At 61.3% G+C, this 56002-nt stretch carries 56 protein-coding genes and 1 pseudogene (2 of these 57 only partly in view); 30 read left to right on the plus strand and 27 right to left on the minus strand.

All coding sequences use genetic code 11. The annotated features are described in order from the left end of the window. From LU671_RS04820 to LU671_RS04880, 13 genes are all read right to left on the minus strand, one after another. A protein-coding gene (locus LU671_RS04820) for a VirB4 family type IV secretion system protein (RefSeq protein WP_010792899.1) crosses the window boundary here: on the minus strand, nucleotides 1-2489 show its 5' portion. 460 nt of this gene lie to the left of the window's left edge; only the first 2489 of its 2949 coding nucleotides appear in the window; it begins with the start codon at nucleotides 2487-2489; its stop codon lies beyond the left edge, outside the window. Further along, nucleotides 2489-2962: a hypothetical protein gene (locus LU671_RS04825; protein WP_010792900.1), complete on the minus strand. Its 474-nt coding sequence runs from the start codon at nucleotides 2960-2962 to the stop codon at nucleotides 2489-2491. Before LU671_RS04825 ends, LU671_RS04820 begins: the two co-directional genes overlap by 1 nt. After that, complete coding sequence (locus LU671_RS04830; RefSeq protein ID WP_010792901.1) at nucleotides 2950-3273, minus strand: TraV family lipoprotein; 324 nt, start codon at nucleotides 3271-3273, stop codon at nucleotides 2950-2952. The genes LU671_RS04825 and LU671_RS04830 overlap by 13 nt, the downstream gene beginning before the upstream one ends. Before the next feature lie 9 nt (nucleotides 3274-3282). Next, entirely contained in the window at nucleotides 3283-4806 is a 1524-nt protein-coding gene (locus tag LU671_RS04835; RefSeq protein ID WP_058199353.1) for a hypothetical protein, read from the minus strand. Next, the gene (locus tag LU671_RS04840; RefSeq protein ID WP_010792903.1) at nucleotides 4803-5597 is read right to left on the minus strand and encodes a hypothetical protein; all 795 of its coding nucleotides are present in this window, start codon (nucleotides 5595-5597) and stop codon (nucleotides 4803-4805) included. The genes LU671_RS04835 and LU671_RS04840 overlap by 4 nt, the downstream gene beginning before the upstream one ends. A gap of 2 nt (nucleotides 5598-5599) precedes the next feature. Beyond that, nucleotides 5600-6226 (minus strand): hypothetical protein, encoded by a 627-nt coding sequence (locus LU671_RS04845; protein ID WP_010792904.1) that lies wholly within the window; start codon nucleotides 6224-6226, stop codon nucleotides 5600-5602. Between the two features lies 1 nt (nucleotide 6227). Next, nucleotides 6228-6605 (minus strand): hypothetical protein, encoded by a 378-nt coding sequence (locus LU671_RS04850; protein ID WP_010792905.1) that lies wholly within the window; start codon nucleotides 6603-6605, stop codon nucleotides 6228-6230. 2 nt (nucleotides 6606-6607) lie between these two features. Beyond that, the gene (locus tag LU671_RS04855) at nucleotides 6608-7003 is read right to left on the minus strand and encodes a hypothetical protein (protein ID WP_010792906.1); all 396 of its coding nucleotides are present in this window, start codon (nucleotides 7001-7003) and stop codon (nucleotides 6608-6610) included. 3 nt (nucleotides 7004-7006) lie between these two features. Beyond that, nucleotides 7007-7357 (minus strand): hypothetical protein, encoded by a 351-nt coding sequence (locus LU671_RS04860; protein WP_010792907.1) that lies wholly within the window; start codon nucleotides 7355-7357, stop codon nucleotides 7007-7009. A gap of 104 nt (nucleotides 7358-7461) precedes the next feature. Further along, nucleotides 7462-7803, minus strand: coding sequence for a hypothetical protein (locus tag LU671_RS04865; RefSeq protein ID WP_010792908.1), 342 nt, complete (start codon nucleotides 7801-7803; stop codon nucleotides 7462-7464). A gap of 36 nt (nucleotides 7804-7839) precedes the next feature. Next, nucleotides 7840-9651: a type IV secretory system conjugative DNA transfer family protein gene (locus LU671_RS04870; RefSeq protein ID WP_010792909.1), complete on the minus strand. Its 1812-nt coding sequence runs from the start codon at nucleotides 9649-9651 to the stop codon at nucleotides 7840-7842. Beyond that, nucleotides 9626-11836 carry a helix-hairpin-helix domain-containing protein gene (locus tag LU671_RS04875; RefSeq protein ID WP_021018575.1) on the minus strand — a complete coding sequence of 737 codons (2211 nt, stop codon included), beginning with the start codon at nucleotides 11834-11836 and terminating at the stop codon, nucleotides 9626-9628. The genes LU671_RS04870 and LU671_RS04875 overlap by 26 nt, the downstream gene beginning before the upstream one ends. 2 nt (nucleotides 11837-11838) lie before the next feature. Beyond that, nucleotides 11839-12324: a hypothetical protein gene (locus LU671_RS04880; protein ID WP_010792911.1), complete on the minus strand. Its 486-nt coding sequence runs from the start codon at nucleotides 12322-12324 to the stop codon at nucleotides 11839-11841. A gap of 228 nt (nucleotides 12325-12552) precedes the next feature. Here LU671_RS04880 and LU671_RS04885 point away from each other — a divergent pair, with 228 nt between their 5' ends. From LU671_RS04885 to radC, 3 genes are all read left to right on the plus strand, one after another. Further along, nucleotides 12553-13752: a tyrosine-type recombinase/integrase gene (locus tag LU671_RS04885; RefSeq protein ID WP_001062689.1), complete on the plus strand. Its 1200-nt coding sequence runs from the start codon at nucleotides 12553-12555 to the stop codon at nucleotides 13750-13752. Further along, nucleotides 13749-14813, plus strand: a complete 1065-nt coding sequence (locus LU671_RS04890) for a PDDEXK nuclease domain-containing protein (protein WP_003092331.1) — start codon at nucleotides 13749-13751, stop codon at nucleotides 14811-14813. Before LU671_RS04885 ends, LU671_RS04890 begins: the two co-directional genes overlap by 4 nt. Nucleotides 14814-15164: 351 nt before the next feature. Beyond that, nucleotides 15165-15674 (plus strand): RadC family protein, encoded by a 510-nt coding sequence (gene radC, locus LU671_RS04895; RefSeq protein ID WP_003092330.1) that lies wholly within the window; start codon nucleotides 15165-15167, stop codon nucleotides 15672-15674. A 66-nt stretch (nucleotides 15675-15740) separates the two neighbouring features. On the opposite strand, the gene LU671_RS04900 is transcribed toward radC, so the two are convergent. Then, complete coding sequence (locus LU671_RS04900; RefSeq protein WP_001223964.1) at nucleotides 15741-18197, minus strand: ATP-binding protein; 2457 nt, start codon at nucleotides 18195-18197, stop codon at nucleotides 15741-15743. 392 nt (nucleotides 18198-18589) lie between these two features. Here LU671_RS04900 and LU671_RS04905 point away from each other — a divergent pair, with 392 nt between their 5' ends. The 4 genes from LU671_RS04905 to LU671_RS04920 all read left to right on the plus strand — a co-directional run bounded on the left by LU671_RS04905 (nucleotide 18590) and on the right by LU671_RS04920 (nucleotide 22928). Next, nucleotides 18590-19417, plus strand: a complete 828-nt coding sequence (locus tag LU671_RS04905) for a DUF932 domain-containing protein (RefSeq protein ID WP_003092327.1) — start codon at nucleotides 18590-18592, stop codon at nucleotides 19415-19417. 80 nt (nucleotides 19418-19497) lie between these two features. After that, a complete protein-coding gene (locus tag LU671_RS04910) occupies nucleotides 19498-21567 on the plus strand; it encodes a ParB/RepB/Spo0J family partition protein (RefSeq protein WP_000994919.1) in 2070 nt (689 codons plus the stop codon). A gap of 61 nt (nucleotides 21568-21628) precedes the next feature. Continuing rightward, a complete protein-coding gene (locus LU671_RS04915) occupies nucleotides 21629-21838 on the plus strand; it encodes a hypothetical protein (protein WP_022580212.1) in 210 nt (69 codons plus the stop codon). 775 nt (nucleotides 21839-22613) lie between these two features. Then, a complete protein-coding gene (locus LU671_RS04920; protein ID WP_001273857.1) occupies nucleotides 22614-22928 on the plus strand; it encodes a DUF736 domain-containing protein in 315 nt (104 codons plus the stop codon). 312 nt (nucleotides 22929-23240) lie between these two features. On the opposite strand, the gene LU671_RS04925 is transcribed toward LU671_RS04920, so the two are convergent. Beyond that, complete coding sequence (locus LU671_RS04925; protein WP_006379425.1) at nucleotides 23241-23534, minus strand: helix-turn-helix domain-containing protein; 294 nt, start codon at nucleotides 23532-23534, stop codon at nucleotides 23241-23243. Nucleotides 23535-23821: 287 nt separating this feature from the next. Here LU671_RS04925 and LU671_RS04930 point away from each other — a divergent pair, with 287 nt between their 5' ends. The 9 genes from LU671_RS04930 (at nucleotide 23822) to LU671_RS04970 (ending at nucleotide 31280) form a co-directional block, all read left to right on the plus strand. Next, entirely contained in the window at nucleotides 23822-24169 is a 348-nt protein-coding gene (locus tag LU671_RS04930) for a DUF2958 domain-containing protein (RefSeq protein WP_016487838.1), read from the plus strand. A gap of 342 nt (nucleotides 24170-24511) precedes the next feature. Beyond that, nucleotides 24512-25282, plus strand: coding sequence for a DUF2285 domain-containing protein (locus LU671_RS04935; protein WP_006379424.1), 771 nt, complete (start codon nucleotides 24512-24514; stop codon nucleotides 25280-25282). A 111-nt stretch (nucleotides 25283-25393) separates the two neighbouring features. Further along, nucleotides 25394-25678, plus strand: coding sequence for a helix-turn-helix transcriptional regulator (locus LU671_RS04940; RefSeq protein WP_001247107.1), 285 nt, complete (start codon nucleotides 25394-25396; stop codon nucleotides 25676-25678). A 26-nt stretch (nucleotides 25679-25704) separates the two neighbouring features. After that, nucleotides 25705-26550, plus strand: coding sequence for a replication initiator protein A (locus tag LU671_RS04945; RefSeq protein WP_022652188.1), 846 nt, complete (start codon nucleotides 25705-25707; stop codon nucleotides 26548-26550). 241 nt (nucleotides 26551-26791) lie between these two features. After that, on the plus strand, nucleotides 26792-27430 hold the full coding sequence (gene parA / locus LU671_RS04950) for a ParA family partition ATPase (protein WP_003092312.1): 639 nt from the start codon (nucleotides 26792-26794) through the stop codon (nucleotides 27428-27430). After that, nucleotides 27427-27690, plus strand: a complete 264-nt coding sequence (locus LU671_RS04955; protein WP_022652187.1) for a hypothetical protein — start codon at nucleotides 27427-27429, stop codon at nucleotides 27688-27690. The genes parA and LU671_RS04955 overlap by 4 nt, the downstream gene beginning before the upstream one ends. After that, on the plus strand, nucleotides 27687-28244 hold the full coding sequence (locus LU671_RS04960; RefSeq protein ID WP_006379346.1) for a DUF2840 domain-containing protein: 558 nt from the start codon (nucleotides 27687-27689) through the stop codon (nucleotides 28242-28244). The genes LU671_RS04955 and LU671_RS04960 overlap by 4 nt, the downstream gene beginning before the upstream one ends. Further along, entirely contained in the window at nucleotides 28241-28828 is a 588-nt protein-coding gene (locus LU671_RS04965) for a S26 family signal peptidase (RefSeq protein ID WP_006379345.1), read from the plus strand. Before LU671_RS04960 ends, LU671_RS04965 begins: the two co-directional genes overlap by 4 nt. A gap of 448 nt (nucleotides 28829-29276) precedes the next feature. Next, on the plus strand, nucleotides 29277-31280 hold the full coding sequence (locus LU671_RS04970) for a relaxase/mobilization nuclease domain-containing protein (RefSeq protein WP_180215256.1): 2004 nt from the start codon (nucleotides 29277-29279) through the stop codon (nucleotides 31278-31280). A 66-nt stretch (nucleotides 31281-31346) separates the two neighbouring features. On the opposite strand, the gene LU671_RS04975 is transcribed toward LU671_RS04970, so the two are convergent. From LU671_RS04975 to LU671_RS05015, 9 genes are all read right to left on the minus strand, one after another. Then, nucleotides 31347-31946 carry an ABC-type transport auxiliary lipoprotein family protein gene (locus LU671_RS04975; RefSeq protein ID WP_003124411.1) on the minus strand — a complete coding sequence of 200 codons (600 nt, stop codon included), beginning with the start codon at nucleotides 31944-31946 and terminating at the stop codon, nucleotides 31347-31349. 92 nt (nucleotides 31947-32038) lie between these two features. After that, nucleotides 32039-32968: an MlaD family protein gene (locus LU671_RS04980; RefSeq protein ID WP_000433686.1), complete on the minus strand. Its 930-nt coding sequence runs from the start codon at nucleotides 32966-32968 to the stop codon at nucleotides 32039-32041. 91 nt (nucleotides 32969-33059) lie between these two features. Beyond that, the gene (locus LU671_RS04985; RefSeq protein ID WP_024944155.1) at nucleotides 33060-33872 is read right to left on the minus strand and encodes an ABC transporter ATP-binding protein; all 813 of its coding nucleotides are present in this window, start codon (nucleotides 33870-33872) and stop codon (nucleotides 33060-33062) included. A 5-nt stretch (nucleotides 33873-33877) separates the two neighbouring features. Next, nucleotides 33878-35035: an MlaE family ABC transporter permease gene (locus tag LU671_RS04990; protein ID WP_000063629.1), complete on the minus strand. Its 1158-nt coding sequence runs from the start codon at nucleotides 35033-35035 to the stop codon at nucleotides 33878-33880. Then, the gene (locus LU671_RS04995) at nucleotides 35032-35652 is read right to left on the minus strand and encodes a DUF3313 family protein (protein WP_000837791.1); all 621 of its coding nucleotides are present in this window, start codon (nucleotides 35650-35652) and stop codon (nucleotides 35032-35034) included. Before LU671_RS04995 ends, LU671_RS04990 begins: the two co-directional genes overlap by 4 nt. 15 nt (nucleotides 35653-35667) lie before the next feature. Next, the gene (locus LU671_RS05000) at nucleotides 35668-36099 is read right to left on the minus strand and encodes a DMT family transporter (protein WP_000055206.1); all 432 of its coding nucleotides are present in this window, start codon (nucleotides 36097-36099) and stop codon (nucleotides 35668-35670) included. Then, entirely contained in the window at nucleotides 36096-39200 is a 3105-nt protein-coding gene (locus LU671_RS05005) for an efflux RND transporter permease subunit (RefSeq protein WP_003092293.1), read from the minus strand. Before LU671_RS05005 ends, LU671_RS05000 begins: the two co-directional genes overlap by 4 nt. Nucleotides 39201-39224: 24 nt before the next feature. Beyond that, a complete protein-coding gene (locus LU671_RS05010; RefSeq protein WP_003092290.1) occupies nucleotides 39225-40391 on the minus strand; it encodes an efflux RND transporter periplasmic adaptor subunit in 1167 nt (388 codons plus the stop codon). Further along, nucleotides 40388-41029 (minus strand): TetR/AcrR family transcriptional regulator, encoded by a 642-nt coding sequence (locus LU671_RS05015; RefSeq protein WP_023093369.1) that lies wholly within the window; start codon nucleotides 41027-41029, stop codon nucleotides 40388-40390. The genes LU671_RS05010 and LU671_RS05015 overlap by 4 nt, the downstream gene beginning before the upstream one ends. A 100-nt stretch (nucleotides 41030-41129) precedes the next feature. Between LU671_RS05015 and LU671_RS05020 the strand changes: the two genes are divergently transcribed. The 4 genes from LU671_RS05020 (at nucleotide 41130) to LU671_RS05035 (ending at nucleotide 44204) form a co-directional block, all read left to right on the plus strand. Next, nucleotides 41130-42533, plus strand: coding sequence for an efflux transporter outer membrane subunit (locus LU671_RS05020; RefSeq protein WP_000078291.1), 1404 nt, complete (start codon nucleotides 41130-41132; stop codon nucleotides 42531-42533). 93 nt (nucleotides 42534-42626) lie between these two features. After that, nucleotides 42627-43532: a LysR family transcriptional regulator gene (locus LU671_RS05025; protein WP_000405670.1), complete on the plus strand. Its 906-nt coding sequence runs from the start codon at nucleotides 42627-42629 to the stop codon at nucleotides 43530-43532. A gap of 32 nt (nucleotides 43533-43564) precedes the next feature. Then, nucleotides 43565-43828, plus strand: a complete 264-nt coding sequence (locus tag LU671_RS05030; protein WP_000717310.1) for an EexN family lipoprotein — start codon at nucleotides 43565-43567, stop codon at nucleotides 43826-43828. Nucleotides 43829-43886: 58 nt separating this feature from the next. Beyond that, complete coding sequence (locus LU671_RS05035) at nucleotides 43887-44204, plus strand: DMT family transporter (RefSeq protein ID WP_000539741.1); 318 nt, start codon at nucleotides 43887-43889, stop codon at nucleotides 44202-44204. Between the two features lie 228 nt (nucleotides 44205-44432). Here LU671_RS05035 and LU671_RS05040 read toward each other — a convergent pair. From LU671_RS05040 to LU671_RS05050, 3 genes and pseudogenes are all read right to left on the minus strand, one after another. Next, nucleotides 44433-44612, minus strand: a pseudogene (locus tag LU671_RS05040) (integrase core domain-containing protein); the annotation flags it as partial. A 101-nt stretch (nucleotides 44613-44713) separates the two neighbouring features. After that, nucleotides 44714-45244 (minus strand): hypothetical protein, encoded by a 531-nt coding sequence (locus LU671_RS05045; RefSeq protein ID WP_000043569.1) that lies wholly within the window; start codon nucleotides 45242-45244, stop codon nucleotides 44714-44716. 281 nt (nucleotides 45245-45525) lie between these two features. After that, nucleotides 45526-46431: a LysR family transcriptional regulator gene (locus LU671_RS05050; RefSeq protein ID WP_023093368.1), complete on the minus strand. Its 906-nt coding sequence runs from the start codon at nucleotides 46429-46431 to the stop codon at nucleotides 45526-45528. A 305-nt stretch (nucleotides 46432-46736) separates the two neighbouring features. Here LU671_RS05050 and LU671_RS05055 point away from each other — a divergent pair, with 305 nt between their 5' ends. The 10 genes in view from LU671_RS05055 to trbF are tightly spaced (at most 18 nt apart) and all read left to right on the plus strand, a layout consistent with a single transcriptional unit that may run on beyond the window. Further along, nucleotides 46737-48734: a conjugal transfer protein TraG gene (locus LU671_RS05055; protein ID WP_001163195.1), complete on the plus strand. Its 1998-nt coding sequence runs from the start codon at nucleotides 46737-46739 to the stop codon at nucleotides 48732-48734. After that, nucleotides 48731-49207 carry a ribbon-helix-helix protein, CopG family gene (locus LU671_RS05060; protein WP_000085131.1) on the plus strand — a complete coding sequence of 159 codons (477 nt, stop codon included), beginning with the start codon at nucleotides 48731-48733 and terminating at the stop codon, nucleotides 49205-49207. Before LU671_RS05055 ends, LU671_RS05060 begins: the two co-directional genes overlap by 4 nt. Next, nucleotides 49204-50274 (plus strand): P-type conjugative transfer ATPase TrbB, encoded by a 1071-nt coding sequence (trbB, locus tag LU671_RS05065; protein WP_023093367.1) that lies wholly within the window; start codon nucleotides 49204-49206, stop codon nucleotides 50272-50274. Before LU671_RS05060 ends, trbB begins: the two co-directional genes overlap by 4 nt. Further along, complete coding sequence (locus LU671_RS05070; RefSeq protein WP_000150010.1) at nucleotides 50271-50657, plus strand: TrbC/VirB2 family protein; 387 nt, start codon at nucleotides 50271-50273, stop codon at nucleotides 50655-50657. Before trbB ends, LU671_RS05070 begins: the two co-directional genes overlap by 4 nt. Further along, on the plus strand, nucleotides 50654-50923 hold the full coding sequence (locus tag LU671_RS05075; protein WP_003092280.1) for a VirB3 family type IV secretion system protein: 270 nt from the start codon (nucleotides 50654-50656) through the stop codon (nucleotides 50921-50923). Before LU671_RS05070 ends, LU671_RS05075 begins: the two co-directional genes overlap by 4 nt. 12 nt (nucleotides 50924-50935) lie before the next feature. Continuing rightward, complete coding sequence (trbE, locus tag LU671_RS05080) at nucleotides 50936-53386, plus strand: conjugal transfer protein TrbE (protein WP_000933135.1); 2451 nt, start codon at nucleotides 50936-50938, stop codon at nucleotides 53384-53386. Continuing rightward, a complete protein-coding gene (trbJ, locus tag LU671_RS05085) occupies nucleotides 53383-54126 on the plus strand; it encodes a P-type conjugative transfer protein TrbJ (RefSeq protein ID WP_003092277.1) in 744 nt (247 codons plus the stop codon). Before trbE ends, trbJ begins: the two co-directional genes overlap by 4 nt. Before the next feature lie 12 nt (nucleotides 54127-54138). Then, a complete protein-coding gene (locus tag LU671_RS05090; RefSeq protein WP_014603538.1) occupies nucleotides 54139-54465 on the plus strand; it encodes a hypothetical protein in 327 nt (108 codons plus the stop codon). Further along, nucleotides 54462-55829 (plus strand): P-type conjugative transfer protein TrbL, encoded by a 1368-nt coding sequence (gene trbL, locus LU671_RS05095; RefSeq protein WP_001000746.1) that lies wholly within the window; start codon nucleotides 54462-54464, stop codon nucleotides 55827-55829. The genes LU671_RS05090 and trbL overlap by 4 nt, the downstream gene beginning before the upstream one ends. Before the next feature lie 18 nt (nucleotides 55830-55847). Next, a protein-coding gene (gene trbF / locus LU671_RS05100; RefSeq protein ID WP_001211312.1) for a conjugal transfer protein TrbF crosses the window boundary here: on the plus strand, nucleotides 55848-56002 show its 5' portion. 550 nt of this gene lie beyond the right edge of the window; the window shows 155 of its 705 coding nt (coding positions 1-155); the start codon lies at nucleotides 55848-55850; the stop codon falls past the right edge of the window.

Below are 56002 nucleotides of genomic sequence, written 5' to 3' on the forward strand. Positions count from 1 at the left end.
ATCAGCAAGCAGCCGGCACCATAGCGGCGGAGTTCTCGATAGAAGCTGGAGAGCGCCGATGCGGCAGTCGGGTCAGAAAGGGTTGCCCACGCTTCGTCGACAGCCACGATCTTCTTGCGGCTACGTTCAAGCTTGAACTTGCAGTACAAGTCGATCTGGCGGAACAGGGCCAGAGTGACTACGGGTAGGGCAGGAGACTTTGCCATCCGCTGGGTTTCGAGAACGGTAAAGTCGTTCTCCCATTGGACCTGCAGGAAGCCGTCAAAGAGAGCTGCAAATGGCCCGGCCCCGTAGTAGAGGGTGAGCGCCTGGACGAGCGATCTGCCCGACTGTTCAGTGAACTCAGTTTTGTCGAGGTAAGGGATGAAGTCCCTGAAACGAGGTTCGTCCTTCGGCTTGGTAGCTACCCAGTCGGTATAGAACTCGTTGAGTGCCTGATACAGCAGAGGCACTGTCACTGGGGTAATGACCGATGTTTTGGACTGCTCTGCAGCGCTGGAGGTGATCATCATCACCAGCATGCGAGCAATGAAGAACATGTCTTCCAACGTCGGCATTTCGTTGTTGCCGTCGTCGTTTTTACCGATCCAGAACGGGTTGATACAGATGGGGTTGATGGTCCGCCCGGTGATCGGCTCTTTGAACGGCTCGGTCGCAAGGCGAATGTAGTTGCCATCGAGAACCAGGCAGAGGCTCTCGTAGGAGTCGCCCTTGTCGATGATCCAGACTTTAGGTCGGTACTTCACCCTCAAGGCCATCAACAGGTTGTTGAAGGTGAACGACTTACCAGTACCGGTACTACCGCAAATCAGGCTATGCGCGGTGTTCGTCATCTGGCCCCACAGGTCCAGATAGATCGGCTGTCCCGCCCTGTTGTTCATCAGGATTGCAGGGTCGGAGCAGCCTTGGTATTCAACAAAGAACGGACACAGATGGGACAAGCTTTCCGTGAGGTGAGGGGTGTCACGACGGAAGAGCTTCATGCTGCTCTTGCGGAAGTTCAACGGCATGCTGTTCCTGACAGCAGCGTCGCCGCGAAGGGATTCTTTGTGCCCCACACGCCAAAGCATGTTCTCCAACTGCATGGCTTGATCATCGACCTGGGCCTCGACGAACCCCATCAGGTTGATGTGAAGCGACACGTCAAAAAACTGCTCGCGGTTGTTGGCGTTTTCCGCACTGATCTTGGATTTAACCTTCTCCAGGTCATTGCGCTGCTGAGCCAGCAGATCCTTGTCGCCAATTTTCATGGCTTCTTTCCCGGATTGCATGCGCCCACGAGTCCATAGGCGGCTCATCATCGCTACTGGGGAGGGCACGCTCCAGTTGATGGTGATCAGCGATTCGCTCTCGATGCCCGACATGGCCACCTGCAGCATGCCCGGGAAGCTCGAGGTTGGTTTACCCAGTACCGAGACTGGGCGGATGAAGTAGGGGACGCCAGAATCGTGAATCGTCCAGCCTTTCTCCTCAGTTTCGACAGAGGCGAACATCGGGGCATTGTTGAGAGTTTCCCGGTACGCGACTTGGCTCGGGTTCTTCAAGCAATCCAGGATGGGCAAGTCAGGCCGGTACTTGGGCGGGTCGACCTTGAAGCAGCGAACGGGGTTGAAAAGCTGGTACTGAAGGTTGATGAGGCCTTGGCCGTTAAGCGAGCCCGGCTGGAACCCGAACGTGGCCAAAGCCTGGCCGATCTCATGACAGAGTTGGCCAAAGCGTCTTGCGTGCTTCGTGTATTCCTTATGAGCCAGCTTGTTGGCGTCGATAAGCCCCATCGAAGCCAGTGCGTTCTTCGCGGTGTTGTCGATGAACTTGCCGAAGAGGTAATCCGGACTCCAGAGCAAGACCAGGTAGAAGTCCGTTACAAAGGGATAGCGACCTTGGCTTACTTCGCGCTCAATCTGCTCGGTGACATTGGCCCGAACGTCATCCTCTCCCTCTTCCGCCCAGGGGTCTCCGCCCATGAGAAGAGTCCGCACATTATTTCGAAGCTTCTCATCCTCGATCTCGGCCAGAGAGTCCTCACGCATGCGCTCAAGGACCTCGGTGGAGAGCTTTGTGAAGAAACCTTCAGGCGAGCTTGCCGCAACAATCTGTCGTTCGACGATCGAGTTCGCGATTTCGAGAGCGAACTCATCTTCTCCGCCTTCAATACCTGCACGGTAGATCCCAAGAACTTCGCGAATATCTCGATGGGTGTGACGAATGAATTGACCGGCCGATCCAGATGGATACTTGTTCAGTACATCACCAAGACCTTTACTGAGGGACCACAGGTCATCGTTGTTCAGGAGCGAGGCATCCATACCTCGTAGCTTCCAGATTTTGGCGAAGCGACCATCGATGGTGTGGAAATAGCTGCCATGCTTCTCGTACAGGAATGCATCGGAAAGCAACTGGATGGGCATGCCGCCCTGATACCCGCGGCGAGCCAGGCCAGCCAACTCAGTGTCGTAGAGATGCAGGTCGTCAATTTTTACCTTGGCCATCAACCCTGCCCCTTGAGTGTTGCTGTAACCACGCGCCCTTCCGGGTAAACGGTCACACGAGCGCCACTGACTCGGGTGAGGTATTCCGCAAGGTCGCGCAGCGAGTTGGGATGCGAGTTGAGCTTGATCACTTGGTCTTGGTTGACTTGCGGATCGAAGCGAGAGTCGTAGCCGGACGCTGCGGCCGAGAGTCGGACGATTTCACCAAGGGTGAGGTCTTGGTTCTTGAAGAGTTGTGCCCACGGGATTTCGTCTGCCTGAATCAGCTCGCGGTGATCGGTTGTGTTTTCCTTTTGGAAAATTTTCCGATAGAGAACGACGTCAGGTTGAAGAACAGTCAGGTCTTGGCCTGATCCCAGGATCATCTTTGTGTGGTGTTCGCGAATGGCATCCTTGTACATCTGGGGAACACCCTCAGCCAAAGCCGTGGATGCCGCTGCCAGGAGACAGAAGCCGATGGTCAGTTTGCCCAATCTGCTTCCTCCACGATGATGTAATCCCAGCGGCCGCCATGCTTCACGCCGGTTTTAGCGTCGGCGTATGGCACCACCCATACCGGCGCTACAACGTCCGGGTTTCGGATCGGAAAGTACGGTTCCGATGAGCCAAGCTCTGGCCGCGCGCGCAGGCCTTGGCGCAGGAGCGAGACCGTGTCTCTGCTGGCGCTGCCATGGACCGCATCGTAGATCTGGTCCATCGAAGCACTGTTTTTGAAAGGCTCCTCACTGGCACAACCGCTGAGAAGCAATGCGGTGGACAAGGCCAAGAATGGGCGGATGTTCATGGCTGGTTCCTAGATCAGGGTGTCGTACATGCCGGGGTCAATGTCGAACGCCTCAGCTGGTTTCAAAACACGGAAGGTTTGGTCTGTTACGAAGCGCAGCTTGATGCCCGGCTCGACGATGACGGTGTCTACCGCAGCGTTTGCTTCTCGCTCGAATCGCTCCGAGATCTTCTTGAACATCCCGGCGATGCCCTGGTTGACCGCCGCCTTCGTGGCGTTCCCGGTTAACTGGCTGGTGGTTGAGCTGGTTCCGTTTTCCATCGCGCTATTCGTAGTGAACTCGGCCTGGCTCAGGGTGGAGGCATATGCCGCTGCGGCTGCTGCAGCTGACTGGAGTGCGAGGGTGCGGCCTGAGGCCTTGTCCAGGCGGCCGTAGACGTCTTGCTCGTTGTCTCGCGTATCGACGATGTACCCGGTTGCAGGGACCGTCTGGGCACCACCGGTCTCGTCCCAGTAGGAGAGTTGCTCGATGCGAATGGTCGCGCGGCCCGTATTCGAGCTGGAGTTGCGGTTGCCAGAGCAGAGGCCCATCAGGTGGATAGTGCCGAGATCTCGTTCGGCGCCGTTGGGACCCTTGAAGATGCCGCGCACCGGAAGGACTACCGGTCGAGCGGGAATTTTCCCTTCTTCGGATGCCCCAGGAGCGTTGGCGCCGATCGGGCACGCAACCCCGTGAAGCGTGGTGACTTCCACAAAAGAGAAGGCGGGTACTTCATACGTTTCGCGCGGACTCTGGGTTGGCAGGGAGGCGTTGAGAGACTGGGCTGCCGGCATCGGGTCCGGGTTCGGCTGGCGGCCGTTCAGCTTTGCCAGGGTCGCGTCGGTCTCGTTGTAGGTATTCACGCCAGCGCGCTGAATGCCATTCGACTCAGGAGCTGACATGTTGGCAAACAGCTGTTGCTCGGTCTCAGCAGTTGAGCCCGCGCCGCCTCCGCTTTTTCCGTTGAATTGCTGACCGCCCGCGTCCCCGCCATTGAGCAGGAAATAGTTCGGACCGTAACGGTTGGAGTTCGATGGGTTTGCAGAGACTGCCGGCATTGGCGGCTCGAGTGAAAAGTCCTCGAGGTTTAGTCCTTCAGAAGAGGAGGGTGGCAATGGCATGCTGGAGCCTTTGTCCAGCTTGTTGATACCACCGTAAACACCGTCAACCTGATCTTTTCGTAGTTGTGCAACTTCTTCACTGAGAGCTCGAATCTCAGTGTTCGATTTCTGCTCTGCTTTGCGTTGGTCCTCAAGCATCTTCGCCTTGAGAGCCTCGCGATCCTCCTCGCCTCGCTTGATTTTGTCCTCAAGGGTTTCGATCTTCTTGGCGAACTGAGTCAGTGCAGCATCTTTATCCTGGATGGTGATCGAGTTGACTTTGTCACTGCCAACCTCAACTGCCTTGGGTGCGTCAACCGAAGTCGCACCTGTGGTTTCGCTGTTGCCGCCCATGAAGTTCATGGCAACACCAAGCGCACCAACTGCAGCGACGATATATAGGCCGCGTTGCTTCGTTATTACGTTCTTCTTCTGATCGTTATCGGCGCTCACTGTACTTTCTCCGATACGATGAATAGCAACCCGCGATGTGACTCTCCGTAGACCTCGGTAATGTATTCGGGGGAGGGGCCTAGTATCCGAGAGGAAGGGAGCATGGAAACTTGTCTGGCAATTCCAAGGGACTCGCGTACGGCCTTGTTGCCATAGTCGATTTGATCAATGGCGACTTTTGTTGACGTGCGACCGTTGTTGATGACTTCGTAAGTAGTGCCGATGTACTTCGGACCCACAACTTGGGAGCGAAGTTTGAATTCCAGCGAGCCCTGCCGAAACACAACACGATCAGTCTCTGAAAGTCGGGAAAAATCCTGTTCGCGATATCCCGAAGGCAGTTTCCCATCGTAGAGATAGTTCATCAGACCTTTAATTCTTCCGCGGGAGTCTCGCGCCATGGCGGACCTATCAGCGATCGGCTGGCCCGAAATAGTGACTTGGCTGTCTGCGCAACCAGGCCGGGTTATAAGTTTGAGAATGTACGTTTGCTTGGACGGCGCATCGACATAAACAAGGCCCGTATACAGCGGATCTGTCGCTTGAAATGCGAGCTTGTTTTTGATAGGGGACGGGTAGAAGTCCATGCCCTGAGTTACCTCTACATAAATACCGTCGAGGTAGGGCTCGGGGAACAAAACCTCTGCACGCTGGGTGTCGTTTGAAATGTAAATGTCAACTGGCGAGTTGTTGTAAACAACAGTGCGCGGATTCCGGTTGCACTCGTCGCTCGCAAATATCGTGGTTGACATGGCTGCGCAAAGGCCGGCAGCTATCAGTCGCTTCTTCAACCCTAAATCTCCTGGATGTCGAAGTCATCAGCCACAACCGCCCACTCGTAGAACTTCGAAGGCTTGACTGGCTTGATTAGAATTTTCACATTGTACTTAGCCTTGTTGAAAACCCTATTCAAAGTGGCCCTGTGGCGTTCAGCAGTGAAGGACACCACATAACCCTGTGGGGTAACTTCGACTTGATATGGAGAAGATTTTGTGAATACCTGTGTGATCTGCTGCTCAACCGACTGGTTTGCAACGATCTTCAAACTATCTTCCTTCAGCGCGCGGAGACGTGGCGACATCATTCTCAATGCTTCTTCGGCATTGGTTCGAGCAGACAGAGGAGTGAAGTTGTAGTAGTTATCAAGGAAGACAGCCACGAATGCAATGATGTGTCTCTGTGGAATCTGCCGCTCGCTGATAAAGATCCCCTCAGAGTTTGGGAATCCATACATGATTCGCTCGCTTTGCAATCTCCGGTTTGTTTCCTGCAGTTCCCTATTCATGCCAACCAGCACGGCGATAACGACTGCAAAAACCGCTGAGATGGCGATCAGCGTAATGATGGCTCTGCCCGCACGAAGATCACTTGCGCCGAGCAAATTGAAATACTTCAACGGTGCGCCGTATTGCTCACTCATGTCAGGGCTCGTATCGGTTGCAGTAAGACGGTGAGGGAATCAGCCCGATCTCGAGCCAGATCCGCGCAGTGAAGCGACCGAACTTCCCGACTGCCTTTTGAAGGGCAGGGAACTCGCTCGTCATTACGTAGAGGTCGCCTACGAAAGTTGAGGCCATCAGGGCTAGGAAGCCCTGAGGCTTATTTCTCGTGGAACGCTTGAAGAGCCACAGGCAGAAAAATGCAACGGCAAAGGCCCAAAGGTTTTCGCCTGTGGTTTTGCTGACGATCACCAAGGGAACGATGAAGAACAGAAGGTCCTCTTGGGTGAGGCCTCCGAAGTTCACCGGGCTCGTCGCGAAGGCATAAGTCGGTGCTTCAGTTGTGACTCTCAAGCGCATGGTTACTTGGTCCCCGAAGAACTGGAACCAGTACCACCGGCCATGTTGAAGCCGGCCAGGTTACCGGCCTTGACCACTACGGTTTCACCGAAGAGGGAAATCAGAACCACGAGCACGAATACCCACCAGCCGCGTGCGCCTGCGAAAAGCACCGACAGCAGCAGAAGTGCCAACCCGGCCCAGAGACCGTAACTGGCAATCAGACGCCACCAGTAGAGGAAGCTGTTGTTGGAGTTCTTCGCGATCGTCTCGTCCGGCGCGAAATCGCCGTCGAACGCAGCCATTGCGATATCGGGCATGGCGACGATGAAGATGGTCACCGCCAGTGCGAGAATCCCCAACGCAAAGCGTTTGAGGTCCTCCGTTTTCAGTTGCGGCGCGAGGCCAGTCATTTGCATGGGTCAATCTCCGACTCGAGTTGGGGTGAAAAACAGGCCATCGGGGGTAACGGTCTGGTACCGGAGCCGCTTTTGCTCCGGTTGCAGAACTACGTTGATGGTCTCTTCCACGGGCCGGACCTGTGCGAGCATCCTTACGAGATCCAGCCCTGGAAGTGGGGCGCTGGCTTCGGCCTTCTTGAGTTCGTCCTGAGCCATGCGAAGGTTTTGAGCAGCGAGAGACAGGTGCTCAATGGCACGCTGATACCGGGGATCGCGCTGATCGATTACGTACGGGTCGGATTCAGCAAATGCTGGCTGAACGGCAATGGCCGCCAGATATCCGATCCCTAAAGCCCATGCGTGAAAGTTCATAAAGGGCCCTCCTTTCCCAAATAGTGGAAAGTGAGTGCCCCTTTTTTGAGGGTCGGTAGTGACAGGCCGGCTTTGGGCCGGCCCGAGGGGAGGGGAGCAGAGAGTTAAGAGGTTTTTTTCTCGTCGAACAGCTGGCCAACCCAGCGCCTGGTTCGATGGAATTGTGCAAGCAGCACCTTGCCCAGGAATCCAAACAACTGCACGGTTACCAACGACAGCACGATCTGCACGTAGGTGAAAATCATGCGGACGAAGGCGTTAATCAGCAGAGAGGTCAGGCCGCGAGTAGGCTGGAAAGCAAGCCCGAGGCAGATGATCACGGCAGCGATGGCCAAGTAAGCGGGCCAACCGATTCGCTGCACATGGAACTGGGTAATATCGAGAAACCAGTCCCATACAACCCCGAAGTCCCAATCCCACTGCCGCAGTTTGTCTTGCCAATTCATGGTGTCTCCTCAATGCTCGAGTTTCGCATGCTAAATTCAGCCCTGAGTCAGCTTTTCCAGCATTGCCTTGTTCTTCTCGTGGAATCGTTGCCAGGCGTTGACGCCCGAGCGCGCTCGACGTGGCCTGCGGACCAGTCGCATGTCCTTGAAGTGGACATTCGGGAAGCTGTTCCTCACCAACGGCATGCGGACACGATAGGTTCCCGACTTCGCGACAATGATCCCGTCGCCTTGGTCGAGCGACGCAAAGTCTTCGGGTTGCAGGATGTCCTCCCGCGTCGCCTTGTATCCGGTACTTGAGCTGGCGCCTTCCGAGTCGTTTGTGTAGAGACCTGATTGCTCGGATGCGTAACTCTGTCCCGTGCTGCTGCCAGAGGACTCTTGGACGAACCTTTTGATCATCGTCCCCGCAAGCTTGACGGCGAACTCCCGCGTCTGGGCATCCCGGATGTCGCAGTACAGGTGTGTCCAGCAGTTGCCCAGCACCATCTCGACGAAGGCAGGGGAAATGTTCTGGAGGAAGCCAACGCCCTGGAAAGCAATGATGATGGGCACATTCGCCGATCGCGCCAGCTGGAACAGGGATACCTGGCTCTCGTCCATGAATGATGGGTACTCGTCGAAAATGGCCGGGCACATCATCAGCGGTTTGGCTTTCGAGAGCTGGATTTCGCCGATCGCTCGAGCAAGATCAGAGATGAACAATTTGCCGAATAGCTCCACACCGTCTTTGTCGGCAAGCGACGACATGGACAACACAACAACCTTGTTCTGGAGGATCGCCTCTTTGAGGTCGACATCCGGGCTGTAGGTATTGACGATGCTGGAGTATTCGGAGTGGGCGAACGCCGAAAGTTTTGACACAAGTCCTTGGAGCAACTGCTTGTACCCGCGCAGGTTCCACACCTGTTTTTCTTCGTCGAACCAGAAGCGAAGGTATGAGTGCAGCCACTCGACACCATCGCTGTGATAGATGGAGTCGGATACCCGTATGTTGCGGATAAAGCTCAGCAGCAGGTCGAAGTCGGACAGCACTGCAATGATGTCCTTGATGTGGAACACTGGCTCCCCGGGCTGCAGCTTCAGCGACAGCACCGCGGCAGTCAGGGAGTAGCGAGCAATGTCCGTCCAGAACTCCTCTTTGGAGTTGGCTTGGAGCTTCATTGCAGTGGAAATGGTTGCGCGGACCCCGCCCGAGAAGAACGGATTGTAGGTATGCGACATTTCCGGGAACTCGAAGTTGATGATCAGCAGCTCATCGAGCCGGCCGGCCGCTTCCATCATTCCGTAAATCGAGCCGGAGAAATCAGAGTCTGACTTCGCTTCGATTAACAGAAGGCCGGCCCCTTTTTTTATCTGTTGTTGGATGATTGCCAGAAGCAGTTCGGTCTTGCCGGTCCCGGTTGCAGCGAGCAGCGCTACATGGCGAGTCATGATGTCGTCGGACAGCATGAATGGGATCATTGATGGATAGGTGTCGATCAACTCCCGGCGGATATCGTCAGCGGTGGCGATGCCCTTCGTACTCGTGATCGCGTCAACGCGATCCTTCCACTCTGTCCAAGGAATGGCCTTGCCCAGAAAAGTGGAGCGGCGGAAGTCGCAATCCGGAATCGGGGCTTCGATGTAACCGGCGTCCCAGATATCCGTGGTAGACGCTTCAGCTTCTTTCCGATCAAGCAGCAGGGACCAGATAGCACAGCCTGCAGCGATGGCCACCGTCAAGGGGAGCGGCACAAATGGAATTGCTGCCCCTACCAACGGAAGGCTGATTGCGATATTTCGCTGTCGCTGAATTTCCGCATGCTCGGCGGCAAGCGCCTCAAGGCGCGCTGATTTGATCGACATCTGGATTTATCCGTTTAGGGAGAAGAGACCGGGCAACAGTCGGTTCGCGCAGGGAATATCCCGTCAGCAATCCGTCGAGTGCGCCAACCACCAGCAAGGTGGTCTTCGCACTGTTCAGGAGAGTCGAGATGAGGGTGGTGTTGATGAGGTCCTGCTGGCCCTCGCCGACCACCAAGACGACAACGTCGTAGACTCGCCCCCGGATGAGCTTCGGCGTCATGACAGCGCCCTGGAACACATCGAGGCGCTCTGCCAGGCTGAGCAAGTAATGGTTACCAGCTCGGTCTACAGCGTTCAGGCGCTCTGGATTGATTTCAGCGGCGGTGAACACGGAAAAGGGTGGATGGTTTGTGCTGGCGACGGATTGCCTAACTACGAAAGGCAATCCTTTGAACAGCCCTTTTCCATGGAACTCAACCAGGTGCTCCTCGCCAGTGAACTCCCGAGCGATCGCTGCAGACAGCGGGCCCACCATGTCCTCACCTCGAGGCCCCTTGGCGGCTGGGACTACAACCCTAATATCGAGCAGCGGGTCTACCTGTAGCTGCTGGGCGAACTCCCTAACCACAACAGGTAAGGTCTCGATGAGCAGCTCGGATGGCACCGACAGCCAAGATATCGCTTGGGTTGGGTCGAAGGTTTCGTCGTTCGCTTTGAGCGTCCCGCTCCAGATACGCCGCGATGCTTCGCGTTGCGGTGATCTGGGTGGCAACCAAAAGCTCGCCTGGAAAACTCGCGCCGGCCCGCCTTGGGTGAGCTCCGCGAACGGTTGGCCAATGGAGTGAGCTGGTAGGTCCTTTGCTGCCCCAAGCAGGAAAACCCTGCTCGAATCTGGTACGGCGCGCAGGACGTTCACCATTTCCTCTATCCCAAGCGAGTCCGCCCCGGCAAGAATCAACACATCCGCGTTGATCGGTCTTTTGCCATGCTGTGAAGGCACCCCTGTCTTTGGATCAATGCCTATCAAGGCCGAGTACGTGACGACGACACTGTCGTCATCGAGCAGTCGGTTGACCTCGTCAGCCATCTCGTTTGTATAAGCGGAATAGATGGCGTCTGCGCCGAAGGCTTTCAGGAAGAGTTGAAGGCCCTTGATAACCAGCATTTGGTCTGAGAGGGTTTCGCACTGGATCAGCGCAAAACGTTCTCCCAAGAGCGAGCGGAGTCCTGCTGAGAACGTCTTCGCAGTCCCGTTTTCAAGGCCCAGTGGCTTCAAGAGCTTGGTGGCCATCTTTTCGGTGGGCACCAGGTCCTCGGCGTCTTTGCAGTCCAGTGCTGCCCATTTCCGCACGAGGCCGGCCAGTTTGTTTTCTGCTTCGTGCAGGCTCAGGAGTTGTAGCTGTCCGCCGCTGGCATGGACAACCTTGGCCATGGCGAGGTCGGTTACGGCCTGAGCAATGAGGGGCTTGATCTCATCTTTGGTGAGTCGAAGCATCTTCATGACCGACTCGATGAGCGGCCTCCCTTCAACGTAGCTGTGCCCGAGCCAAGCCTCCCGGCGGAGCACGCCGACCACCGCGCCTTTAACTGCAGAGACTGTGTTGTTGGTCACTCCAAACCTTTTCGCGAGGTTCAGCGCGGAAGTGAAGAGAATGTCCTCGAAATGGACGTAGAGCAGATAAGGGTCTTCTTTCAGAACCTCACTGAGGTTCGCGGCATAGCCTAAGCGACGTTGCAGGGTTGCCAGCTTCGCCGGCGGAATACCCTCGACGTCGATCTGTGCGAGTGCGAGTTGCTCACTTCGTTGATCAGCCCAAACCTGGCCTAAGACCTGGGCTTCTTGCGGGGAGATTCCAGCTTCCACGAGTCTATCTGGTGATTGGTCCAGAATTGGAATCAGACTTTCGCCGAAGTGCTGGACTGCCTTGCTCGTAACGCTGCGTGGGACGCCAGTGAGGACGCTGAGATATCCAACCAGTGACTCAACCTTCGCTGGTGGCATCGAGGTGAACTGGCTGACATCGAAATCAGCGCCGTCGATATCCGGTACGCGCTTGCCGTACAGGATGTAGTCCTCATAGAGGATTGCGTTGCCGAAATTGCCGGTACCGGTGAAGGAGGTGTTGTCTTCCCGCCGGAAGGTACAAACCGACCAAGGACCGGCGGGATCACGGAAAACAATATCGACTAGGGTACCGCGTTCGCGGGTGAGGGCTTCAGCCCCGTCAGGAATTCGATCAGTCATGCTCATCCGCTTGGGTGCGCGCGGCCGCTATTCACGTTCCGTACGCTCTTGTGGACGCCGTTGTAGCTACGGGCAATCTGGTTGGCGAGTTCGGCTCTCACGGCCGCAGCATCGTTCACCAAGGCCGGATACAGACGGGTCAGCCCAACGAAAATGTCGAAGTCCTCAAGCAGATCAACAGCCACCAGGACCTGGTCTGCGACGATCAGCGACTTATCGTATGCAGCAACCGGCTCCATGCCGTTGAACAGCCCTGTCGGGTCGACAAACAGGAATGGGCGGAGCTGGCGTAGTACCAGACTGCGCGCATGCTCAATTTTGGGTAGAACTTGACCTTCAGCCAGGCGGATCTCCTGGCTGCTCTTGCCGCCAAAGAGCATGCCGGATGCCTTGGCGAGGAAATGGGGGAGCGAAGTGTTTATGGTGGCCGGCCAAGTGCTGCCGTCGACCAGGAATGCCTTCGCTTCAGGAGTGTGGATGTATTTCATGTCTTGAAATCCTTGTTCAATCCAATAATGGAAAGGGAGTGCCCCTTTTTTGTTTCACGATGACTCCAGCCCGGTAGTTCGCTGGACTGCGACGTAGCCCGATACAGCAGGTTTATCAATAGCTTACGCGCTTCCATCATATGCCGGTGCTTTCTGAAACTTGACCCGGTTCTCCCTCGCGCCGCTCCTATCTGGCTCCTGGAATCCGGGTCGTTCCAAGGAGTCATCATGGCAAAGATCAAGCTCACCAAGACCGCCGTAGAGTCGGCGCAACCCCAGGCGAAGGACATCGAACTACGGGATACCGTCGTGCCCGGCTTCCTTTGCAAGATTACCTCGACGGGACGCCGGGTGTTCATGCTCCAGTACCGCACGAACTCTGGCCAGCCCCGCAAGCCCTCGCTGGGACTCTACGGGGAGCTAACCGTCGAACAGGCGCGGGTCAAAGCGCAGGACTGGCTGGCCGAGGTTCGCCGGGGTGGTGATCCCGGCGGTGCCAAGGCCGAGGCGCGCAAGGCGCCCACGATGGCCGAGTTGTGCAAAAAGTTCATGGAGGACTACTCCAAGAAGCGCAACAAGGTCAGCACGCAGGACGGCTACCAGGGCGTCATCGACCGCAACATCATCCCGCTGCTGGGCCGCAAGAAGGTGCATGACGTGAAGCGGCCCGACATTGCGGGGCTCATGGAAAAGCTGGCCTACAAGCCGACCGAGGCCAACAAGACCTTCGGCGTGCTGCGCAAGATGTTCAACTTGGCCGAAGTCTGGGGCTTCCGCCCGGACGGCACGAATCCGTGCCGCCACGTCCCGATGTACCCGCCGGGCAAGGAAACCCGGCTCATCGTGGACGAGGAAATGGTGCGGATCTTCCGCCAGTTGGAGAAACTGGAGGCGGAGGGGCTGGAGAACTACGTCATCCCGTTGGCGATCCGGCTGCAATTCGAGTTTGCGGCGCGGCGCTCCGAAATCTGCCCGCTCGAATGGAGCTGGCTGGACTTCGAGAACCGGCGCGTGGTGTGGCCCGACAGCAAGGTTGGCGGCATTTCCAAGCCCATGAGCGAGGAAGCCTATCGGCTGCTTTCGACGGCGCCGCGTCTGGAAGGCTGCCCTTACGTCCTGCCGTCGCCGAACGACCCGGCCAAGCACCTGACCTTTGGCGAGCACTATGGCGGCTGGTGCCGGACGCTCAAGGCCGCCAGCGTGCCGCACGTAGGCACGCACGGCATCCGTCATCGCTCGACCACCGACATTGCCAATTCCGGTGTGCCGACCAAAGTGGGAATGAAGCTGACGGGCCACAAGACCGTGGCGATGTTCATGCACTACGTCCACACCGAGGACAAGCCGGTGCGCGAGGCGGCCGAGCTGGTGGCCAGCCGCCGCCAAGCCATCACGGGCGCGCGGCAGCTTGCGGAGGCGGTGGCATGAACGGGCGCCGGCCATCAGCAGCATCGCTCGCAGCGCCCGCGGCGCTGCTGGGCGACATTCGGGCACTGATCGAGGCGGCGCGCTTGCGCGCCGCCTCGACGGTGAATAGCGAGCTTACGATGCTCTACTGGCGCATCGGCCAACGCATCCACACGCAGGTCTTGGACAGGCGCCGGGGCGCCTACGGCAAGGAAGTTCTGCCCACCTTGGCTGCGCAGTTGGTGGAGGAGTACGGCAGCAGCTTTGCAGAGCAGAACTTGCGCCGCATGGTGCAGTTCGCCGCCACCTTCCCCGACGAGCGAATTCTCGTATCACTGATACGAGAATTGAGCTGGACGCACTTCATCGCCCTGATGCCGCTGAAAGACCCGCTCCAGCGGGACTACTACGCACAGATGGCCAGCACCCAACGCTGGAGCGTGCGGACGCTGCGCGAGCGTATCGACTCGATGCTGTACGAGCGCACGGCGCTTTCCCAAAAGCCGGAAGAAACCATAGCGCAGGAGTTGGCGACCCTGCGCGATGCGCAGCGCATGTCGCCGGCCCTGGTCATGCGCGACCCGTACATCCTCGACTTCCTGGGCCTGCGGGACACTTGGCAGGAAGGCGACTTGGAAGCGGCGATCATCCGTGAAATGGAGTCCTTCCTGCTGGAGCTGGGCGCGGGCTTCTCATTCGTCGCCCGGCAGAAGCGCATTCCGATCGACGACGAGGATTTCCACCTTGACCTTCTGTTCTACAACCGCAAGCTGCGGCGGCTGGTTGCGGTGGAGTTGAAGGTAGGTGACTTCAAGGCGGCCTACAAAGGGCAGATGGAGCTTTACCTTCGGTGGCTAGACAAGCACGAACGGGAGCCGGAGGAAGCCTCGCCGCTCGGGATCATCCTTTGCACCGGCAAGAAGCGCGAGCAGATCGAATTGCTGGAGCTGGACAAGTCCGGCATCCACGTTGCCGAGTATCTGACCGCCTTGCCGCCGAGGGGCGTGCTGGTGGAGCGGCTGCAACAGGCAACGCAACGGGCGCAGTTGCAAATCGAGCAGCGCAAGACGGACAACGAGTAGTCCTGTCCCAAGCAGTCGGGCGTCCCGGCGTGCCGCCGTCGCGCTGTCGTGCTGCGCATCGAGCTTCGCTGCGCGAGTCTCGCCCCTGTCGGGCTTCCATCACTGACGCCTCCGTCCCGGCTCGTTGATCCGGGCCTGCGCGCTCCGCTTGCCAAAAATCGACTCTGTGCAGTGGGCGGGTGTGGGCGGTCTTGCTGTTCCCTTCACCGTATCACGGCGTTCTCGCCGTCAAGGGCGGCGCGCGCCATGCGCGCTTGCGTCCTGGCGGCCGTCTGCGACCCCTGACTGCTTGCGCTGCGCCGTGCTGCCGCCGGTTCCGGGCAATTCCGCCCGAGCAACCGGAGCACGATCATGTCGCAACTGTCCTTTCCCTCGTTCGATTCCTGTCTGCTGGTGCGCGACGCGCACGGGCGCTATCTACCGGCATCGGCCGACGACATTCTGGAAGCTGCGCGCCAGGTCATTGACCGGAAAATGCGGCGCGGAGCAGAGTTCACTTCGCCGGCGGCGGTCAAGGAATACTTGCGTACAAAGTTGGCCAGCTTCGAGCATGAGGTGTTCGTAGTGCTGTTCATGGATACGCGCCATCGTCTGATCGAATACAGGGAGATGTTCCACGGCACTATTGACGGTGCGTCGGTGTATCCGCGCGAAGTGGTCAAGGAGGCGCTGCGGCTCAATGCGGCGGCGGTCGTCGTTTCGCACAACCATCCGAGCGGAAACCCCGAGCCGAGCGCGGCTGACCGGGCGCTGACCCAGCGGCTCAAGGAAGCGTTGGGTCTGGTGGACGTGCGCGTGCTCGATCACATCATCGTTGCGGGCAACGAAACGGCATCGTTCGCCGAGCATGGGCTGATCTAGCCCAAGGGGCTTCGGCCCCTTTTTGCTGCGCCTGGTGGCATAGCTATGGCCCTCGCGGCCTGATGCTCAGGCCGTCGCAACCTGAATCATCTCGTCGTAATGTTTCTTGTCCACCTCTTCCAGCCACTGGAAGATGTTCCCGATGACGCTGTGGCTTTCGCCTGCCAAGTTTTCTGCGGATTCCTCTGTTATCTCAATAACGTCGCTATGTGAATACTTATTGATAAAGCGGTAGATTTTTTCTTTAAGCTCTGGTGTCGTGATGGTGCAATCTTTTAGGCCAGCCTCCATCAATTGACTAATGTCGCTTCGACGCCTTGGATATTTGAAGGTGAAAAACGATTCAACAAGCTTTCGGGCGAGGTTGGCGGTCAAGAACGCCTCATCTCGATTGAGTGTTGTGTGCGCCCTATATTCGTAGAGCTTCTTGAAGATATAGTGGTACTCGGAACCGTAGTTCTTGAGTGAGTCGTCGGCATCCACAAGTAGGGAGTGACGAGGGGAGCCAGGTGGCGCATCCAGGCGATAAAAGAAGCAATTCTCGGCGTTGCCTTTTTTGACTCGATTCCTATTGGTGCCAGTGAACCAGTCTCTCACTAGCTTAAAGTAAGTGAAGTTGTGAGTCAGCACAAAAAGTTGCTTGGCTTCAGTGCATTGCGTTCTCAAAAACGAGTAGGCGTGAAACAAGTGATTAGAATCAAAGCTTGAGACCGGATCGTCAACGACGACGATCGTATCCTTGATGTTATTTCCATTTTCTTTGAGCTTCGTGATGAAATAGACAAATGCAATCGCAGTTTTCTCACCTTCGCTCAAATTCCCATCGTGCTCACCAACCCCGTTTCTGATGATCTCATAGCCTTTCTTCTTCTGATTGAAGTTCAGGCAAAGCTCAGAGCGGCCAATGAAGCGATGCAGGATGTCATTGAACTCCTTTGCCCCGACCGTTTCATTCGAGAGCGCCGCTTCTATGGCTCCGACCTCTAGACTAATTTTTTCAATTTCCTTATGGTCGTTCTTTGCTTCTGACTCAAGGTCATTGCACTTCTTCTCACTTCCAGCATAGTCAAACTCTTGCACCTCAGCCGCAGCAAAGTGAAGCTCCAGTGCCACCTTGCTTTTTGAGGTCTCAGATTTGAAATTTGAAGTCTTATTGTTGTGCTTTCCAACGAGAGCAACAATCGATTTCAGGATGTCATTGAAATTGGTGACATCGTCTTCAACCACATCCGAGATCTGAATGTCTGTCTTCCCAGGGTCTGTGATCTTGGCCTTCAGGGCTTCCCGCCAGGCGTCGATTTGCTGGTCGATCTTTTCAGCAGCAGTTGCGTAGTCCTTTTGAAGCTTCTCTGCCTCGGCCGATAGTTCTTTATAAAACTCGGTCGATGCGGGAAACTGATTAGCTGGAGCGCCTTGAGATTCAATCCATGTCGCCGCGTTCTGAAGTCGGCTCTGAAACTCCGTGAACTCCTTGCTGAAGTGGGCAGCAAGCGCCTCGGCACGAAGCTGGGCGAACGGAGAGCCGCAGAACTCGCAGGATTGCGAGTCGTGGTTTTTATGGATTTCCAAGCCTGCTTGAACCCATTCGCGGATTTCCGGGTTATCGGTCAGCCGCTGGATTGCTTGATTGACCGCCGTAGTCCCAATCAAATCTCTGATGCGGCCCGCCGCTTTCTTAAAGTAGTCCGGCTCAATGGCCGTTGAGGCGAAAGCAATGCTTGGAAGCTGATCTGGCTTGGCGGCATTCGTAAGGTCGATAACCCTCTCATCTGGAAGAACCGACTCCGCCTTGATAATTGTCTCGCCGTTATTCTGTATGAAGTTGAAGAGCTTGCGGCGGTCGTAATTCAAGTAATAACTGTCGCTCGTATCAATCGCCTGAAGTCCAAGCTTCATTTTCTTGGCAGCATTGGTCAGGAACTTCTCTAATGCCTCACGCTGCTTCTTGATATCGCTTTGCTTGTCGTCGTGAGCCTTCTTTTTCGACTGAAGCTCGCTCTTCAGCTTCTCCAGCTTCTGCAAGTCATCAATCTTCTCTTTCGCAATAAGAAGGATGCTCTTTACGGATTTGTCCCAATCAATGTTCTCATGCACGAAGCGTTGATTGAAAACATGAATATTCAATTGGGATGAGTGGAGTGTGGATTCCGTGATCGTTGAGCCATCCTCCAGAACTACTGAAAATTGGCCCGTGCTGAAGCGGGGAACCATCGAGCGAAGCTCAAAGCAAGAGAATAGATTCGATAACGTTGACTTGCCTGTTCCATTCCAACCATAGACCAGGTTGTACCGGCCGAACTTTTGGATCTTCGTTCCATTGAAGTCGCTGAAGATTCCGAACTGTTTGAGGCGGTTGATGCAGACAATCATCTCTATATCTCCGTGTTCTTGCTTTCCCATCATTTGCTTGCGAAACAAATGGTAAACGAAGAGTCCTCTTGCGTCTCCGCTTCGCGGATCGCGCTGCTCCAGGTTCGCTAGTCGCTCATCCCTGGCGGGACTGGCTTCGCCAGCCTTCCGCATCGCTGACGCCTACGGCCCGGCTTCCAGCTTCGGGCCTGCGCGCTTCGCTTGCGTGCGGTCAGCACAAAGGGATGGCCGTTGCCTTGTCCAGCCGTCTCCCCTGACTTCATCACCTTACCCGCGACCGTAGCCCGCGACCGTGTGCCGTCAAGGCGCGCAGGGCCGTGTCCTCGGCTGCGCCTGCGGGCCGCACCAACCCTGCGCTTGGCTCCTTGACGGCCCCCGTCCGCGCGCTCCTTTGGGCGCGGGCGATGAACTCAGGAAAGACGGTGGCAACAGGGCCAACCGGGTTCCTCGTGCCGACCGCACCAAACAGCCGAAAGGCTGGGCTCCGAATCTAGAAATCCGGTGTGCGGTGTGAACAGCAAACCTCTTTTGTCAGGAGAAAGACCATGCAACTCGCATCCCGTTTCGCTTTCCGCTCCCCCTCGCTGCGCAGCGATTACCCGCTGTCCGACGACCAGATTCACCGCGTGGCCCCGTCCATCTTCGCGGATGCCCCGCACGAGAGCCGTTCGCAGCGGTACGCCTATATCCCCACCGCCGCCGTGCTGACCGAGCTTCGCAAAGAAGGCTTCCAGCCTTTCATGGTGACGCAAACCCGCGTGCGCGACGAAGGCAAGCGCGAGCACACCAAACACATGATTCGCTTGCGCCATGCCAGCCAGATCAACGGCGCGGAGGCCAACGAAATCGTGCTGCTGAACTCGCACGACGGCACCAGCAGCTATCAGATGCTGGCCGGAATGTTCCGGTTCGTGTGCAGCAATGGCCTTGTCTGCGGCAACACCGTGGCCGATGTGCGAGTGCCCCATAAAGGCGACGTGGCCGGTCTGGTCATTGAGGGGGCTTACGAAGTCTTGAGCGGTTTCGATCGGGTGAAGGAATCGCGCGATGCCATGCGCGGCATCACCTTGGACGATGGCGAATCCGAAGTGTTCGCCCGCGCCGCGCTCGCCCTCAAGTACGACGACCCCGACAAGCCCGCGCCCATCACGGAATCGCAAATCCTGATGCCGCGCCGCTTCGACGACCGCCGCCCCGACCTGTGGAGCGTGTTCAACCGCACCCAAGAAAACCTGACCCAAGGCGGGCTGCGTGGCCGCAGCGCCAACGGGCGCCGACAGCAAACCCGCCCGGTGCAGGGCATCGACCAAAACATCCGACTAAATCGCGCCCTCTGGCTGCTGGCCGATGGCATGCGCCAGTTGAAAGCCTGAATCCCCACGCGGCAGGGGCAGGCAGCAGCCCTTGTCGCTTTCTTCGCTGCTGCATCCCTGAACCGATAGGAGTTATCACCATGAACGCCGTTACCCAAACCGAAGCCCGCGCCATCAACACCGCCGCCGCTATCCCGCTGGAAGCCGCTGATCCGACCAAGAACCTGATTCTGGTTCCGCTGTCGCGGCTGGTGTCGCGTCCCACTGGCCGCAACGTGCGCAAGACCCCGCGCATGTCCATTCCCGAACTCGCCGCCAGCATCCAGCGTGTCGGCCTGCTGCAAAACCTCATCGTGATTGCCGCCGCCGATGGCGAGCATTACGAGGTCGTGGCCGGTGACCGTCGCCTCGCAGCGTTGAAGCTGCTGGCGAAAAAGCACCGCATTAGCAAGGAATGGGAGGTGCCTTGCCTGCTGGTGGCCGATGGCACCGCCCGCACGGCCAGCCTCACCGAGAACGTGCAGCGCGAAGCCATGCACCCCGCCGACCAGTTCGAGGCGTTCGCCGCGCTCGTGGCCGAAGGCCGCAGCATCGAGGACATTGCAGCGGATTTCAGCGTCACGCCGCTGGTGGTGCAGCGCCGTCTGAAACTCGCCAACGTGTCGCCGCGCCTGCTGGCCGACTACCGGGCCGAGGCCGTGAGCCTTGACCAGTTGATGGCCCTCGCCATCACCGACGACCATGCTGCGCAGGAAGCCGCGTTCTACGATGCGCCCACATGGCAGCGCGGCCCGCACAACCTGCGCGACCGCCTGACCGAACGCGAAATCGACGCCTACCGGCATCCGCTGGTGCGCTTTGTCGGGCTGGACGGCTACGAGCAGGAAGGCGGTGGCATCCGCCGCGACCTGTTCGCGGAGGGCGACAAAGGCGTGTATCTGACCGATGCCGCACTGCTGGAACGGCTGGCGCAGGACAAGCTGGCAGGTATCGCCGCCAAGGTGCAGGCCGAGGGCTGGGCGTGGGTGGATGCCACGCCGGGCATGACCCATGCCGATCTGCAAGCCTTCCAGCGTGCGCCAAGGGAACGCCGCAGTCCGAACAAGCGCGACGCGCAGCGCATCGAGAAGCTGCAAACCAAGCTGCACGAACTGGCCGAGGCGGTGGATGCCGCGCTGGACGACGAGGACGAGGAAAAGGCCGATGCCTTGCAGGAAGAAGGCGAACGCCTGGGCGAGCAGTTGCAGGCGCTGGAAGATGGCTTGCTGGACTATGCGGCCAACGTGAAGGCCGCAGCCGGTGCCATTGTCACCATCGACCGCGACGGGCAGGCCGCGATTCATCGCGGGCTGCTGCGCGAAGCGGAGGCCAAGGCACTGCGCACGCTGGAGCGGCTGCGGCAGGGTTTCGGCAGCGAAGGCGAAGCCGCGAACGAGGACGCAGGCGAGGACGACGAGCAGCCCAAGACCGCCGCCATGTCTGACCGACTGGCGCAGCGGTTGAGCGCGCACCGTACCGCTGCGCTGCAAATCGAAGTTGCACGGCATCCGCAAGCAGCGCTGGCCGCCGTGGTGCATGGCATGGTGCAGACCGTCTTGCAGGAAAGGCACTACGGGCACGACCTGCCGCTGGGTGTGCGCCTCACGGTGCAAGACCGGCTGGAAGGCATGGCCCCGGACTGGCCGGAATCACCCGCCGCCGTGGCGCTGCGCGAACTGCAACAGGTGGCAGGCGAAACCTTGCCGGAGGACAGCGCCGAACTGTTCGCCGCGCTGCTGGCGAAATCACAGGATGAACTGGTGCGGCTGTTGGCCGTGTGCTTAGCTTCCACGGTGGACGTGGTGACGCCTCGCGCCACGCCGCACCAGCCCGGCGCGGAACTGGCGCAGGCCGTGGGGCTGGATATGGCCGCGTGGTGGCAGCCCACCAATGAGGGTTACTTCCGGCATGTGCCGAAGGCCGCGATTCTGGAAGCCGTTGGCGGGTTCGCGCCCTCGCACGTCACCCGACTGGCGAAGTTGAAGAAGGGCGACATTGCCAGCGAAGCCGAACGGCTGGCCGCTGGCACCGGCTGGATGCCCGCCATCTTCCGCTCCGAAGGCCCGCAGCAGACCGGGCAGGACGCGCCGGCGGATGGCGAAGCCGAAGCACAGGAAGAAGTGGCCGCCGTGGCGGATGACCAGCCGCAGGCCGAGGCTTTGGCCGCGTGACTTCGCACCGTAGATAGCGCCCCGGTTCCGGCCGGGGCGCTTCATGTTGAGGATGCCTGCCATGACCCACCAACCCGCAAACCGCCCCCGCATAGCTGCGACCTATGCCTCCGGCACGGTGCGCGCCCGCCGCTGGCACGGCGACGGCGACGTGCGCGGCTACCGTCCGCCGCGTGGCTGGACGGCCCGCGCCGACCTGACCGATCTGCATCCCCTCACGGGCCGCGCCTTGCCGCGCGCCGTGTGGTGGATCATCGAAACCAAGGAATAACGAGCCGCACCGGCCCCAAGCCGTGCCGCCTTGGGGCCGGTGGTCGAAAACTCCGGGCGCGGCGGTGGCCGCGCCCGGTTTCACTGCTCAAAGCCAAAACGCCCCATCGCCGCCTTCGGACAGGCGGCGATGGGGCCACGCACAAGGGCGCTCGTGCGCGAAATCCACGAAGCCAGCAAGTGTGGCGGCGCATCGCGCCGCCAACGATTCGACCGAGCCCCGCCGCAATGGGCGGGGCTGGTGTGGCTACGCCCCGGCTTGCTGCGGCAGGTTGCACGAAAGCGTGCCGTCCCCGACGCTGGCGGTTCGTTGTCTGTACGTCACGAAAGACGGTTCACCGACACGCCGCCCAGCCTCGCTTCTATGGAGCTTCCACACCACGCCTCAGTATGTGGCCGTGAGCTGCGGCAGGGGCGCTCTGGCCTTGTCGTCGGGGCATTGACCTGGCCCGCGTCAGGGCGCAAGCCGGTGCAGCCGTCACGCGGGGATGCCGAGTTGGCCACGTCTCCATTCGGGAGCGGGCGGCCTGTGCGTCCTTGTCTTGTTGTGAATCCTGGCGGTGGCGCGGCTGCGCCTTGTGCTTGATGGCCGCAACCTTGCAGCGAAAACAATTTCCCCTGCGCTGCGCGCATTCCTCGCGGGACAAATTCTTTTCGCTTCCAGGTTCTCCACGTTGTTGCGACCGCTGTGCGGTGCGACCAGCCCATCCCCCGCCGGCCGGATCACAACAAGGACGCACTGGCGCGACCTTGTTCAACCCGAAAGGAGAAACATCATGGCTAACATCGGCACCTTCACCGCAGAGAAAGACGGCTTCACCGGCACGCTTCGCACCCTGACGCTCAACGTCAAGGTCAAGCTGGTTCCCAACGACAAGGGCGACACCGAGAACGCCCCCGACTTCCACCTGCAAGCGGCTGGCCACGAAGTCGGCGCAGCGTGGAAGAAGACCAGCGAGGCCGGGCGGGAATACCTGTCCGTATCCATCGACGACCCTTCGTTCCCGGCGACGGTCTATGCCCGCCTGATCGAGAACGAGGACGGCACGCACGACCTGATCTGGTCGCGCAACAAGCCGAAGGCGGCCTGACAGCCGCTTACCGCGTCCCGCCCACTGCGGCGGGGCGCGATGCTGCTGATCGCAGCACCGCACGCGCAGGATTTCTGCTGCTGCCGCGTGCTGGATACGCCCGTCACGGCGGGCCTGCATGCGTGCCTTGTGGCTCGCAATCCGTGTCAACGAGCGGTGTGTGGCGTGTCGGCGCTGTAAGCGCCGCCGGGCTTTCGGGCTTCGCCCCGTGCCGGCAAGCCGTCACGGCCATCCGGCTTCAATCCCTCACGCCTTCGCGCCTGCGGCGCTGCGCGCTCCGCTTGCTGCAATTCAGTACCACACGCCAACGCGCTAAGGCGTGTCGGGCTCTTCCAATATCGCCCTGAGTTCCTGGCGCACCTGTGCCAGCAATTCATCAGCTTCGCGGGTGCTGTCACCGGCATAAGCCAATGTGAGCAGCGTGAGCGGATGCACTTCCATGACCTCGCACAGATCGGCCAGCTTCTGGATGGTTGGGCTTTTCAGGTCGCGCTCCAGCGTGCTCATGTAGGTGCGACTGGACACGTTGGAGAACGCTTCCTGGCTCAAACCACGCGCCTTCCTTACCGTCCGAATCGCCGCTGCCAATGAGTTCTTCGCTGCCACCTATGGTTTCCCCAAAAAACCAAGATGACAGCCCATTGCGCCCTATAGGACTACAATCTATAGTGTTCATTTGGTGGTGATGTTTTCCTTTTCCGTGCTTTTACGGAGATCCGCATCTGCGGATTTCCTCAGACCCAGGGAACCGCATCCGTGTCTTTCCTGACTTCCACCAATACGCCTTCGTGCCTCTCCGCTTTTGCGGCTTCGTGCGCTTGCGCATACGTGCATCCGTCCGCAGGCACAGATGCGCCTCGGCGATTGCGTGTGTTCGTGGAAGGGGCGCGGCCTTGACCACGCTTGTCACCGAGGAAGACCGGGTGCACCTACTGGCCCACGGCCTCACCCGCGCCGCAGGCCAGGAATGTGACCCGCTGCCCGTGGTGCGCCTGTTCACACCGGACGCACATGCGACCTGGCTATTGGCCGCGCTCGATCCGACCGATGGCGATACGGCCTACGGCCTGATCGACCTCGGGATCGGGATGCCTGCCCTGGCGACGGTGAAGCTGTCCGATCTGGCGTCCATCGTCGGGCCGCTCAAGCAGCCCGTGATACGAGATCGGTATTTCCAGCCGACGCGGCCGCTGTCGGAATACGTTCGACTGGCTCAGGAAAACGGTTCGATCACCGATTGACGCATTCCAGCGCGACCAGGCAAAAAGTATCGCATTGTGACTATTTCGGTCTTAGCCAAGACCTGGCAAGTCTTGATCCGCATGCTTGCACCAGGGTGGTGCGCTCCTGACCAAAACAGTCATGATGCCAGGCGCGAGATTCGGCACGGTGTTCAATGCTGCACCCCATTTCCGGGCGGTGCAGTCGTCGCATTTAGACGATTTCGGCAATGCACTGGAGCGAATCTGTCTTGACACCAGCAGTTAAAGCGTAACCCGAGTTTGATGACCACTTGATGGCGATTCGATAGCTCCCGCACAGCGGAATTGTGGCGACGTTCCCAGAAACAGGGAGGTTTCGCCATGACTGACCGCAGCAGCCAACACTGGTATCCCACGGCCGCGTATCTCTACACGCTGCACCTCGATGGCCCAGCGCTGGCTTGGGAGTATTTGCGCAGGAATGCAAGCTACCGGCGCGACTGGCTACGCCGGCGTCGCAAGCCAGATGCGGCGCAGGCCTGGGGCCTGCGCCTGCTGGAAGATCCCGGCCTGGATGCGCGCGATGCACATCCTGCTTGGTTCCCCGATCACGACGGCGTGGTGCAGCTATACCCCGACGCCGACCCACCACCCGATGCGCATACCTTCGAGTTCTGGCGCATTCCTGGGCGCAAGCAACTGACCCACGACGGCAAGCGCCTGGTGCTTGTATCGCATTGGCCAGGCTGCTGCGTTCGGCTCGCACTCGCACCCGACCTAGAAGATGGCTCGGCCTATCTCTACGCCACACGCGCCTGCGCCACGCCCTGTGCGCGCTACCGCACGCTCGCTGCGAAGCTGGATGCGCTATCTGCCGCAACCGTGGCCGCGCCTGTGGCAACAGCCCGCTCTCGCCCCACGCCCGCCGCGCTGCTGGAACTGCATACCTTGCAAGCGCTCGACGCGACCCTCGCGGGAGCCTCTTTGCGCGAAGTGGCCGAAGGTCTGTTCGGCGCGGATGCCGTCGCGGCCGACTGGCACAAAGACAGTGCATTGCGTGCCCGCGTGCGGCGGCTGGTACGCCGCGGCGATGAGCTGATGCACGGCGGCTACCGCCGACTAGCGCAGCTTCCAATGTTCCCGTCGCATTAGGGGGGACGTTTCTCGACCCGTGCGAATCGTCCCTTAGCAAGAAGCCTTGCTTTCTTGAGAGTGCCTCTATCCGGCCGCGTGGTGTGGCCGGGCTTGATGGAGGTACATCCCATGCGACCTGCTCCCTCGCGGCCTGCCGCCGCTGCCGTCACTGCGACCTCGCAGCCTCAACGCTACCTGACAAACGACGAAGCCGCCGACTACCTGCGGCTGTCGCCGCGCACGCTGGAGAAGCAGCGGGTGATCGGCGGCGGCCCCAAGTTCCGCAAGTTCGGCCGCCGCGTCATGTACGCGGTGTCCGACCTCGATGCCTGGGCCGACCAGCGCAGCTACGAGGCCACGTCCGATCCCGAATACGCCGAGCGCCACGCGGGCGACTACCGTGATGGCCGCTGATCGTCGGCGCGTGGGTGGCCTTCGCCATGTCCAGCCCGCCAGGGCAAGCCTTGCCGCAGCGCGAACAGCTCGATCTGTTCCGAGCGCTGCCGGGCGACATGGCGCCACGCGATTCCCAGGACTTGATGGCCTTTCCGTTCTTCTCGCTTGCCAAGTCGCGGCGCACGGCGCCGATCGACTTCCGCAGCGGGAACGTCACCATTCGCGTGGAAGGCACGCAGGAGCACGGCATCGCAACGATATGGGATGCCGACGTGCTGATATGGGCCGCCTCGCAGATCGTGGAGGCGCGCGACGCGGGCCTGCGCCCGTCGCGCTGGATACGCGCCACGCCTTACGAGATTTTGCGCTTCATCGGGCGCGGCACGTCCCTCAACGACTACCAGCGCCTGAAGGCCGCCCTCGACCGGCTGCAATCGACCACGGTGGCCACGTCCATCCGCGAAACCACGGGAAGGCGCTTGCATCGCTTCTCGTGGATCAACGAGTGGAAGGAACTCGCCGACGCCAGCGGCACCCCGCTGGGCATCGAGCTGATCTTGCCGGACTGGTTCTATGCCGGCGTGCTCGACGCCGCCCTGGTGCTGACCATCGACCCGGCCTATTTCCGCTTGAAAGGCGGTATCGAACGCTGGCTGTACCGCCTGGTGCGCAAGCATGGCGGGCGGCAGGAGCACGGCTGGCAATTCGACTTCCGACACCTGTACCGCAAATCCGGCAGCGCGGCCCGCTTCTCGGACTTCGCCTACGACGTGCGCGCCCTGGTGGCGCGGCAGTCGTTGCCCGGCTACGTCCTCGGCATCGAGCGGATGCCGGACGACAACACCGAGCTGCTGACCTTCCGGCCCGTGCCGCACGCGGCACGGGGATAACTGCGGGAGAACCTGTGGACGGCCTCGTGCTATCAGGAGTACCGGGTATCGTGCTATCAGGAGTACGACCCTCGTGCTATCAGGAGTACGAAAACGCCGGAAAGCCAACAACGGCGCGGGTTTGCGTTCCCTCTAACTTACCTAACAAGAAATACATAACTTTTAGTAGAAGCGCGCCGTTTCGGTGGACAACCACGAAATGGCACGCCCAGGCCGGCTTTCCAGCTCGGAGGGCCGCGCCATGATCTTCGCGTTTCTCAACCAGAAAGGCGGCGTCGGCAAGACCACGCTCGCCACGCACATCGCCGGCGAACTGGCGATGCGCGGCCTGCATGTCATCCTGCTGGATGCCGACCCGCAGGGGTCATCGCTCGACTGGACGCAGCGGCGTAGCCAGCAGGGCCTGCCCCGTCTGTTCAGCGCCGTGGGCCTTGCCCGCGAAACGCTGCATCAGGAAGCGCCAGAACTCGCCAGGCGGGCCGATCACATCATCATCGACGGCCCGCCGCGCATCGCCGCCCTCGCGCGCTCCGCGCTGCTGGCGGCCGAGCGCGTGCTGATCCCCGTGCAGCCCAGCCCCTACGACGTATGGGCTTCTGCCGAGATGGTCGCACTGATCCGCGAAGCACAGGTGTTCCGGCCAGCGCTACGCGCGGCCTTCGTCATCAACCGGCGCGTCAGCACCACCATCATCGGCAGGGAGGCACGGCAATCGCTGGCCGAACAGCCGCTGCCCGCGCTGCGCTCGGAGATCCACCAGCGCATCGTCTTTGCCGACAGCGTAGCCGCTGGCCGGCTCGCCCGCGAAACCGCGCCCGACAGCGCCGCTGCCCGCGAGATCGCCGCGCTCACCGACGAACTGCTGCGGTGGCCGACATGACTGGAAAGCCATCACCACGCAGCAAGCGCGTCGGCATCGGTGTACGTCCCCCAGCGAATCCGCACGCCGAAGCGTGGATTCGCCAGGGCGACGCAGATGCCTTGCAGAAAGGCGACCTCTACACCGCTCGACTGACGCTTGACATCACGCCCGCCATGCGGGCGCGCATCAAGGTGTCGGCCTTCACGCGAGGCGTGACCGTAGCCGAACTGCTGCGCAGCCTGCTGGAGCGGGAGTTTCCCCCGGAGGGCACGCCGTGAACGCATCCGCTTCGACCGCCCACACCCCCAAAGCAAGTGCGCCCACGGCTGCACCGCCGCCGGCGCCTTCGACACTCGCCGGCCAGGCCGGCAACGTGCCGCTGACGCGCGTGGCGCTGACCTACATCGAACCCCGCTTCAAGCTCTACCTGCGCTTCGGCGAACCGGCGCGCACGCTCCAGCTCGACCGCTGGCGGCGCTGCGCCGTGTTCCTGCCGAACGCGGTTCTGTGCCGCATCCGTTGGCAGGCCAACGACTACGGCACGATCCGCTGGCAGCTCATGGTGATGCAGACCGCCACGCCGCTGGACGCCGTGCAACGCATCCCCGGCGTGCAGCCGGGCGCGCGTCTGCTGTTGCACGCCGAAGGCGATGCCAACGTTCGCGCCGTGCTGGAACGCATCGACGACATCGAGGCGCTGGGCATCGCAGCCGCAGACACATCGCCCGCGTACTGGCGCACGCTCGCGAACCGGCTCGCAGCGCGCTCGGCGTTACCCACATACACCACAGAACGGCACGCCGCCTGGCTGGCAGGGAGGGCATTGCCATGACCACGATTTCCACGACCGGCCCCGTGCCGCATCCTCGCTCGCGCCTGCGCACTCGCCTCGTGCTGGCAGGCTTCGCCACCGTCGGCCTCGCTGCGCTGGCCTGGGCTGCGTTCGTGCAGCCCCTGCCGCGAATGGCCTACAACCCGTCCGACAGCGTGGCGGTCGGTTGGTATCGCATCGAACCGTTCGACCCGCGCACCGCCTCGCGGCCACGTCCGCTGTCCGTGGACAGCATCGTGCTGGTGCCGCTGCCCGACAGGGCCGCCATGCTGGCTGCGCAGCGCAGTTACCTACCGACCCGCGTTCCGCTGCTCAAACGTGTGGGCGCAGTCGCGCCACAACACGTCTGCATCGTCGCCGGCCAGGTTCGCATCGACGGCGTGCCGGTGGCCGCCGCCCTGCCTGCCGACCGGCAGGGCCGACCGCTGCCATCCTTGCAGCTTTGCCGCCGTCTCGAACCGGGCGAACTGTTCCTCTTGAGCGTGACCAACCCAGCGTCGTTCGACAGCCGCTATTTCGGGCCGGTCAGTGCATCCACCGCGATCGGCGTTGCGCATCCGATCTGGCTGGAGACACGTCCATGATGGCCGCCGATTCGCTGCACTTTGCCGCGCCTCTCATCGTGCCATCGGGCATGTCGTTCTACTGTTCGTCGCCTTGTCATCGCACGTGCAGTGCGGGTGCATTCGCACCGCACTTCGCGCTGCCTTCGGCGCAGCCGTCCAACGTGCAGGCGTCTTGCCTCGAACGCGCCTGGCCTGCGGCCATTGGCGTGTTCGCCGGCGGGCTGGCTGCTGGTGCAGCAGCGCCGCCGGGCCGCCGATGCCCGGAGCGGGAGCGAGGGGCAAAGGCGGAAGGCAAGACAAAAGGACGCGGCACCGGGCCGCGTCGAAGGCCTGTCTGCACATGGGGGTGGCGCGGCACGGAGCGGCTTTGCCGCCGTGCCGCGTGGGGCGCGAGGCCCGCGCCAATGCAGGCATGTCCGCGTGCTTCGCACGCCCGGAGACGCCGGAGCTTGCCAGGGGCGCTGCCATGACCGACCGCCGCGACGACGATTTCCGGGTGCGCCCTGGCGCGCCGAAGAACCGAGGCAAAGGCCAGGGCCAGAGCTTCGTTTCCAAGGTGCTCAAGCGGGCTGGCAAAGCCAGCGGCGGCAAGTCGGCGGTGCGCCGTCCTGTCGCTGGCGGGAGCGGCCAGCACGCGGGCCAGCGGCCCGGCTCACGGCTTGGGCGCGGCCATACGGCAGCGCGCTTCGCAGGTGCAAAGCTGACACCCATGTCACGGCGCGTGACCGTCAAGACGCTGCTGGTCAACCAGCGCAACGCCAGCCCGCAGTCGCTCGCCAAGCACCTGCGCTACATCGAGCGCGACGGTGCCGGCCGGGACGGCGAGCCGGGCCGTGCCTACGGGCCGCAGACCGACCATGCCGACCTCGATGCCTTCAAGGAACGCTGCCAGGACGACCGACACCATTTCCGTTTCATTGTTTCCCCGGAAGACGGAGCCGAGCTGGACGACCTGCGCACCTACACCCGGCACCTGATGAACCGCATGGAGGCCGACCTGGGGACGCGGCTGGATTGGGTGGCGGTCGATCACTGGAACACCGACAACCCGCACACGCACCTGATCGTGCGCGGACGCGACGATACCGGCAAAGACCTCATCATCGCGGGCGACTACATCGCCCACGGCTTCCGCCATCGCGCCGCCGAGCTGGCGACGGAATGGCTGGGGCCGCGCACCGAACTGGAGATCCAGCAGACCTTGCAGCGCGAGGTGGAGCAAGAGCGGTGGACGAGCCTCGACCGCACGTTGCAGCGCGAGGCCGGCGAGGATGGCCGGGTGCAGATCGAACGCTTCAACGAACCCCGGCTGCAACGCCAGCGCCTGCTGCTGATCGGCCGCCTGCAACACTTGCAGCGCCTGGGCCTGGCCGACGAGGTGCAGCCCGGCACCTGGGCCGTCCATGCGGACGCGGAGAAGACCTTGCGTGCCCTGGGCGAGCGTGGCGACATCATCCGAACGATGCAGCGGGCCATGAGCGGCAAGCCTCGCGAGCTGGCGGTGTTCGAGCCGGGCGACGACGGCCGCACTATCGTCGGTCGCGTGGCTGCTAAGGGTCTGGCCGACGAGCTGCACGACCGCGGCTATCTGGTCATCGACGGGTTGGACGGCAAAGCCCACTACGTCGCGTTGGACGCCCGCGACGAGCTGGCGAACTATCCCATCGGCGCGGTGGTGGAGGTACGCGGTTCCGCCGAGGTGCGGGCGGCCGACAAGAACATCGCCACGCTGGCGAGCAATGGCCTGTACCGCACCGATCACCACCTGGCGATCGAGCAAGGCCGAGCCAAGCCCGGCCGCGACCCGCAAGAGGCTGTGGCGGCCCATATCCGCCGGCTGGAAGCCCTACGGCGGGCCGGCATCGTGGAGCGCGTGGCCGAGGGGTTATGGAAGGTGCCGGACGACTTGGCCGAGCGTGGCCGCCAGTACGACGCGCAGCGGCTGGGCGGCGTGGCGGTCGAACTGAAATCGCATCTGCCGATTGAACGGCAGGCCCGCGTCATCGGCGCGACCTGGCTGGATCAGCAGTTGATCGGCGGCGGCAAGGGACTGGGCGACCTGGGCTTTGGCGGCGATGCTAGGCAAGCCTTGCAGCAGCGCGCCGACTTCCTCGAAGAACAGGGGCTGGCCCAGCGGCGCGGGCAGCGGCTGATTCTCTCCCGGAATCTGCTGGAAACGCTGCGCAATCGGGAGCTGGCGCAGGCCGCCCAGCACATTGCCGCCGATAGCGGATTGGAGCATCGGCACGTCACAGACGGGCAGCGCGTAGCCGGCATCTACCGGCGCTCGGTCATGCTCGCCAGCGGTCGCTATGCGCTGCTCGATGACGGCATGGGATTCAGTCTGGTGCCTTGGCGGCCGATAATCGAGCCACGACTGGGGCAGCAGATCGCCGCGACTGTACGCGGCGGCGGTGTGTCATGGGAGGTTGGACGGCAAAGAGGTCCTGGGATTGGATCGGGGCCGTAGGCTGTCGTACCGAGTTAAGGTGTCGAGCAGCGTTTTGGCCCTAGCTTCTGTGCTCCGTTAAGACGACTAGTCTGTGCTTATCGACGACGCTGTGGGTGCATGGTTGCTTGCCAATTCCGGTGCAACTCGCAAACGCGCTGCCCCGACCTGAACTGCCCATTCAACGATCTGCCCGGCCAATATATCCGTGGCGACACCGAACGCGCTCACCACATCGGCCTCTCGCTTGCTGCCTGTGGCTTGGATTGCTTCGAAGCGTCTACTGGCAATAGCAGTCCGTTTGGCCGGATCGACCAGTTGCACATCGAGCCGAACCGCGGCGATCGCTTCAGTGCCGCGGTATTCGAGCTGGAACGCCCGCAGCGTACTGCGCAACTCCATATCGGCGCTCATTGGGGTGCTATCGGTAATCACGGAAGTCGACCGCCCATCGCGCATGAAGGCTTCGACGATTCGGTCACGCAGCAGCACCGGTGCGGGGTCGGCCCAACGCACTCCTTGCCAAGCCGACAAGCGACCATCGGGCTGCGCAATGAACAGCCGCTCCGAATCCAGGACGCGACTACTCTCAGGGGCGTAGACGCGCAGCGCCCCGGGTCCCGGAACGGCGCGCGGCGTACTCTCCGCCTGGGCGATGTGATAGTCGGGCAATTTGTAGGTGACCATTGGAGCTGCTTTGGGAAGCACACTGCACGCGGACAAGCCGAGTACTAGCGTCATAGTCACGGCAGCGACGGGAATCATCCTGGCGGAAGTGTTCACGGCTTGGTTTCCTCAATGTTCTCTCCACCGAGCAGGTATTGCGCCGGATTGCGATCCAGTCGGCGCAGCACGGTGTTTAGATTGGCCAGCGCCTGCTGGAGTTCGTGCATGGCAGGACCTGTGGCGGCCAAGCCCTGGTTCAGCGATTCCTGATTGTTTTGCAGTAGCGTCTCAACCCTGAAAGCGGCGCGTTCGAGGGATGCCGTTGCATCACGCGTGTTCACCATGATTTGCTTACCATCGTTATTTAGTAGCAGGTTGGCATCGCGAAGAGTGCTATTTGCTTGGCGCACGGCAGCTGTCGATTCTCTGCTTGCTTCGGTCAGATTGCTGATTAACGTCGCGATCTCGGCCCTCTGGTCAGCGACCGCGCCCGTGGTCTGTTCAAGATTCACCAGACTGCGGTGCACAAGAGCCAAATTCTCCTTCGACAGTAACTCCTGCGTGCGCAGCAAGATGCCGTTGAGTGTCGTCATGCTGTTCCCCTCACCGGAGACCAGGGATGCCATCGCCGAACGTGGTGCGAGGATCAACGGTTCCTCGTCCTCTCTCCGATCCAGCAATGGCACGTTTGGCCCACCGTCGCTCAACTCGATCACCGCGTTGCCGGTAATTCCCGTGATGACCAATTCAGCGCGGGTATCCTGCCGGACCGGGATGGTGGCATTGATGCGTACGCGCGCTATCGCCCGCCTTGGGTCTCGCGGTGAAAGAGAAAGTGCAACGACTTCGCCAATCGTGATTCCGCTGTACTGAACCTGGCTGCCGGGCGTAAGCCCGGTCACTGGCTCATCGAACATAATCCGGTAATACTGGTAATCGTGGTCGGAACGTGTGTCGCTGAGCCAAAGCGCGAAGCCAATACCAATCGCACCGAGCAGCACGACGAACAGACCAATGAATACATGATGGGCACGTGGTTCCATGATCAGACCACCTCGTTCTCAGAGTTTAAATATTGCGTGCGCCCAGCCCAATGCGTGCGCGACGGAAGAATGATGCAGATGCGGAGGGGTTTCATGGCTGCGTCTCTTGGCTGGAAGCACCAGTGGCCTGTGCGGCCGCACGGCCACGGGGGCCGTGAAAGTATTCCTGTATCCACGGGTGCTTGAAGCGCTCGACTGCCTCGATGCCGTCGTTGATGAGTACCTTCTGGTTCGCCAGGACCGCGACACGGTCGCATATGGTGTACAGCGTATCGAGGTCGTGGGTTACCAGAAACACCGTGAGGCCCAGTGCATTGCGCAGGGTCAGAATCAATTGGTCGAAAGATGCAGCCCCGATTGGATCCAGTCCTGCGGTGGGTTCGTCAAGAAACAGGATGTTCGCATCAAGCGCCAAGGCTCTCGCCAGTGCTGCTCGTTTCACCATGCCTCCGGACAACGAGGCCGGATACTTGTCTCCCGCTCCGGCAGGCAACCCCACCAAGCCCAGCTTGCTTCTTGCCAAACGCTCGGCAAGAGGCCGCGCCAGACCGACATGCTCGATCAAAGGAAGAGCGACGTTCTCCAAGACGGTCAGCGATGAATACAACGCGCCCTTCTGGAACAGAATGCCGAACCTTCGCTCCATACGCGCGCGCGCAAGCCATTGGGCTCGCAGTAGGTCGCGCCCCCCGATACGGACCACGCCCGAATGCGGCTTCTGCAGCCCGACGACGCTACGCAAGAGCACGGATTTCCCGGTGCCTGACCCTCCCACCACGCCAAGGATTTCCCCGCGCCGCACGTCCAGGTCTAGGTCCTGATGGACCTGCTGGGTTCCAAACCTGTTGTCCAGGCCGCGCACTTCAATAGCGTGTCGCACACCGTTGTCGGTGTCTTGCTTCACCGCGCTCACCAGCCCATCTCCATGAAGAACAGTGCAGCGATGGCGTCTATCAGGATCACCATGAAGATTGATTGCACGACACTAGACGTCGTGTGGTCGCCTACCGACTCAGCGCTACCGGCGACCTTGAACCCTTCATGGCAGCCGATAGCGGCGATCATCACCGCGAAGAGCGGGGACTTGCTCATTCCGACAAGAAAATGGCGCACCTCGATTTTTTCCTGCACGATGGCAAGGAACTGTGCGGGAGGAATTTCCAAGCTCAGTGCGCATACGGTGGCGCCGCCCGCAATGCCAGCCAAGATGCCTACTAAGGTGAGCAGTGGCAAGGACACAAGAAGCGCCAGCACGCGTGGCAGCACCAGTAACTCGATGGGGTCGAGCGCGTTGGAGCGAAGCGCATCGATCTCTTCATTTGCCTTCATCGAACCGATTTGGGCGGTGTACGCGCTTGCGGTACGGCCTGCAATCAATATGGCCGGGAGCAGCACTCCGAACTCGCGCATGAACGAGAAGGCGACCAGATGCACCGAGAAGATGCTCGCACCGAAGTTGGCCAGCACCGTTGCTCCCAGGAACGCCACCACCATTCCTACCATGAAGCTCAGTAGCGCCACGATGGGAATGGCGTCCACCGCTGATCGCTGGATTTGAGCGATCACCGAGGTCGCGCGCCAGCGACGCGGGTGACGAACGGTACGGCTCCATGTTTCGATGATCTGGCCCACGAACCCGGCCAGACCAAGACACGCACGACAGCCCTGTTCCAAGGTCAGGCCTATGCGTCCCAGACCGCGGAGCAGAGGATTCCCGCTCACCGCTGCTTTCTCCGTCTTCTGCTGATCGGTAGCAGCGGCGGCCAGCGCTCTCATTAGGGCGAGGCGATCCGAGGACAGATTTGGAGCTGCCTCCGGCCGGTCGAGTATCGAGTCTGGCCCGAGAATTTCCACCAGCAGAGCCGCGCCGGCGGTGTCCAGTCTCTGGACTTGCGTCCAGTCGAGTAAGGGAGTGGCGTACCCCTCGGCATGACTGATGCGGGCGGCGGACACGGATTTTGCCAGACTGGCGTAGTGCTCTATCGTCCAGTCGCCACCCGCCAGCCATTTGTGATCACCGCCGACCATGGCATCCTGCCGGAGCCAAGCCTGTGAAGCGTTGCTCATGGCTGCGTGTCCCGCCAAGCGCTGTCGATGCGCTCGATGCAGTTCGTGATCGCCGCTTTGGCATGACCCAGCAATGTGTACGAACCGGCGAACTCTTTAATGACGTTGCCGCGCTCGAAGCAACTGGCGGCAGCAACCCGGCGTCCCGTCCTTAAATCGACTGCTTCGAACTCTAGGCTGGCACCACCCGTCGTCACGGGTCCAACCAGCAGGGTCGTCATTGCATTGACTGCCCGATTCGGTGTCTGCAGTTCGGTGACCGCTACACGCACCCGAACCTGTCCCGCGCCACCTGGGGGGGCGGGACTTTTGCCTTCCTGGCGTTTCAGTTCGCTCGTCACATGGTCTAGCACTTCGCGCTGCTGCGCGTCATCGAGCCCATCGATGCGACCCGAGGCGGTCTTGATCTGCGCTTCTTCCACCACGACAGCGGCATAACGCTTGGGCTCGAATCCCGCTGCGCGGTACATCAGTACGTTCTCGTATCGTGTCGGCGATAACTTCTCGTAGTCGCCGAGAAATCCGGAGCGCGTCATGCTGTTGGTCGCGCATCCAGAGAGCGCGCCTGCTACGCAAAAAAAGATGCCGCCGCGGATCAATGCAGTTTTGCTCTTCATAATGGGTCTCCTTGATCAAACGAAACTAAGACAGGCAATGCCTGCTGCGATGAGGGCGGTGCCAGACCAGCGCGTTACCGATGCGACATCGCCTAGTAGGAGGGCGCCGACGCCCAAGTTTCCAAGTAGCCCGATTCCTGCCCAGGCTGCAGAGGCCGCGCTGATCGGAATCCGCTTGAGCGCGAACCACAAAAGTGCGCCGCTGGCCGCCATGCACGTCACTGCCACACAGAGGCCGACCCAGCGCATCGGACCGCCCGCCGTGATGGCCCGCAGGCCCAGTGGATAGCCCGCTCCTAGAACCCCTGCGGCAATGACAATCGACCAGGATTTCCAGATCAGCGGATGGGTGCTGAATCGCATAAGCCTAGCGAGACATACGCATGAAGCGTGGGTGCATACGAATTCTGAGAATGCGCAGCACGCGGCGGCTCGCAAGAGACTCATGAGCGATCTCCATGCGCGGTGGCGACACTCAGGTTCCACGGCCCAATTCGCTTGATTCCAAACAGGACTTCGTAAAGCAGCGGAATCAAGCCCAACGTCACCAGCGTTCCGAGTGCCAGCCCACCGATCATCGCGATCGCCATCCCTTTCCATAATGGTCCGGAGAAGAGCATGAGTGGCACCAGTCCCGAAATGCAGGTGACCTTGGTCATCACGATTGGACGAAGCCGTTGTATCGCGGCCCCAACCAAGGCTTCATGGCGTGGCAGGCCTTCCGCTAGCCCCTGGTCGATGCGTTCCAGCAAGAGCACGGCGTTGTTGACAATGATCCCGAACAGGGCCAGTACGCCGAAGGTCGCCATGAAGCTGAAAGGTGTGCCGGTCAGCTTCAGAGCCAATACCACGCCGATAAGCGTGAAAGGGATCGTCGCGAGGATCACACCGAGCTTGCGGAAAGAATTGAACTGCCATACGAACAGCATCAGCATCGCCAGAAATGCGAGGGGCATGTAGGTCGACAGCGCGGCGTTCGATTCGGCGGCTTCCTCGATCTCGCCGCCAAGTTCAACCGAGTAGCCCGCGGGCAGGTCCAGGGCAGCGACGCTAGGCGCCAGGCGGTTGATGATCTCCTGGGCGGTGTAAGAGGTGTTCTGTCCTTGCACGGTGATCGTGCGGATGAGATTGCGCCGTTGGATGACCGAGGGCTCGCTCGCGAGCGATACGTCTGCGACCTGAGCCAGCGTCACCGCTGGACCGCCGTTGGTGGGATAGATGAGCGTCGCGCCTACGTCTGCCGTGCTGCGACGCTCGCTTACGATACTGCGCAGGACGATCGGGACGGAGGTGTCACCGTCGCGAATAACCGAGATCGATCTGCCGCTGTAGCGGACATCCAGCCCGCCAGCGATGTCTTCAGTCGTCACGCCCGCCCGACGCGCGCGGTCCTGGTCGACCCGTACGTCGATGCGGCCAACGCGCGTATCCCAATCGTTCTTGACGTTGATGGTGCCGGGCAGCTTGCGCAGCGCTGCTTCGATTTTGGACGCGGCCCCCAACAATACCTCCTCATCCGGACCGCTGACGCGATAAATGGCAGTCCCTGACTCGGTCGCACCGAGCGAGAAACGCTTGGGCTCGGCGCGCACGTCGCCATGTGCTTGCGCAAAGTAGCTGCGGGTGCGGGCGAGGACGGCGTCGATGTCGCTCTTCGGCTTCAATGTGACAACGAAGTACGCGATGTTCGATGCCGGCAGTGGTGGATTCAGGCTAAGGATGAAGCGCGGGCCACCATCGGCGACGTAGCCGATGTGATCGGAGACTTCTGGATTGATGTTCGTGTCGCCCAGCCAACCACTGATCTGCTTCACGCGGGCGAGCGTTTCGCGCGAGTCGGTACCGGGGGCGAGCTGCACCGGAATCTGGAACTGAAGCCGGTCGGACTTGGGCATGAAATCGTACGGCAGGGTGGTGAAGCCATACAGCGCAATGGCAAGCGCCGCGATCATCGACGCTACATAGACCGCCTTATGGTGGAGCACCCACTCCAGTACGCGCCGGTAGCCACGGTAGAAGCGGGTGTCATAGGCGTCGCCCTGCTCCTGCTTGTGATGGGGTTTGGCGAAGTGGTAGCACAATAGGGGCGTGACAGTCAGGCACAGCAGCCACGAAGCGAACAACGTCAGTGCCAGCACGACCACGAGATTGTGCAGATACTCGCTCGTGGCGTTCTGGCCAAAAAAGAACGGCGAGAACACGATCACGATCACGAGCGAGGACGTGAGCAGCGGAATGGCGAGCGTGCGGCCCGCCTCGAGGCAGGCATGCTTACGATCTTCGCCACCGGCCAGGCGGCGTTCGATGTCTTCGGCAATCACAATGCCGTTGTCCACCAACAAGCCGAGCGCAATGATGATGGCGCCCATCGAGACGTTCTGAAGCTCGATGTTCATCGCGCGCATGACGATGAGTGCACTGAGGATCGTCAACGGCACGATCATGCCCACGATGATCCCGGTGCGCCAACCGAGAAATAGCACGACGACACCGAGGACGACGATGATCGTCTCCATCATGACGTGGTTCATTTTGCCCATCTCGTGCTTGACGACATCGGCCTGGAAAGTGACGTATGACAGATCGAAACCCGCCGGCAGCAGCTTCTCCTGGTCTGCAACCCGTGCTTTGAGCGCTTTTCCGAACTGCTCCACGTTCTGACCGGAGGCCATCGAAACCGCCATGACGACAGCGGGCTGGCCTTTGTAGATGGCAGCAGATTCCGGCGGATCGGCTGGCCGCACACTCACCTGCGCCAGTTCACCCAATGCGATCGTCGGCACGGGCGCCGTACTACTTTGCGGTCGTGGCAGCGCGATCGGCATTGCTCGCAGGGAGGGAGCGTCACGCACTTCGCCACTGACCGCCAAGGTTGCATTGATGCCGCCGACAACAATTTGTCCACCCGAAGCGACGACGTTCTGTTTGACGAGTTGGTCGATCACCCCCTGTGGTGTCAGCTCCAATCGCGCGAGCCTAGGCCGATCGAATTCGAGATAGACGCGCTCTTCCTGCAGGCCGTAGAAAGTGATGCGCTCAATACCAGGCACGGTGTACAGGCGGTCGCGCATCTGCTTGAGCGCGACGCGCATCTCGCTCATGGAGTAACCTGGTGCAGTGACCGCAATCGAGGCAACCGCGACGCGGCCGAAGTCTTCGTCGACGAAAGGCCCCATCGTGCTCTGTGGTAAGGCATCCTTCGAATCGGCGACCTTGGCCCGGACGCGCTGCCAGATCGGTGCCAAGTCGGTGTAGCGGTCCCAGATCGTGACCTGGATCATGGCGCTGCCTGCGCGCACGGTGCTCGTCACGCGCTTGACCTCTGCCAGTTCGCGCAAGCGCTCCTCGATCGGCCGGGCAATGAGTTGCTCAACGCGTTCGGCGGGCAGCCCCGGGTTCAACGCCGTGACCATCGCATCGCGGACCGTGACAGTCGGCTCCTCCTGAGAAGGAAAATTCAGGAAGGTCGCGATGCCGGCGACGAAAATGATGAGCGCTACAAAGTAGGTAAGTCGACTGGCGCGCAGCGCCATCTCGGTGATCTTCATGATGAAGTAACCTGGTGGATCGCGTTAGCGCTTGGTCAATTGAGTGGTGGCTTCCAGTGGTGTCACTGGCTGTCCATCGGTGAGCCATCCTCCTCCGGCGGCAACCACCGTCTCGCCGGGCTTGAGTCCAGCGAGGACGCGCGCGCTGTCTCCTTCCTGTACCGGCGTGAAGCGCACCGCGCGACGGTGCACCTTCTTATCTTCAGGGGTGTAGACGAAGACGGAAGCCTCGCCCGGCTTCGTGCCGAGCACCAGCGAGGCATAAGGTATGGATACAGTCTCGGGCCGAGAGGTCTTGGAGGTTGCCGCAGGTGCGTCGAGCACGACCTGTACGGGAATACCTGGCCGAAGTGCGCGCGCTTGCGCGTTATCTTCAGGCACTAGCACCACGGGTAGGAGCGAGCCATTTTCGGCGCGCAGACCGACACGACGTACCACCGCTCGGATTGGTTGTTCGGCTCCGCTCCAGCTCAGTTCTGCGCGTTGGCCGACATCTATGTGAGGTGCCTGTGTAGTAGACGCGTTCGCGATGATCTCAGTGCCACTGCGCACGCCGTCGACCTGAAATACCGGCGCACCAGCAGCAATGTCGGTGAACGCCAAAGCCAGCTTTTCCGCCACGACACCATCGAAAGGAGCGACGATCATCGTGCCACGTTGTGCTCGTTCGGCCAGGCCAAGCGCCGCCTTGGCAGTGCGCGCTTGACCCTCTGCGACCGCTAGCTGCGCCTTCGCGCTCTCGAACGCAGCAGGGGAGATGACTTCGCTTTCGAGCAACCGGCGCTGTTGATCTGTCTGTACACGTCGATCCATCAGGCCGGCTTCGGCGGCCGCCAGGGATGCTTGCGCTTGTGTCACGCGAAGCCGGTCAGGTTGCGCATCAAGTTCTGCCAGGACTTGGCCGCGGGAGAACCGTTCACCCACGTCGACGTTCAACTTGGCGATCCGTCCTCCTGTTTCAAATCCTAGGATGCTGCGCTCGGTTGCTCGCGCCGAGCCAGTCAATTCGATGCGAGAGCTATGCGGGAGATCCGACTGCGCGGCGGCGAGCTTCACTGCGCGCGGAGGCTCGGATACGGTGGATTGCGAGTTTCCGCACCCTGAGAGCAGAGTCGAAATGGATAGTGTGCAAGCAACCGCCAAGGAGCGCGGTGCGCACGCGGTCATGACACCGCTACGGACGCGACTCATGTGCGTCCTTTTGCCGGGACAAGTTCGAGATGGCCCGAGGCGAGATCCTGGAGCGCCCGAAAGAAATGCCGCCGCTCTGCGGGTGCGAGTATTGGCAAACCCAGAAGATCGGCGAACAGGGCGCCATCCAATGCCAGCATGATGAGTGCCGCGGTCTCGGTGCCACGCGGGGATCGACGCACGCGTTCGTACTGCACGCGGTACCACTCGCGCAGTGGGTCGAGAAGTGTTGGATCTTCCGCAGCTGCCGCGAGCAGCGCTGCGCCCATCTTCTGCATCTCGTCGTCGGGCATCGCTTCCACCTGGCTCGACAGCCAGGGGTCCGGATCTCCGGCAAACCTGCGCTCGTGATTGGCTTGTACCGCGTCGAACGCCCGGATCATCTCGTCGATCAGTGTCACGAACAAATCGCGTTTGGTCTTGAAGTGATAGAGAAACGCCCCTTTGCTCAACCCGGCCCGCACAACGACGGCGTCCAGTGTCAAGCGACTGGCACCTTCCTCCAGCACCAGTTCGCGGGCGGCCTGCAGGATGCGGTCGCGAGTTCGCTGGGCTCCTTGCTGGAGGCCGGGCTGCGCATCGGCGCTGCTATGGGCAGTGGACGGGGGGGGCAACTTTGTTTTCGCGCGGGGCGGCATGGTCGTGCTCCAAAAAAGCTTGAGTCATATACAGTCCAGACGGTATAGTAGAAGCCATACAACAGTCCGTCAAGACTTTTTCGGAGCGCAAGGAGCTGCCATGTCTCAAATTCTTGAACGCTATCGCCTCATTGCCATGATTTCTCCGCTACTGCTTCTTGCGGCCTGCAGCCATGCCCCGCACTCTGCCGATCCACCTCGCCTGGATGTACCGGCCCATTTCTCAAATGAAGAGGGAGGTGAAGGCATCTTGGACAAATCGTCCCGCCGTACTCTTCCCGTCGATTGGTGGACGGCCTACGGCGATCCGCACCTCAATGCCTTGGTCCGGGCGGCGCTGGAGCGCAATACCGAACTGACGATTGCGCGAGCGCGCGTGGACGAGGCATCGGCCGCCACGCGGCGAGCACGGGCCTCCCTGCTCCCCTCGTTGTCCGCGGGCACGCAGGCAACTCGAGGACGCGACTATTCAGAGAACGTTGCAATCGGCAATGATGGCCGCGCCACGTTGTCCGCATCGTGGGAGGCAGACCTGTCGGGACGGCTTTCGCAGGCAGCAGAAGGTGCGCGCCTGGATGCGGTGGCAGCCGAACAAGCGTGGGTTGCCACGCGGTGGCAGGTCGCGTTTGAAACAGTGTCGGCGGCTGTGCAGCAGCGCCAAGCCAGTGAGCTCGAAGCGCTAGCCGCGGCGCGGCTGGCATCCGCAGAACGACTCGTCTTGCTGATGCAACGGAAGTTCGAGGCCGGACAAGCTACCGGCTTCGACATCGAGCGTACCCGCGCCGGCGTCGTCGCACTGCGCGTGGAGCAAGAGCAACTGCGGCGTGCGCGCGGCGAGGCGACGCATGCACTCGATGTACTAGTGGGACAAACGCCCGGAGCGCCTGCAGCTTCCCCAACTCTTGCGTCGCTCGCCGTCCCGGACTGGACACCGACACGCATACCTGCGGACCTGCTGAGTGAGCGGCCCGACGTGCGCGCCGCCGAAGCGAAGTTCGCCGCCGAAACCGCGCGCTGGAACGCAGCCGAAGGCGAACGCTTCCCCAGGCTGGTGTTGGACCTGAGCGGCGGACGGCAGCGCGTAGAGAGTGTGGGAACCCGCATCACTGGAAACATTTTTTCACTTGGGGCCGGGGTGTCGTTGCCGATCTTCGATGGTGGCGCGATCCGTGCCGGCATCGAGACCGGAGAGGCGCGCAGCCGAGCTGCCCGTGCGGAGTTCGAGCGCACTTTGTTGAGTGCTTTGCAGGACGTAGAGAACGCATATCTCGGTTGGCATACGCAGCACGCAGCACTGGAGCATCAGGCCGAGGGTGTCGCAGTCGCGGAGCGTCAGCTCGATCGCAGCCGACGTCTGTTCGAGGCGGGACAAGTGGACGCCACGGTGGTGGCCGAGGCTGAGGCCGGGGTGCTGTCAGCGCAGGCTTCGCTGATCCGCACGCGGGCCGAGACAGCCATGCAATGGGGCGTCCTGGCAAAAGCATTATCCGGCTCTCCTGTTTGATCGCAGAAACATGCTGGAGCAGCTTGCGAAGGCTAGCTAAATAGCGTGACGCAAGGCGAAGGTGGTGAGGCCTGAGTGATGAGGAATGCGAACATGGAAATTCGACACCTGCGCTACTTTCTGGCGGTGGCAGAGGAGCTGCACTTTGCCCGAGCCGCAGAGCGCCTCCACATAGAGACATCGCCGCTGTCGCGCGCCATCAAGGAACTTGAGGAAGAGTTGGGCGTAGCGCTATTTGCGAGAACCACTCGGAGCACCCGCTTGACTCGTGCGGGCAGGCTCTTCTTTGAGAGCGTGCCGCGTGTCTTCGCAGCTTTGCAGCAGGCGCGCGACAGTGTGAACGCCGCAGCCAATGGCTTTCATTGCCAGCTCCGTATTGCATTGTCTGATGGAATCACGCCATCGCGCCTGCCTGCGTTGTTGGCGCTCTGCCGGCAGGAAGAGCCGGAAGTGGAAGTTCGCTTCTTCGAGGTGCCTTTGGCACAGCAAATCAAGGGATTGTGTGGCGAACTGTACGATCTCGGCTTCGCTCAATCGGATGAAGTCGGCGAAGGCATCATCGCCGTGCCGGTGTGGAGTGACCCTCTGATGGTAGCTGTGCCCGCACGGCACCCCTTGCTATCCCACAAACAGATTCCCCTAGAAGAGCTGTTGCGGTATCCGCTGGTGCTCTGCGACGCGGTGGCGTGTGAGGGCCATGCTCGGCAAGTTGAACGGGTGCTACGTCGCGTGGACATAGAGCCACTGATTGCCGAACGCGTGACTTCCAGCGATCTAATGATGGTCCTGGTTTCGGCGGGACTTGCACTAGGCCTCACAGGAGGCGCGCATATCACAGCCAGCAGGGAACAGGGGGTGGTCGCACGGCCGCTGACTGGACGTTCGCCAATGCTCACGACCTATCTACTACGGCCGGCCAGCGAGCCGTCAGAAATGCTGACTCGCTTCATGGAACGCGTTCATTCGATCAAATCTCCAGATGCCAAAGGTCGGCGGTAAACCATCACACAATCTCCCAAAGAAAATTAACCATGAAGAAGATTGCTCTCATATTGCTTTCCTCGACATTGGCAGCCTGCAGCCCATCTGGGAAACCAGATAAAGCCAACCTTCCGACAGTCGATGAATTAGCGCTCAATCCTGAGCGTCTGAAAGAGTTGCGCAAGCAATGCAAGTTGGATCGACCAATGCTGGGCGACCAACTATGTAACCGGGTTGCCGAGGCTACGCGAAAGCGCTTTTACGAAGATGGCGATGTGCCCCACACCACGCCTAAAGAGCCGCCGAAGTTCTAAGCTGGTGGTCATGCCGGAGTATGTATGCCGGATATGAAAAATTTGAAGGAGAATCGCAATGGGTTGGATCTATCTTGTTTTGGCTGGATTGTTTGAAATCGGATGGCCGGTCGGGCTGAAAATGGCGCAAGAGCCAACATCGCGTTGGAGTGGGGTCGCAGTAGCCGTCTCTTTCATGACAATTAGCGGCGCCTTCCTATGGCTTGCTCAGCGTCAGATACCGATTGGGACTGCTTATGCGGTGTGGACGGGTATCGGAGCGGCGGGAACTTTCTTAGTCGGAATTCATTTCTATGGCGACCCAACCTCCCTGATGCGATACCTTGGCGTGGCGTTGATCATCCTGGGCGTTATCACGCTCAAGTTATCGAGTTGATCGCTAGCTCCATTGGTAGCGTAGTCGCTAGGCGACCCAGCTCCCAGAGTGGATCGGGCGCTGGGAACTCGTACGGTCACCTCCTCTCTCTAGTCGCTATGTGACGAGCTTGCCGGCGCCTCGGGAGAGTTCGAGCCAGTGCGCGTAAGGCGGTGGGAGCACCCATTCCGGGTGGCTCCACCTTCAGTGCCTGCGCCAAGGTGACCTGAGTACGAACTTTGTAGCCAGTCAGGCAGTGAGTTCGGAGGGGATGCTATCGGATTGGATCCAGTTGCGCCGGATCGTCGCCGGCGGTTTGTAAGCATGCGCGCTATGCGGCCGCTGCTCGTTGTAGAACTGTCGCCAACGTTCGATCAGCACCTTCGCTTCGGTCCGACTGCGGAACCATTCGCGGTTGAGCAGTTCGTCGCCCATCGTTGCCTGCGAAGTCAGGACCAGCAGAATCCTGAGGGGAGTTCTCATCATGGTTTTCTCCGTTCAGACGCTTGGGATCAAGCGGCCGGAGACCACTACGCCTGCTTGGCTTTGCGCGCTGCCTCGACCAAGCTGTCGAGCCAGTCCTGATGGCCGTTGATCATCGGGTTGGGTTTGGCGTTGTGCAGCTCCTCGGCCGGTTTGCCCTTCTGAGTTTCCTGCGTGAGGATGCGCACGCGCCTGCCGTCCAGGTTCTCAACCAGCCAGGCGTGATGCACATCCAGGCGCGTATCTGTGCCTTCCTCGCCGGACCAGCCGTGCCAGGCCACGCGGCCGGGTTGCCCATCCGCAGGTGGCACGTATTCGTTGCACTGCCCCTCTACCGGGAAGCCGAAGGTCTCGAAGTAAAACCGATCGCCGTCGGCCAGTACCGGGCCTTTGCCGTCATGAAAGCACACGTTAGCCGAGTTGGCGTAGTAGCTTGGCCACAGCGATGGTGTGACGAGTAGAGGCCATACGTCGGCCGCGCTCAAGCCGGCGGCGATGATCTCATTGGAGGCGAAATTCTCAGTAAAGCCCGGCGTGTAGCCTTCGGGCCAGAGGATGGCGTTCTGTTGCTTGCTCATATCGAAGCTCCTTCACAAAATGTCGATGACGCAACAGGGGTGGCTGCGTCATTCAAGTGGTCATGGAGCAAATCATGAGCCTCCATCTGCAATAAGTGAAATCCTAAGTTTCTATTTTTGATATCATAAAATATGATATCAAGGCCTAGGTTCTGCCATCCACCGACTAGGCTATCTCGCAGCGGCGCTACGAAAGGGCGCGTCTCCAATTGAGCCGACTGATTGCTTATTTGTAGTGCGAGGTAGAGTTGTGCTGAGCATGACGATAGGAGCGATCTTGCCTACTTGTTGTTAGCACAGGAAGTGAACAGCAGTGCTCGTATCCAGCGATGTGCTGGATCGTGATGGGTGCGTTCGTGCCAAGCAGCCGTCTTGGTGAACCCCGGTATCTTCACCGGCGGCAGGGAGATAGCCAGCTTGTCCATACCGGCGACCAAGCGGCTCGGCAAGATCGCAACCATGTCACTGGCACGCAGGATGTCTGGCAAGATCAGAAAGCTCTTGACCGACAGTGTGACGCTGCGTCGTTTGCCCAACTGTTCTAGCGCATCGTCGGTGACGCCGCGGAAACCTCCACCATCGTAGGAAACAAGCGCATGGTCGAGAGCACAGAACTGTTTAACGGTCAGCTTGCGCCCCATAGCCGCAGGATGGTCTTCCCGCAGGACACACACATAGTGTTCCTTGAACAGCTCTCGGGCATGCAGATTTGGCGGAGTGATCTCTGGCGTCAGGAGGGCTAAATCGATCTGACCGCGCTCAAGCTGGTTCTGTAGCTGCCCGCTCTCGACTGGCACTAATGAGACTCGTACACGCGGTGCGTGCCGTTTAAGTGCCGATAGAAATGGGACAGCAACGGCACGCAGCGCATAGTCCGTCGCGGCGATGGAGAAGGTCAGTTGTGCGGTGGCCGGATTGAAGGAAGGTGGCTGGAGCAGCGCGTCGATTTCGGCGAGCACCTGCTTGACAGGCATCCCTAGATCCAGCGCCCGCTGCGTTGGAACGATACCCCGCTGCGAGCGCGCGAAAAGCGGGTCACCGAAGCTCTCGCGCAACCGCGTCAGCATGCCACTCAAGGCCGGCTGGGTTAGTCCCAGACGGGCCGCCGCCCGTGTCACATTGCGTTCGTCTAACAATGCGTCCAGCGCCTTGAGCAAGTTGAGATCCATACTCTTGATATTTTTCATTTTTATTCCAATCTTAAATATCATCGTTTTTCATGATATCTAAATATTGCCTATGAGTGGAAGCAAGGCCCATTGACGGCTTTTTTTGGGTAACTTGCTTGGAACTCTGTATGCGCCGCAGTGCGCTTTCGCTTGCGGCGCTTTTCTTTGACTCGCCACCGCGCTCATTCTTTCTTTTCCCTCGACCATTGTGCTGCGAACGGTCTTTGACCGGCACTAGCCCAGAACCGATCCTGACGCCTGCGACACCCCCTGTGCAACGCTTTCAATGAGACACCAGCGCAGGAGAAATCGGAGGACAGGTCATGCAAGGGACGAACGTTCTGTTCGGCCAGATCGCTGTGGTAATCGGCATCGTGATCGCCGGCGTCTGGGGCGCCACACAATGGACAGCAGCGACCCTTGGCTATCAAGTACGCCTCGGATCGCCCTGGTTCGATCTTCTAGGTGTACCGGTTTATCACCCGTGGCGCTTGTTCGAATGGTGGTTCTTCTTTGATGCCTACGCGCCGCACGTCTTCGACACAGGCGGTGCGATTGCGGGTGGTAGCGGTTTGTTCGCTTTACTCGTCGCCATCGCCATGTCGGTATGGCGTTCTCGGCAGTCGCGGCTGGTTACGACTTATGGTTCGGCACGCTGGGCCGATGCCGTCGACATCCGCAAAGCTGGACTGACCCTCCCGGCGGGCGTCTTCCTCGGCCAACACGACGACCAATACCTCCGACATGAGGGGCCGGAACATGTCCTGAGCTTCGCACCCACGCGCTCGGGCAAGGGCGTGGGCTTGGTGGTGCCTACGTTGCTTTCGTGGCCGGCGTCCGCCGTCATTCACGACATTAAGGGAGAGAACTGGAAGATCACGGCGGGCTGGCGTTCGCGCTTTTCGCACTGCCTGCTTTTCAACCCCACCGATAGGCAGTCGGCCGCCTACAACCCGCTGCTTGAAGTCCGGCGCGGCGCACATGAAGTGCGCGACGTGCAGAACATCGCCGACATTCTGGTTGACCCTGAAGGTGCGTTAGAGAAGCGCAATCATTGGGAGAAGACCAGCCACGCGCTACTGGTCGGTGCAATCTTGCATGTTCTGTACGCAGGCGAGGACAAGACGCTGCGCGGCGTCGCCAACTTCCTCAGCGACCCGGCGTGTCCGTTCGAGCTGACGCTGCACCGGATGATGACGACGAAGCACCTGGGCGATGCGCCTCACCCGGTTGTCGCATCCGCTGCCCGCGAAGTGCTCAACAAGTCGGACAACGAGCGATCGGGCGTGCTCTCCACCGCCATGTCGTTTCTCGGCCTGTACCGCGACCCGACCGTGGCCGAAGTCACATCGCGCTGCGATTGGCGCATCGCCGACCTGATTTCCGCCGAGCACCCGGTATCGCTCTATCTGGTGGTGCCGCCCTCCGACATAAGCCGCACCAAGCCGCTGATCCGGCTCATCTTGAACCAGATCGGGCGGCGGCTGACCGAATCGCTCGACGGCAGCGATGGCATCGCGCGCCGGCACAAGCTGCTGCTGATGCTGGACGAGTTTCCGGCGCTGGGTCGCCTCGATTTTTTCGAGTCCGCGCTTGCCTTCATGGCCGGCTACGGCATCCGCAGCTTTCTCATCGCTCAAAGCCTGAACCAGATCGACAAGGCGTATGGGCAGAACCATTCCATCCTCGACAACTGCCATGTCCGGGTGACTTTCGCCACCAACGACGAAAGGACGGCGAAAAGGATTTCCGAAACCCTCGGCACCGCCACCGAGCTTCGCGCGCAGCGCAACTACGCGGGCCACCGCCTCGCTCCGTGGCTGGGGCACCTGATGGTGTCGCGTCAGGAAACTGCACGTCCGCTGCTGACGCCCGGCGAGGTGATGCAGCTTCCACCTGAGGACGCCGTAGTCATGGTGTCCAGCGTTGCCCCGATCCGCGCGAAGAAGCTGCGTTACTACGTCGACGCCAATTTCAAGGATCGCGTCCTGCCACCGCCCGTGCTCGCAGTCGGGAGGTACGCCGACGCGCCGCCAGCCCGCCCCGACGACTGGAGCGGCTTGGCGATCCCGGCCGTACCTACGGCGCCGACCTCGGTATCCGCCGATGGTCCGGGCGGCACCGATGACGGCGGCCCGCGCCGCCAGCTCGAACTCTCCGAAACCGTCGCCTACGAGCCCGAGTTGGACGCGTGTGCGAACGACCTGGAGCTGCTCGATGACGACGACCTGGCGCTCCCGCTTCCCGGCCAGCTCGACCCGGCCATGCAGCGCACGGCCCGGCTGGCTTCTCTCGACCCCAACGACGGAATCGACCTATGAGCCAATACCGCCTCAATCTTTTCATCCAGCCCGAGCACGCCAAGCGCCTGGATGAACTTGCCGCCAAGAAAGGCGTGTCCAAGTCCTCCATCGTCGCAGCGGCCTTGGCGTCCTGGCTGTCACCCGATGCGGGCGACCAGCGTGAGGCCGCCATTGCCAAGCGGCTGGATCGACTGTCGCGGCAGACCGAACGCATGGAGCGCGACCAGAACATCCAGATCGAAACGCTGGCGCTGTTCATCCGCTATTTCTTGACCATCAGCACGCCGGTGCCAGAAGCCCACAAGGACGCGGCCCGCGCCCAGGGCAAAGCGCGCTTCGAGCAGTTCGTCGAGCAGTTGGGTCGCCACCTGCTGCGTGGCCGCAGTCTGGTGCGCGACGTGGTGGAGGAACTGCACCCCGATCCGATGCGGATGGATGACGCAGCAGCGATGGCGTCCGCCGATGAGCGAGCTGCAGAGCGTGCGTCATGAGTGCCGTTCCGCAGATTCCGCCTGAATCTCGCTCATCCGCCGCGGCGTCCCAGGATCGCCGCATCCAGATGCTGCGCACGGCGATGGGGCCGCTGATCGCCGCTGCGCTCGAAGATCCGGATGTTGTGGAAATCATGCTCAACCCCGATCGCACCCTGTGGGTGGATCGGCTGTCGTCGGGTCGCTCGCCGCTGGGCGTGGAGATGCCCGAGGCCGATGGTGAACGCATCATCCGCCTGGTCGCCGCGCATGTCGGCGCGGAGGTGCATCGCGGCCAGCCGCTCTTGACCGCCGAGTTGCCGGAAACCGGCGAGCGTTTCGAGGGCATCCTGCCTCCGGCCGCCCCGGGGCCAGCCTTCGCGCTACGCAAGCGGGCCGTGAGCATCATCGGCCTGGATCGCTACGTGGCCGACGGCATCCTGACCGCCGGGCAGGCCGAGTTCCTGCGCCGCGCCGTGCGCGAGCGGCAGAACATCCTGATCGCCGGCGGCACCAGCACCGGCAAGACCACGCTGGCGAACGCGCTGCTGGCCGAGATCGCCGCCACAGGCGACCGCGTGCTGGTGCTCGAAGACACCATCGAGCTGCAATGCGCGGCCCGCGACCATGTGCCGCTGCGCACCCGCGCCGGCGTCGTCACAATGACCGAGCTGGTGCGGGCCACGATGCGCCTGCGGCCTGACCGCGTGATCGTCGGCGAAGTGCGTGGCGGCGAAGCCCTGGACTTGGTGAAGGTCTGGGGCACCGGCCACCCCGGCGGCATTGCCACCATCCATGCCGGCTCCGCCTTGGGCGCACTGCTGCGTCTGGAGCAACTGATCCTCGAAGTGGCAGTGAATCCGCCCCGCGCCCTGATCGCCGAGGCGGTCAACGTGGTGATTCACATCGCAGGCCGTGGCCGCAAACGTCACGTCGAAACCATCTCCCGTGTCGTCGGCTTCGACGGTGCGGGCTATCGCCTGACAGATGCGCTGGAAACGCCGTTTCCCGAGCTGCCGCCGGTTCCTCTTGCAGCCGCTGCCGCTGCGCCTTCCTCGACCCCTGACCAACCTGGAGAACTGCCATGACGCACGTTGATGCTTTCCGTCTTTCCGTAAATCCTATTTCTCGCCTGTCCAGCATGGCGCGGCTGCGCCACCTGGCCCGTCCCGCAGGGCAAGGGCTGCTGCTGGCCGCGCTGATGCTGTTGCTGGCGGGCACGGCGCAGGCCGCCGGTTCCTCGATGCCGTGGGAAGGGCCGCTGACCTCCATCCTCGAATCCATCCAAGGGCCAGTCGCCCGGATCGTGGCGGTGATCATCATCATCTCGACGGGGCTTGCGCTGGCGTTCGGTGATACCAGCGGCGGCTTTCGCAAGCTGATCCAGATCGTGTTCGGCCTGTCCATCGCGTTCGCCGCGTCCTCGTTCTTCCTGTCGTTCTTCAGCTTCTCCGGAGGGGCCGTCGTATGAGTAAGGCCACCGATCTTCCGGGCTTTGAAGTGCCGCTGCATCGCTCGCTGACCGAGCCGATCCTGCTGGGCGGTGCGCCGCGCACCGTGGCGATTGCCAACGGCACGCTAGCCGCCGCCGTCGGGCTGGGCCTGCAACTGTGGATTCCCGGCGTGGTGCTCTGGATCGTCGGCCACTCGCTGGCCGTATGGGGTGCGCGCGTCGATCCGCAGTTCATGCAGGTCTTCGCGCGGCATATCAAACACCGCCCGCTTCTGGACGTGTGAGGGGAGGACGCCATGCTGAACCTTGCCGAATATCGTCAGCGCCCGGCCTTGCTTGCCGACTGGCTGCCCTGGGCCGGGCTGGTCGCGCCGGGCGTTGTGCTGAACAAAGATGGTTCGTTTCAACGCACGTTCCAGTTTCGCGGCCCCGACTTGGACAGTGCGACACAGGGCGAGCTGATTGCCACGTCGGCGCGGCAGAACAACGCGCTTCGCCGTACCGGGTCTGGCTGGGCCTTCTATATCGAGGCCGAGCGGATGCGGGCATCGAGCTATCCGCAATCCTCCTTTCCCGAACCACTGTCCTGGCTGGTGGATGAGGAGCGACGCGCGGCGTTCGAGGAGTCGGATGGCCATTTCGAGAGCGTCTATCACTTCACGTTGCAACACCTACCGCCGCAAGAGTCTCGCGCCCGTGCGGCTGGGATGCTGTACGAGAACCGGCCCACTGAGGGTGTGGACTGGCGTGGTCGGCTTGATTCCTTCGTGGCAGAGACCGATCGCGTGTTCGACCTGCTCGATGGTGTGATGCCGGAGATTGCCTGGCTGGACGATAGCCAGACGCTGACCTACCTGCATGCCACAGTCTCCACGCGGCGCTATCGCGTCGGCGTGCCCGACGTGCCGTTCCATATCGACGCACTGCTGGCCGATGCCGCGCTTGTCGGCGGCCTGGCGCCCATGCTGGGCGATCAGCACCTGCGCGTGGTGTCGGTACGAGGCTTCCCGACCTCGACCTGGCCGGGGATCTTGGACGACCTCAACCGCCTGGGCTTTGCGTATCGCTGGAGTACGCGCTTCCTGTGCCTGGACAAAGCCGAGGCGGAACGGGAATTGGGGCGCTTGCGGCGCCAATGGTTCGCCAAGCGCAAGAACGTCATCGCGCTGCTGCGCGAAACGATCTTTCAGCAGGAAAGCCCGCTGGTCGATACCGATGCCAGCAACAAGGCCGCCGACGCCGATGCCGCCTTGCAGGAGCTGGGCAGCGATCAAGTCGCCTTCGGCTACCTCACCGCCACGGTGACGGTGCTCGACGCCGACCCGGCCGTGGCCGACGAGAAGCTGCGCATGGTGGAGCGCGTCATCCAGGGCCGGGGTTTCGTGACCATCCCCGAAACCCTCAACGCAGTCGATGCCTGGCTGTCGTCCGTCCCCGGCAACGCATACGCGAACGTGCGTCAGCCCATCGTTTCGACGCTGAACCTGGCGCACATGATGCCGATGTCAGCGGTATGGGCTGGGCCGGAGAAGAACGAACACCTCGATGGCCCGCCGCTGATCGTCACCCGCACCGATGGCGCGACGCCGTTCCGGCTGGTGACGCACATCGGCGACGTGGGGCACACCCTTGTCGCCGGGCCGACCGGCATGGGCAAGTCGGTGCTGCTCGCCATATTGGCCATGCAGTTCCGGCGCTACTTCGGCTCGCGGATCTTCGCCTTCGACATGGGGCGCTCGATGCGCGCCACCATCCTCGGCCTTGGCGGTGAGCACTACGACCTCGGTGCCGATGGCGGCATCGCCTTCCAGCCACTCGCGCGAATAGCCCACGAGGGCTACCGCACCTGGGCCGCCGAATGGGTGGAGGGCCGGCTGCTGCACGAAGGCGTGACGGTCGGCCCGGACGAGAAGGCTGCCATTTGGTCGGCGCTGCGAAGCCTTGCCGGTGCGCCAGTGGAGCAGCGCACCATGACCGGCTTGTCGGTGTTATTGCAGTCCAACGCGCTGCGCCAAGCGCTCGCGCCCTATGTGTTGGGCGGCGCCCACGGCAAGCTGCTGGACGCTGACCACGACCGGCTGGGCATGGCCGACGTGCAGGGCTTTGAGATGGAAGAACTGATGCACAGCCCCGCCGCCGTGCAAGCAGTGCTGCGCTACCTGTTCGCCCGCTTCGACGAACGTTTTGACGGCGCGCCCACGCTGCTGATCCTCGATGAAGCGTGGCTGTTCCTCGATGAGCCGTCCTTCGCGGCCCGCATCCGGCAATGGCTCAAGACGCTCAGAAAAAAGAACGTCAGCGTCATCTTTGCCACGCAGTCGCTGGCCGACATCAAGGACTCGACCATCGCGCCAGCCATCATCGAAAGCTGCGCGAGCAGGATCTTCTTACCTAACCCGCAGGCCACCGAGCCGCAGATTCGCACGATCTACGAAGGCTTCGGCTTGAACAGCCGCCAGATTGAGATCGTGGCGACCGCACAGCCCAAGCGCGATTACTACTACCAGTCGCGCCTCGGCAATCGCCTGTTCGACCTCGACCTGGGGCCTGTCGCGCTCGCATTCGCGGGCGCATCCACCCCTCAAGACCAACGCGATATTGACCGCGTGCTGACGCAGGCCGGCGCTCCCGGCTTCGCCGGCGCGTGGCTGCGCCATCGCGGCCTCGGCTGGGCCGCCGACCTGCTGCCGTCCGCTCCGGCGGCAGCTTCCTTTCTCGCTTCTCAACCGCTGGAGGTTTCACCATGAAGACCAAGCCCCGTTTGCTCTCTGTCTCACTCGCTGCCGTGCTGTCGGTATCGCTGCTGGCCGTGCAGCCCGCATCCGCGCTGACGGTGTTCGACCCGTCCAACTTCGTGCAGAACACGCTGACCGCCGTGCGCACGCTGGAACAGATCAACAACCAGATCAACCAGCTTCAGAACGAGGCGCAGATGTTGATGAACCAGGCCAGGAACCTGGCAAATCTCGACTTCAACATCGTCAACCGCCTGCGCTCGACGCTCGCCACCACCGAGCGCCTGATCGCCGAGGCGCGCGGCTTGGCCTACGACGTGCAGAGCATGGATGCCACGTTCGCCCGCCTGTACCCGGAACAGTACGCCGCCACCATCAGCGGCGACCGCATGGCACAGGACGCCCGCGAACGCTGGCAGAACACCTTGAACGGCTTGCACACCGCGATGCGGATGCAGGCGCAGGTGTCGCAGAACCTCGCCCAAGACGAAAGCGCGCTGGCCGATCTCGTGAGCCAGAGCCAGTCGGCCACCGGCGCGCTGCAAGCGATGCAGGCGACGAACCAGCTCCTGGCTTTGCAGGCCAAGCAGTCGATCCAGGCGCAGCAGCTCCAGATCACGCAAGACCGGGCCGCTTCACTGGAACTGGCGCGGCAAGCGGCGGCTATGGAGCGCGCCCGCGAAGTGCGGCGGCGCTTTCTGGGCACCGGCACGCCGTACACGCCGCAGTCCGTCAACTTCTATAACAACTGACCGGAGGCGGCCATGCGATGCGCTTCCGTCCTGATGGCCGTGCTGCTGACCGCGTGCGGCCAGCAGCCGGCCGAGAACCTGGCCGACGCCCTGGCCGCAGATCCGGTGCGGCTCAAGGCGTTGCGCGGGCAATGCGCGGCCGACCGGCAGGCCGTGGGCGAGGATGCCTGCCGCGCCGCCGCTGAAGCCTTCCGGCGGCGCTTCTTCGCCGGCCATACCGGGCCGGATGAATACAACTCGCTGGCTGAACTCCCGCCGATTCCGCCGAGCTTCGATACGCCCGCAGATGAATTGCCAGAGGGCGCCGTTCCGCTCACTCCGCCCGAGGATTCGCCATGAACGACGTGACCATCATCGACCGTTTCCTCGATACGTTCTCGCGCTACATCGACTCGGGCTTCGGCTTATTGCAGGGCGAAGTGGCATTTCTCACCGCCACGCTCATCGTCATCGACATGACGATCGCTGGCCTGTATTGGGCCATGAGCCACGCCACCGGCCAGGGCGACGACGTGATCGCCAAGCTGCTGCGCAAGGTGCTCTGTGTCGGCGCGTTCGCCTACATCATCGGCAACTTCAACTGGCTGGCGAGCATCGTGTTCCGCTCGTTCGCCGGCTTGGGAATTACCGCTACCGGCTCGGCCATCACGATGGAGAACTTCCTTCAGCCGGGCCGGCTGGCGAAGACCGGCATCGACGCAGCCGCGCCGATTCTGGAACAGATCGGGGACATGGCTGGGTTCCCCGAGGTGTTCGTGAACATCGACCCTATCGTGGTTCTGTTCATCGCCTGGCTGGTGGTGATCCTCTGCTTCTTCGTGCTGGCCGTACAGCTTTTCATCACGCTGATCGAGTTCAAACTGACTACGCTCGCCGGCTTCGTCTTGATCCCGTTTGCACTCTGGAACAAGACCTCGTTCCTCGCGGAAAAGGTGCTAGGCAACGTGGTGTCGTCAGGCATCAAGGTCTTGGTGCTGGCCGTCATCGTCGGCATCGGTTCAGGCCTGTTCGCCGAGTTCCAGGTGCATCCCGACGAACCATCCATCGACCACGCGCTGGTCGTGATGCTGGCCTCGCTCGCGCTGCTGGCGCTGGGCATTTTCGGCCCCGGTATCGCCACCGGCCTGGTGTCCGGTGCGCCACAGCTTGGTGCGGGCGCGATGGCTGGTGCTGCGGTCGGGGCTGTCGGCACCGGCGTTGCCATCGGCGCCGCCGTAACGGGCGTGGGCGGCGCCGTCATGGCCGGGGCACGAATGGCCCCGGCGGCCGCAAAGCTGGCCGGTGCCGGTGCGCGTGCCGCGACTTCGGCGGCCGGCAGTGCCCGATCGGCGTTCCAGGCCGGTTCCGCTGCGGCCGGCGGCGGTGCCAAGGGCGCGGCGGCTGGCCTCGGCAATGTCGCCAAGACTGGCGCACAAGCCGCAGGCCGCAGCGTCACCTCTGGTGCTTCCGCTGTTGGGCAGAAGGTGGCCGACTCCTTCCGCGCTGGCTGGAACGGCACAGAAGCCGGCAGCGACGGTGCTGGCCCCGGCCAGACCGCAGACGGCACCGCAGGCTCGCAGAAGCAAGAGCAACCGGCCTGGGCCAAGCGGATGCACCGCCGCCAGCAGGCTACCCATGCCGCGACCACTGCCGCCCACACGCTGCGCGGCGGCGACGGCGGCGGCTCCGGGCAAGGCCCGAGCCTGCGGGATTCCGATACCTAACCTTCAAGGAGAACACCCATGCGATTCAAACGACCGCAGGTGCGCTACGCCGATACGCCGCAGCCTGCCACCCCGTATCAAGCCGCCGCCCAGGTGTGGGACGACCGTATCGGCTCCGCCCGCGTGCAGGCGAAGAATTGGCGCCTGATGGCCTTCGGCTGCCTAGTGCTCGC

The organism is Pseudomonas sp. NMI760_13, assembly GCF_021283245.1.
GTDB classification, from domain to species: Bacteria; Pseudomonadota; Gammaproteobacteria; order Pseudomonadales; family Pseudomonadaceae; genus Aquipseudomonas; species Aquipseudomonas peradeniyensis.

Bases quoted from the DNA above. Each gene is read 5' to 3' on its own strand.
- LU671_RS04875 (WP_021018575.1), bottom strand. From the start codon at position 11,836: ATGACTGATCGAATTCCTGACGGGGCTGAAGCCCTCACCCGCGAACGC.
- LU671_RS05010 (WP_003092290.1), bottom strand. From the start codon at position 40,391: ATGAGTCGCGTCCGTAGCGGTGTCATGACCGCGTGCGCACCGCGCTCC.
- LU671_RS05005 (WP_003092293.1), bottom strand. From the start codon at position 39,200: ATGAAGATCACCGAGATGGCGCTGCGCGCCAGTCGACTTACCTACTTT.
- LU671_RS04845 (WP_010792904.1), bottom strand. From the start codon at position 6,226: ATGAGTGAGCAATACGGCGCACCGTTGAAGTATTTCAATTTGCTCGGC.
- LU671_RS04900 (WP_001223964.1), bottom strand. From the start codon at position 18,197: ATGCGGAAGGCTGGCGAAGCCAGTCCCGCCAGGGATGAGCGACTAGCG.
- LU671_RS04830 (WP_010792901.1), bottom strand. From the start codon at position 3,273: ATGAACATCCGCCCATTCTTGGCCTTGTCCACCGCATTGCTTCTCAGC.
- LU671_RS05020 (WP_000078291.1), top strand. From the start codon at position 41,130: ATGTCTCAAATTCTTGAACGCTATCGCCTCATTGCCATGATTTCTCCG.
- LU671_RS04940 (WP_001247107.1), top strand. From the start codon at position 25,394: ATGCGACCTGCTCCCTCGCGGCCTGCCGCCGCTGCCGTCACTGCGACC.
- LU671_RS05090 (WP_014603538.1), top strand. From the start codon at position 54,139: ATGCGATGCGCTTCCGTCCTGATGGCCGTGCTGCTGACCGCGTGCGGC.
- LU671_RS04920 (WP_001273857.1), top strand. From the start codon at position 22,614: ATGGCTAACATCGGCACCTTCACCGCAGAGAAAGACGGCTTCACCGGC.
- LU671_RS04905 (WP_003092327.1), top strand. From the start codon at position 18,590: ATGCAACTCGCATCCCGTTTCGCTTTCCGCTCCCCCTCGCTGCGCAGC.
- LU671_RS05055 (WP_001163195.1), top strand. From the start codon at position 46,737: ATGCAAGGGACGAACGTTCTGTTCGGCCAGATCGCTGTGGTAATCGGC.
- LU671_RS04880 (WP_010792911.1), bottom strand. From the start codon at position 12,324: ATGAAATACATCCACACTCCTGAAGCGAAGGCATTCCTGGTCGACGGC.
- parA (WP_003092312.1), top strand. From the start codon at position 26,792: ATGATCTTCGCGTTTCTCAACCAGAAAGGCGGCGTCGGCAAGACCACG.
- LU671_RS04865 (WP_010792908.1), bottom strand. From the start codon at position 7,803: ATGAATTGGCAAGACAAACTGCGGCAGTGGGATTGGGACTTCGGGGTT.
- trbL (WP_001000746.1), top strand. From the start codon at position 54,462: ATGAACGACGTGACCATCATCGACCGTTTCCTCGATACGTTCTCGCGC.
- LU671_RS04945 (WP_022652188.1), top strand. From the start codon at position 25,705: ATGTCCAGCCCGCCAGGGCAAGCCTTGCCGCAGCGCGAACAGCTCGAT.
- LU671_RS05070 (WP_000150010.1), top strand. From the start codon at position 50,271: ATGACGCACGTTGATGCTTTCCGTCTTTCCGTAAATCCTATTTCTCGC.
- LU671_RS04850 (WP_010792905.1), bottom strand. From the start codon at position 6,605: ATGCGCTTGAGAGTCACAACTGAAGCACCGACTTATGCCTTCGCGACG.
- LU671_RS05060 (WP_000085131.1), top strand. From the start codon at position 48,731: ATGAGCCAATACCGCCTCAATCTTTTCATCCAGCCCGAGCACGCCAAG.
- LU671_RS05025 (WP_000405670.1), top strand. From the start codon at position 42,627: ATGGAAATTCGACACCTGCGCTACTTTCTGGCGGTGGCAGAGGAGCTG.
- LU671_RS04935 (WP_006379424.1), top strand. From the start codon at position 24,512: ATGACTGACCGCAGCAGCCAACACTGGTATCCCACGGCCGCGTATCTC.
- LU671_RS04980 (WP_000433686.1), bottom strand. From the start codon at position 32,968: ATGGAACCACGTGCCCATCATGTATTCATTGGTCTGTTCGTCGTGCTG.
- LU671_RS05035 (WP_000539741.1), top strand. From the start codon at position 43,887: ATGGGTTGGATCTATCTTGTTTTGGCTGGATTGTTTGAAATCGGATGG.
- LU671_RS04965 (WP_006379345.1), top strand. From the start codon at position 28,241: ATGACCACGATTTCCACGACCGGCCCCGTGCCGCATCCTCGCTCGCGC.
- LU671_RS04995 (WP_000837791.1), bottom strand. From the start codon at position 35,652: ATGAAGAGCAAAACTGCATTGATCCGCGGCGGCATCTTTTTTTGCGTA.
- LU671_RS05015 (WP_023093369.1), bottom strand. From the start codon at position 41,029: ATGCCGCCCCGCGCGAAAACAAAGTTGCCCCCCCCGTCCACTGCCCAT.
- LU671_RS05075 (WP_003092280.1), top strand. From the start codon at position 50,654: ATGAGTAAGGCCACCGATCTTCCGGGCTTTGAAGTGCCGCTGCATCGC.
- LU671_RS04955 (WP_022652187.1), top strand. From the start codon at position 27,427: ATGACTGGAAAGCCATCACCACGCAGCAAGCGCGTCGGCATCGGTGTA.
- LU671_RS04855 (WP_010792906.1), bottom strand. From the start codon at position 7,003: ATGCAAATGACTGGCCTCGCGCCGCAACTGAAAACGGAGGACCTCAAA.
- trbE (WP_000933135.1), top strand. From the start codon at position 50,936: ATGCTGAACCTTGCCGAATATCGTCAGCGCCCGGCCTTGCTTGCCGAC.
- LU671_RS04990 (WP_000063629.1), bottom strand. From the start codon at position 35,035: ATGAGCAACGCTTCACAGGCTTGGCTCCGGCAGGATGCCATGGTCGGC.
- LU671_RS04860 (WP_010792907.1), bottom strand. From the start codon at position 7,357: ATGAACTTTCACGCATGGGCTTTAGGGATCGGATATCTGGCGGCCATT.
- radC (WP_003092330.1), top strand. From the start codon at position 15,165: ATGTCGCAACTGTCCTTTCCCTCGTTCGATTCCTGTCTGCTGGTGCGC.
- LU671_RS04915 (WP_022580212.1), top strand. From the start codon at position 21,629: ATGACCCACCAACCCGCAAACCGCCCCCGCATAGCTGCGACCTATGCC.
- LU671_RS04870 (WP_010792909.1), bottom strand. From the start codon at position 9,651: ATGTCGATCAAATCAGCGCGCCTTGAGGCGCTTGCCGCCGAGCATGCG.
- LU671_RS04970 (WP_180215256.1), top strand. From the start codon at position 29,277: ATGACCGACCGCCGCGACGACGATTTCCGGGTGCGCCCTGGCGCGCCG.
- LU671_RS04890 (WP_003092331.1), top strand. From the start codon at position 13,749: ATGAACGGGCGCCGGCCATCAGCAGCATCGCTCGCAGCGCCCGCGGCG.
- LU671_RS05045 (WP_000043569.1), bottom strand. From the start codon at position 45,244: ATGAGCAAGCAACAGAACGCCATCCTCTGGCCCGAAGGCTACACGCCG.
- LU671_RS04975 (WP_003124411.1), bottom strand. From the start codon at position 31,946: ATGGTCACCTACAAATTGCCCGACTATCACATCGCCCAGGCGGAGAGT.
- trbB (WP_023093367.1), top strand. From the start codon at position 49,204: ATGAGTGCCGTTCCGCAGATTCCGCCTGAATCTCGCTCATCCGCCGCG.
- trbJ (WP_003092277.1), top strand. From the start codon at position 53,383: ATGAAGACCAAGCCCCGTTTGCTCTCTGTCTCACTCGCTGCCGTGCTG.
- LU671_RS04885 (WP_001062689.1), top strand. From the start codon at position 12,553: ATGGCAAAGATCAAGCTCACCAAGACCGCCGTAGAGTCGGCGCAACCC.
- LU671_RS05050 (WP_023093368.1), bottom strand. From the start codon at position 46,431: ATGAAAAATATCAAGAGTATGGATCTCAACTTGCTCAAGGCGCTGGAC.
- LU671_RS05030 (WP_000717310.1), top strand. From the start codon at position 43,565: ATGAAGAAGATTGCTCTCATATTGCTTTCCTCGACATTGGCAGCCTGC.
- LU671_RS05000 (WP_000055206.1), bottom strand. From the start codon at position 36,099: ATGAGTCTCTTGCGAGCCGCCGCGTGCTGCGCATTCTCAGAATTCGTA.
- LU671_RS04910 (WP_000994919.1), top strand. From the start codon at position 19,498: ATGAACGCCGTTACCCAAACCGAAGCCCGCGCCATCAACACCGCCGCC.